This is a genomic window from Streptomyces sp. NPDC052012, assembly GCF_040689265.1.
Lineage (GTDB): Bacteria > Actinomycetota > Actinomycetes > Streptomycetales > Streptomycetaceae > Streptomyces.
In genome coordinates, this window is record NZ_JBFAXA010000001.1 from 727,848 (window position 1) to 784,163 (window position 56,316).

At 72.2% G+C, this 56,316-nt stretch carries 56 protein-coding genes (2 of these 56 running past the window's edge); 33 read left to right on the forward strand and 23 right to left on the reverse strand.

What is annotated here, in order from left to right:
• From AB0412_RS03300 to AB0412_RS03310, 3 genes are all read left to right on the forward strand, one after another.
• Positions 1-23, forward strand: the end of a protein-coding gene (locus tag AB0412_RS03300; protein WP_366400723.1) for a lytic murein transglycosylase. 1,708 nt of this gene lie to the left of the window's left edge; the window shows 23 of its 1,731 coding nt (coding positions 1,709-1,731); its start codon lies off the left edge, out of view; the stop codon is at positions 21-23.
• Positions 24-212: 189 nt separating this feature from the next.
• A complete protein-coding gene (locus tag AB0412_RS03305) occupies positions 213-347 on the forward strand; it encodes an SPW_0924 family protein (protein WP_366400724.1) in 135 nt (44 codons plus the stop codon).
• Between the two features lie 25 nt (positions 348-372).
• Positions 373-1,365 carry a DUF3068 domain-containing protein gene (locus AB0412_RS03310; protein WP_366400725.1) on the forward strand — a complete coding sequence of 331 codons (993 nt, stop codon included), beginning with the start codon at positions 373-375 and terminating at the stop codon, positions 1,363-1,365.
• Here the strand turns inward: AB0412_RS03310 and hrpB are convergent.
• Together hrpB and AB0412_RS03320 are read right to left on the reverse strand one after the other, a co-directional pair.
• Positions 1,355-3,883 carry an ATP-dependent helicase HrpB gene (gene hrpB, locus AB0412_RS03315; protein ID WP_366400726.1) on the reverse strand — a complete coding sequence of 843 codons (2,529 nt, stop codon included), beginning with the start codon at positions 3,881-3,883 and terminating at the stop codon, positions 1,355-1,357. The genes AB0412_RS03310 and hrpB overlap by 11 nt on opposite strands.
• A gap of 4 nt (positions 3,884-3,887) precedes the next feature.
• Positions 3,888-4,775, reverse strand: coding sequence for a class I SAM-dependent methyltransferase (locus AB0412_RS03320; RefSeq protein WP_366400816.1), 888 nt, complete (start codon positions 4,773-4,775; stop codon positions 3,888-3,890).
• A 302-nt stretch (positions 4,776-5,077) separates the two neighbouring features.
• On the opposite strand from AB0412_RS03320, the gene rpsA reads away from it, so the two are divergent.
• The 4 genes from rpsA to AB0412_RS03340 all read left to right on the forward strand — a co-directional run bounded on the left by rpsA (position 5,078) and on the right by AB0412_RS03340 (position 8,817).
• Positions 5,078-6,571 carry a 30S ribosomal protein S1 gene (gene rpsA / locus AB0412_RS03325; protein WP_366400727.1) on the forward strand — a complete coding sequence of 498 codons (1,494 nt, stop codon included), beginning with the start codon at positions 5,078-5,080 and terminating at the stop codon, positions 6,569-6,571.
• A gap of 224 nt (positions 6,572-6,795) precedes the next feature.
• Positions 6,796-7,734 carry a PAC2 family protein gene (locus AB0412_RS03330; RefSeq protein ID WP_366400728.1) on the forward strand — a complete coding sequence of 313 codons (939 nt, stop codon included), beginning with the start codon at positions 6,796-6,798 and terminating at the stop codon, positions 7,732-7,734.
• Between the two features lie 43 nt (positions 7,735-7,777).
• Complete coding sequence (gene coaE / locus AB0412_RS03335; RefSeq protein WP_366400729.1) at positions 7,778-8,386, forward strand: dephospho-CoA kinase; 609 nt, start codon at positions 7,778-7,780, stop codon at positions 8,384-8,386.
• Between the two features lie 50 nt (positions 8,387-8,436).
• A complete protein-coding gene (locus tag AB0412_RS03340; protein ID WP_366400730.1) occupies positions 8,437-8,817 on the forward strand; it encodes a tetratricopeptide repeat protein in 381 nt (126 codons plus the stop codon).
• A 16-nt stretch (positions 8,818-8,833) separates the two neighbouring features.
• Here the strand turns inward: AB0412_RS03340 and AB0412_RS03345 are convergent, their stop codons facing one another.
• Positions 8,834-9,097, reverse strand: coding sequence for a DUF6343 family protein (locus tag AB0412_RS03345; protein ID WP_366400731.1), 264 nt, complete (start codon positions 9,095-9,097; stop codon positions 8,834-8,836).
• A 122-nt stretch (positions 9,098-9,219) separates the two neighbouring features.
• On the opposite strand from AB0412_RS03345, the gene AB0412_RS03350 reads away from it, so the two are divergent.
• Entirely contained in the window at positions 9,220-9,678 is a 459-nt protein-coding gene (locus tag AB0412_RS03350; protein WP_366400732.1) for a DoxX family protein, read from the forward strand.
• A 71-nt stretch (positions 9,679-9,749) separates the two neighbouring features.
• Here the strand turns inward: AB0412_RS03350 and AB0412_RS03355 are convergent, their stop codons facing one another.
• On the reverse strand, positions 9,750-10,235 hold the full coding sequence (locus tag AB0412_RS03355; protein WP_366400733.1) for an RNA-binding S4 domain-containing protein: 486 nt from the start codon (positions 10,233-10,235) through the stop codon (positions 9,750-9,752).
• A 95-nt stretch (positions 10,236-10,330) separates the two neighbouring features.
• Between AB0412_RS03355 and AB0412_RS03360 the strand changes: the two genes are divergently transcribed.
• The 5 genes from AB0412_RS03360 (at position 10,331) to AB0412_RS03380 (ending at position 15,991) form a co-directional block, all read left to right on the forward strand.
• Complete coding sequence (locus tag AB0412_RS03360; RefSeq protein ID WP_366400734.1) at positions 10,331-10,984, forward strand: helix-turn-helix domain-containing protein; 654 nt, start codon at positions 10,331-10,333, stop codon at positions 10,982-10,984.
• A complete protein-coding gene (locus AB0412_RS03365; RefSeq protein WP_366400735.1) occupies positions 10,981-12,309 on the forward strand; it encodes an MFS transporter in 1,329 nt (442 codons plus the stop codon). The genes AB0412_RS03360 and AB0412_RS03365 overlap by 4 nt, the downstream gene beginning before the upstream one ends.
• Positions 12,310-12,332: 23 nt before the next feature.
• The gene (locus tag AB0412_RS03370) at positions 12,333-13,058 is read left to right on the forward strand and encodes a uracil-DNA glycosylase (protein ID WP_366400736.1); all 726 of its coding nucleotides are present in this window, start codon (positions 12,333-12,335) and stop codon (positions 13,056-13,058) included.
• Between the two features lie 134 nt (positions 13,059-13,192).
• Positions 13,193-13,972 carry a nucleotidyltransferase domain-containing protein gene (locus AB0412_RS03375; RefSeq protein WP_366400737.1) on the forward strand — a complete coding sequence of 260 codons (780 nt, stop codon included), beginning with the start codon at positions 13,193-13,195 and terminating at the stop codon, positions 13,970-13,972.
• A gap of 162 nt (positions 13,973-14,134) precedes the next feature.
• Entirely contained in the window at positions 14,135-15,991 is a 1,857-nt protein-coding gene (locus AB0412_RS03380) for an FUSC family protein (RefSeq protein ID WP_366400738.1), read from the forward strand.
• A gap of 165 nt (positions 15,992-16,156) precedes the next feature.
• Here AB0412_RS03380 and AB0412_RS03385 read toward each other — a convergent pair whose 3' ends face one another.
• Complete coding sequence (locus AB0412_RS03385) at positions 16,157-17,110, reverse strand: endonuclease/exonuclease/phosphatase family protein (RefSeq protein ID WP_366400739.1); 954 nt, start codon at positions 17,108-17,110, stop codon at positions 16,157-16,159.
• Between the two features lie 133 nt (positions 17,111-17,243).
• Here AB0412_RS03385 and AB0412_RS03390 point away from each other — a divergent pair, with 133 nt between their 5' ends.
• The 3 genes from AB0412_RS03390 to AB0412_RS03400 all read left to right on the forward strand — a co-directional run bounded on the left by AB0412_RS03390 (position 17,244) and on the right by AB0412_RS03400 (position 19,736).
• Complete coding sequence (locus AB0412_RS03390; protein ID WP_366400740.1) at positions 17,244-18,608, forward strand: amidohydrolase; 1,365 nt, start codon at positions 17,244-17,246, stop codon at positions 18,606-18,608.
• Positions 18,609-18,704: 96 nt separating this feature from the next.
• The gene (locus AB0412_RS03395; RefSeq protein WP_366400741.1) at positions 18,705-19,394 is read left to right on the forward strand and encodes a DUF899 domain-containing protein; all 690 of its coding nucleotides are present in this window, start codon (positions 18,705-18,707) and stop codon (positions 19,392-19,394) included.
• A 156-nt stretch (positions 19,395-19,550) separates the two neighbouring features.
• Positions 19,551-19,736 (forward strand): hypothetical protein, encoded by a 186-nt coding sequence (locus AB0412_RS03400; protein WP_260829667.1) that lies wholly within the window; start codon positions 19,551-19,553, stop codon positions 19,734-19,736.
• A gap of 45 nt (positions 19,737-19,781) precedes the next feature.
• On the opposite strand, the gene AB0412_RS03405 is transcribed toward AB0412_RS03400, so the two are convergent.
• The 3 genes from AB0412_RS03405 to AB0412_RS03415 form a co-directional block, all read right to left on the reverse strand.
• Entirely contained in the window at positions 19,782-21,698 is a 1,917-nt protein-coding gene (locus AB0412_RS03405; RefSeq protein ID WP_366400742.1) for an ABC transporter ATP-binding protein, read from the reverse strand.
• Positions 21,699-22,401: 703 nt separating this feature from the next.
• Entirely contained in the window at positions 22,402-22,842 is a 441-nt protein-coding gene (locus tag AB0412_RS03410; protein ID WP_366400743.1) for a hypothetical protein, read from the reverse strand.
• On the reverse strand, positions 22,839-23,501 hold the full coding sequence (locus AB0412_RS03415) for an ATP-binding protein (RefSeq protein ID WP_366400744.1): 663 nt from the start codon (positions 23,499-23,501) through the stop codon (positions 22,839-22,841). Before AB0412_RS03415 ends, AB0412_RS03410 begins: the two co-directional genes overlap by 4 nt.
• A 218-nt stretch (positions 23,502-23,719) precedes the next feature.
• Here AB0412_RS03415 and AB0412_RS03420 point away from each other — a divergent pair, with 218 nt between their 5' ends.
• From AB0412_RS03420 to AB0412_RS03430, 3 genes are all read left to right on the forward strand, one after another.
• The gene (locus AB0412_RS03420) at positions 23,720-24,580 is read left to right on the forward strand and encodes a helix-turn-helix transcriptional regulator (RefSeq protein WP_366400745.1); all 861 of its coding nucleotides are present in this window, start codon (positions 23,720-23,722) and stop codon (positions 24,578-24,580) included.
• Positions 24,581-24,856 carry a DUF397 domain-containing protein gene (locus tag AB0412_RS03425; protein WP_366400746.1) on the forward strand — a complete coding sequence of 92 codons (276 nt, stop codon included), beginning with the start codon at positions 24,581-24,583 and terminating at the stop codon, positions 24,854-24,856. It begins immediately after the preceding gene.
• A gap of 109 nt (positions 24,857-24,965) precedes the next feature.
• Complete coding sequence (locus AB0412_RS03430; protein WP_366400747.1) at positions 24,966-25,769, forward strand: SAM-dependent methyltransferase; 804 nt, start codon at positions 24,966-24,968, stop codon at positions 25,767-25,769.
• Positions 25,770-26,080: 311 nt separating this feature from the next.
• On the opposite strand, the gene AB0412_RS03435 is transcribed toward AB0412_RS03430, so the two are convergent.
• From AB0412_RS03435 to AB0412_RS03445, 3 genes are all read right to left on the reverse strand, one after another.
• Positions 26,081-27,571 carry a glutamate synthase subunit beta gene (locus AB0412_RS03435; RefSeq protein WP_366400748.1) on the reverse strand — a complete coding sequence of 497 codons (1,491 nt, stop codon included), beginning with the start codon at positions 27,569-27,571 and terminating at the stop codon, positions 26,081-26,083.
• Positions 27,572-27,698: 127 nt separating this feature from the next.
• Positions 27,699-28,178, reverse strand: coding sequence for an anthrone oxygenase family protein (locus AB0412_RS03440; protein ID WP_366400749.1), 480 nt, complete (start codon positions 28,176-28,178; stop codon positions 27,699-27,701).
• A 180-nt stretch (positions 28,179-28,358) separates the two neighbouring features.
• The gene (locus AB0412_RS03445; protein WP_366400750.1) at positions 28,359-29,057 is read right to left on the reverse strand and encodes a DUF2293 domain-containing protein; all 699 of its coding nucleotides are present in this window, start codon (positions 29,055-29,057) and stop codon (positions 28,359-28,361) included.
• A 112-nt stretch (positions 29,058-29,169) separates the two neighbouring features.
• Here AB0412_RS03445 and AB0412_RS03450 point away from each other — a divergent pair, with 112 nt between their 5' ends.
• Both AB0412_RS03450 and AB0412_RS03455 read left to right on the forward strand, forming a co-directional pair.
• Positions 29,170-29,811: a uridine kinase gene (locus AB0412_RS03450; protein ID WP_366400751.1), complete on the forward strand. Its 642-nt coding sequence runs from the start codon at positions 29,170-29,172 to the stop codon at positions 29,809-29,811.
• Positions 29,812-29,999: 188 nt separating this feature from the next.
• Positions 30,000-30,425 (forward strand): CBS domain-containing protein, encoded by a 426-nt coding sequence (locus AB0412_RS03455; protein WP_366400752.1) that lies wholly within the window; start codon positions 30,000-30,002, stop codon positions 30,423-30,425.
• A gap of 19 nt (positions 30,426-30,444) precedes the next feature.
• Here AB0412_RS03455 and AB0412_RS03460 read toward each other — a convergent pair whose 3' ends face one another.
• Positions 30,445-31,572, reverse strand: coding sequence for a magnesium and cobalt transport protein CorA (locus AB0412_RS03460; RefSeq protein WP_366400753.1), 1,128 nt, complete (start codon positions 31,570-31,572; stop codon positions 30,445-30,447).
• 204 nt (positions 31,573-31,776) lie between these two features.
• Between AB0412_RS03460 and AB0412_RS03465 the strand changes: the two genes are divergently transcribed.
• Positions 31,777-32,589, forward strand: a complete 813-nt coding sequence (locus AB0412_RS03465) for a methyltransferase domain-containing protein (protein ID WP_366400754.1) — start codon at positions 31,777-31,779, stop codon at positions 32,587-32,589.
• A gap of 26 nt (positions 32,590-32,615) precedes the next feature.
• On the opposite strand, the gene AB0412_RS03470 is transcribed toward AB0412_RS03465, so the two are convergent.
• Together AB0412_RS03470 and AB0412_RS03475 are read right to left on the reverse strand one after the other, a co-directional pair.
• Positions 32,616-33,530 carry a sugar kinase gene (locus AB0412_RS03470; RefSeq protein WP_366400755.1) on the reverse strand — a complete coding sequence of 305 codons (915 nt, stop codon included), beginning with the start codon at positions 33,528-33,530 and terminating at the stop codon, positions 32,616-32,618.
• A gap of 3 nt (positions 33,531-33,533) precedes the next feature.
• Entirely contained in the window at positions 33,534-34,445 is a 912-nt protein-coding gene (locus AB0412_RS03475; protein ID WP_366400756.1) for a pseudouridine-5'-phosphate glycosidase, read from the reverse strand.
• A 102-nt stretch (positions 34,446-34,547) separates the two neighbouring features.
• On the opposite strand from AB0412_RS03475, the gene AB0412_RS03480 reads away from it, so the two are divergent.
• Positions 34,548-34,976 carry a VOC family protein gene (locus AB0412_RS03480; RefSeq protein WP_366400757.1) on the forward strand — a complete coding sequence of 143 codons (429 nt, stop codon included), beginning with the start codon at positions 34,548-34,550 and terminating at the stop codon, positions 34,974-34,976.
• Positions 34,977-35,052: 76 nt separating this feature from the next.
• Here AB0412_RS03480 and AB0412_RS03485 read toward each other — a convergent pair whose 3' ends face one another.
• On the reverse strand, positions 35,053-35,607 hold the full coding sequence (locus AB0412_RS03485; protein ID WP_366400758.1) for a methylated-DNA--[protein]-cysteine S-methyltransferase: 555 nt from the start codon (positions 35,605-35,607) through the stop codon (positions 35,053-35,055).
• Between the two features lie 41 nt (positions 35,608-35,648).
• Positions 35,649-36,524, reverse strand: coding sequence for a glycerophosphodiester phosphodiesterase family protein (locus AB0412_RS03490; RefSeq protein ID WP_366400759.1), 876 nt, complete (start codon positions 36,522-36,524; stop codon positions 35,649-35,651).
• Between the two features lie 289 nt (positions 36,525-36,813).
• Between AB0412_RS03490 and AB0412_RS03495 the strand changes: the two genes are divergently transcribed.
• The 6 genes from AB0412_RS03495 (at position 36,814) to AB0412_RS03520 (ending at position 45,305) form a co-directional block, all read left to right on the forward strand.
• Positions 36,814-37,677 (forward strand): MHYT domain-containing protein, encoded by an 864-nt coding sequence (locus tag AB0412_RS03495; protein ID WP_366400760.1) that lies wholly within the window; start codon positions 36,814-36,816, stop codon positions 37,675-37,677.
• 108 nt (positions 37,678-37,785) lie between these two features.
• The gene (uvrB, locus tag AB0412_RS03500) at positions 37,786-39,933 is read left to right on the forward strand and encodes an excinuclease ABC subunit UvrB (protein WP_366400761.1); all 2,148 of its coding nucleotides are present in this window, start codon (positions 37,786-37,788) and stop codon (positions 39,931-39,933) included.
• Positions 39,934-40,095: 162 nt separating this feature from the next.
• On the forward strand, positions 40,096-40,674 hold the full coding sequence (locus AB0412_RS03505; RefSeq protein ID WP_030820849.1) for a TerD family protein: 579 nt from the start codon (positions 40,096-40,098) through the stop codon (positions 40,672-40,674).
• A gap of 154 nt (positions 40,675-40,828) precedes the next feature.
• Positions 40,829-42,838: a TerD family protein gene (locus AB0412_RS03510; RefSeq protein WP_366400762.1), complete on the forward strand. Its 2,010-nt coding sequence runs from the start codon at positions 40,829-40,831 to the stop codon at positions 42,836-42,838.
• 301 nt (positions 42,839-43,139) lie between these two features.
• Entirely contained in the window at positions 43,140-44,141 is a 1,002-nt protein-coding gene (locus tag AB0412_RS03515; RefSeq protein ID WP_366400763.1) for a TerC family protein, read from the forward strand.
• Between the two features lie 63 nt (positions 44,142-44,204).
• On the forward strand, positions 44,205-45,305 hold the full coding sequence (locus tag AB0412_RS03520; RefSeq protein WP_366400764.1) for an ionic transporter y4hA: 1,101 nt from the start codon (positions 44,205-44,207) through the stop codon (positions 45,303-45,305).
• On the opposite strand, the gene AB0412_RS03525 is transcribed toward AB0412_RS03520, so the two are convergent.
• Entirely contained in the window at positions 45,295-46,572 is a 1,278-nt protein-coding gene (locus AB0412_RS03525) for an MFS transporter (protein ID WP_366400765.1), read from the reverse strand. The genes AB0412_RS03520 and AB0412_RS03525 overlap by 11 nt on opposite strands.
• A gap of 108 nt (positions 46,573-46,680) precedes the next feature.
• A complete protein-coding gene (locus tag AB0412_RS03530) occupies positions 46,681-47,727 on the reverse strand; it encodes a S66 peptidase family protein (protein ID WP_366400766.1) in 1,047 nt (348 codons plus the stop codon).
• 106 nt (positions 47,728-47,833) lie between these two features.
• Between AB0412_RS03530 and aroQ the strand changes: the two genes are divergently transcribed.
• Entirely contained in the window at positions 47,834-48,307 is a 474-nt protein-coding gene (aroQ, locus tag AB0412_RS03535; protein ID WP_366400767.1) for a type II 3-dehydroquinate dehydratase, read from the forward strand.
• Between the two features lie 85 nt (positions 48,308-48,392).
• On the opposite strand, the gene AB0412_RS03540 is transcribed toward aroQ, so the two are convergent.
• On the reverse strand, positions 48,393-49,049 hold the full coding sequence (locus AB0412_RS03540) for an MBL fold metallo-hydrolase (protein WP_366400768.1): 657 nt from the start codon (positions 49,047-49,049) through the stop codon (positions 48,393-48,395).
• A gap of 38 nt (positions 49,050-49,087) precedes the next feature.
• Positions 49,088-49,777, reverse strand: a complete 690-nt coding sequence (locus AB0412_RS03545; RefSeq protein ID WP_366400769.1) for a maleylpyruvate isomerase family mycothiol-dependent enzyme — start codon at positions 49,775-49,777, stop codon at positions 49,088-49,090.
• A 223-nt stretch (positions 49,778-50,000) separates the two neighbouring features.
• Here AB0412_RS03545 and uvrA point away from each other — a divergent pair, with 223 nt between their 5' ends.
• Positions 50,001-53,054 carry an excinuclease ABC subunit UvrA gene (uvrA, locus tag AB0412_RS03550; protein WP_366400770.1) on the forward strand — a complete coding sequence of 1,018 codons (3,054 nt, stop codon included), beginning with the start codon at positions 50,001-50,003 and terminating at the stop codon, positions 53,052-53,054.
• A 70-nt stretch (positions 53,055-53,124) separates the two neighbouring features.
• Here the strand turns inward: uvrA and AB0412_RS03555 are convergent, their stop codons facing one another.
• A complete protein-coding gene (locus AB0412_RS03555) occupies positions 53,125-54,033 on the reverse strand; it encodes a carbohydrate kinase (protein ID WP_366400771.1) in 909 nt (302 codons plus the stop codon).
• Between the two features lie 133 nt (positions 54,034-54,166).
• Between AB0412_RS03555 and AB0412_RS03560 the strand changes: the two genes are divergently transcribed.
• A complete protein-coding gene (locus AB0412_RS03560; RefSeq protein WP_366400772.1) occupies positions 54,167-54,586 on the forward strand; it encodes a Rieske (2Fe-2S) protein in 420 nt (139 codons plus the stop codon).
• Positions 54,587-54,688: 102 nt separating this feature from the next.
• Here the strand turns inward: AB0412_RS03560 and AB0412_RS03565 are convergent, their stop codons facing one another.
• Both AB0412_RS03565 and AB0412_RS03570 read right to left on the reverse strand, forming a co-directional pair.
• Entirely contained in the window at positions 54,689-55,636 is a 948-nt protein-coding gene (locus AB0412_RS03565; RefSeq protein WP_366400773.1) for a hypothetical protein, read from the reverse strand.
• Between the two features lie 204 nt (positions 55,637-55,840).
• On the reverse strand, positions 55,841-56,062 hold the full coding sequence (locus AB0412_RS03570; protein ID WP_366400774.1) for a hypothetical protein: 222 nt from the start codon (positions 56,060-56,062) through the stop codon (positions 55,841-55,843).
• Positions 56,063-56,238: 176 nt separating this feature from the next.
• On the opposite strand from AB0412_RS03570, the gene uvrC reads away from it, so the two are divergent.
• Positions 56,239-56,316 carry the 5' portion of an excinuclease ABC subunit UvrC gene (gene uvrC / locus AB0412_RS03575; RefSeq protein ID WP_366400775.1) on the forward strand. The gene runs 2,010 nt beyond the window's last position, so 78 of the gene's 2,088 nt are visible here — the first part of the coding sequence; its start codon is at positions 56,239-56,241; its stop codon lies beyond the right edge, outside the window.

Below are 56,316 nucleotides of genomic sequence, written 5' to 3' on the forward strand. Positions count from 1 at the left end.
CGAGCCCGTCGCCCAGCGCCTGAGCGCACACCGCACCCGAGGGCGCGCCTTCCGCACGACAGAAGGCGCGCCCTCGGCCTGTGCGCGACCTGTACCTCGCCGCACCCGACCCGTTCTTCGTCGCACCCGGCCTGTTCTCATCTCACGCGCCCGTTGCTACGGTGCCCGGACCTGACGCTCCATCAGCTCACCTGCTCGTGTGGGAGGCCCGTATGCGCGCCGTCGTCGCTGCCGCCGCAGGGCTCGCCGCCGCGTTCGCGCTGGTCCTCACGCTGACCGTGCTGGGCTCACCGACCGGCGAGACCTCCCCCGAGCCGCTGCTGACGACGGTGCCCGCACACCCCTGACCGCCCGCCCGCAAGGGAGGCTGGAATGCGCCGCAAGGCCGCCCTGGTCCTGCTCGCCGCCGCCGTGTTCTTCGCGGCCCTGTCCCCGCTGCTGCGCTGGTACGCCTTCCCGCGCCTGGCCAAGGTCCCCTCGCACCAGTACCAGACCATGGTCCTGCGGGCCGAGAACGCGACCCTCCTCGACTACAGCACCCTGCGCGCCGAGAAGGTCCCCGAGGTCACCATCGTGCAGACCCTCAAGGGCAACGTGGCCGCCTCCGAGGGCATCGAGCGGACGGTCGACCGCGATGTCGTGGTCTGGGACGGCCTCTCCTACGTCGTCGGTCCCGAGGGCGAGATGGTGTCGAAGATCCCCGAGCGCTACATCTTCGACGCCCACACCCAGGAACCCGTCCACGCCGACGGCGAGATGGTCGACGGCGACCCCGTGCGGCGCCGGGGCATCGAGTTCAAGTGGCCGTTCCTGACGGAGAAGCGGGACTACGAGTACTTCGACGCCCAGGCTCGCGTGACGGCCCCCATCCACTACCAGGGCACCCGCGACTTCCGCGGCCTGGAGGTCTACTACTTCGAACAGACCATCCCCTGGACGCAGGTGCCCTACCCCAAGACCCTGCCCGTCAAGGGCATGACCCCCGAGGCGCTCACCGAGACCGGCACCACCCGCTGGTACACCACGGTCCGCAAGTTCTGGGTCGAGCCCCTCACCGGCGCTCCCGTCTACGGCGAGGAGATCCACCGGGAGGAACTGCGCGGCGGCGCCCTCCTGGGCGACCGCGACAAGGTGACCGCGTTCGCCGGCCACGTGAAGATGCGCGAGGACTACATCCGTCACACCGTCGACCTGGTCACGTCCCACCGCACCCTCGTCCTGCTGATGACCTCGTACCTGCCCTGGGGCTTCCTCGCCCTGGCCGTGCTGCTGCTGGCCCTCTCCCTGCACCTGGAGGTCCGCTCACGCCGCCCGTCCGCCCGCACGCCGGATCCGGCCTCGGCGCCCGAACAGATCAGCGCCTGAGCCGCGCGTTGGTGTGCCGGGTCGGTTCGGCACCGGCCGGGTCCTGCGGCCACGGGTGCTTGGGATACCGGCCGCGCAGCTCGGCCCGTACGCCCTTGTAGCCGTCCCGCCAGAAGGAGGCCAGGTCGGCGGTGACCGCGGCGGGACGGCCGGCCGGGGACAGCAGATGCACCAGCAGCGGCACACCGGCCACCCGCGGCGACTCCTGGAGGCCGAACATCTCCTGGAGCTTCACCGCGAGCACCGGCTGCTCCGGGTCCGAGTAATCGACCCGGACCGCCGAGCCGCTCGGCACGGTGATCCGCTCGGGCGCGAGCTCGTCGAGCCGCGCGGCCTCACCCGACGCCCACGGCAGCAGCCGCCCGAGCGCCTGCCCGGCGTCGATCCGCCCGAGATCGCCCCGCCGCCGGGCCCGGCTCAGCTCCGGCTCCAGCCACTCCTCCACGCACGCGTGGAGCGCGTCGTCGGAGACATCGGGCCAGGGCCCACCGAGCCGCCGATGGAGAAACGCGAGCCGCTGCCGCAGCACGACGGCGTCGGACGACCACCGCAGCAGCCCGAACCCCTCCTGCCTCAGCCCGTCCAGCAGCGCCGCGCGCACGAGTGCCGGATCGGCATCGTCGTACGGCCGCACGGCCAGCTCGATCGCCCCGAGCCGCTCCACCCGCCGGGCGACGACATCCCCGTCCGCCCAGCGCACCTCCTCGTACTCCTCCAGCAAGGTTCCGGCCGCGACCCGGGCGGTGTCCTCGTCGATCACGGCCCCCACCCGCACACGCGCGTGCCGCCTTCCCACGGGTTGATCAGCGACGGCGACGACGATCCAGGGCGCCCCTCGCAACGCTGATCCCTCAGCCGCCTCCGCCCGAGTCCCGGAAGCCATGAGATAGGTGCCCCCGTCGAACTTGGCAACGCGCTCGGGAAAGGCGAGGGCGGCGACGATGCCGGCCTGCTCGTCGTCACCGACGCCTGGACCGAGGTGAACGGCACCATCCGAGGTGGAGTCACGGGCGGGTGCGTGAGAGATCCCCTCGGAGACGACGGCCCGCAGCCGCCGCACCTCGGAACGCCACCTCCCCGCGTAGGCGTGACCCCCACGCCGAGCAGCCCTCAAAGCCGCCGCAAGGTCATCCCCGTACTCCCGCGGTGCCTCCTCCGACAGCAGAGCCACCACCTCGGCCCCGGCACCCCCCGTGTCCACCAGCGCCCGCCCCAACCGCGGATGCACCCCGAGCCGCACCAGCAGCCGCCCCCGCTCCGTCGCCCGACCGCCCGAGTCCACCGCCCCCACCGCCGTCAAGGCGTCCCGCGCCGCCGCCATCGCCCCGGCCGGCGGCGGATCCAGCAGCGCCAGCCCGGACGCGCCCGGGTCTCCCCAGCACGCCGTCCGAAGTGCGAACGCCGTCAGATCGGCCACCTTGATCTCCGGCGCGGGAAAAGCCGGCAGACGCGCGTCCTCCGCCTCCGCCCAGCACCGGTACACCGCCCCCGGCGCCTCACGCCCGGCCCGCCCCGCCCGCTGCCGCGCCGCCGCCCGCGAGGCCCGTACCGTCGTCAGCCCGCTCAGCCCGCGCGCGTGGTCCACACGCGGCTCCCGCGCGAGCCCCGAGTCCACGACCACCCGCACCCCGGGCACCGTCAAGGAGGACTCCGCGACCGAGGTCGCCAGCACCACCCGCCGCCGCTCACCGGGCGCCAGCACCGCGTCCTGCACGGCCGCCGGCGCCCTCCCGTGCACCTGTGCCACCTCCACGCCCCCGAGATCCCCCAGCAGCCCGGCCACCCGCGCGATCTCGCCGACGCCCGGCAGGAACACCAGCACGTCCCCGTCCCGCTCGGCCAGCGCCCGCCGTACCACCGACGCGACATGCGTCAGCAGCGCCGGATCGACCCGCATCCCGTGCGGCGGCCGCACCGGACGCGCGGGAGGTGCCCACACCACCTCCACGGGGTACGCGGCGCCCCGCGCCTCGACCACCGGCGCGCCGCCCAGCAGCCGCGCCCAGCCCTCCGCGTCCGTCGTCGCCGACGCCGCCACCAGCCGCAGATCCGGGCGCAGCGTCTCGCGCACGTCCCACAGGAACGCCGCCGTCGTGTCCGCGTCCAGATGCCGCTCGTGGCACTCGTCGAGCACCACCACGTCGGTCCCGGTCAGCTCCTGGTCGCGCTGCACCCGCTGAAGGAGCACACCGGTCGTGACGACCTCCACGCGCGTGTGCCGCCCGCCCACCCGCTCGCCGCGCACCGTGAAACCGACCGACTCGCCGGCCTTCTCGCCCAGCAGCCACGCCATCCGCCGGGCCGCCGCGCGTGCGGCGATCCGCCGCGGCTCGGCCACGACCACCCGCCGCGCCGGGCCCTCCCCGAGCAGCCCGGCGAGCGCCAGCGGCACCAGCGTCGTCTTGCCGGTCCCGGGCGGCGCGACGAGCACGGCGGTGCCGTGCTCCTCCAGGGCGCCGGTCAGCCCGGGGAGGGCCTCACGTACGGGCAGGGCGTCCAGGGCGTCGTAACGGATCACGCACTCAGTCCCGTACGCACACGAAGATCGCCGTCCCCGGGATCAGGCTGCCGCGCAGCGGGGACCAGCCGCCCCACTCCGCGGTGTTCCAGGCCGGCCACTCCGGCTCCACCAGGTCCACCAGCCGGAAACCCGACGCCACGACGTCGCGGACCCGGTCGCCGAGCGTCCGGTGGTGCTCGACGTACACCGCACGGCCCTCCTCGTCCTGCTCCACGTACGGCGTGCGGTCGAAGTACGAGGCCGACACGCTCAGCCCCTCCGGGCCCGGCTCGTCGGGGAACGCCCACCGGATCGGATGGGTCACGGAGAACACCAGCCGCCCGCCCGGCCGCAGCACCCGGTGCACCTCCCGCAGCACCAGCCGCGGATCCGCCACGAAGGGCAGCGCCCCGTACGCCGAGCAGGCCAGGTCGAAGGAACCGTCCGCGAAGGGCAGCGCGCCCGCGTCCGCGCACACCAGCGGGAACGGCCCGCCGATCCGCAGCGCGTGCTGGAGCTGGCGGTGGGAGATGTCCAGGGCGACCGGCCGCGCGCCCTGCGCGGCCAGCCAGCGCGAGCACTGGGCCGCGCCGGCGCCGAGCTCCAGGACGTCCCGCCCCTTCAGCTCCTCCGGCGGACCGAGCAGCTCCGCCTCCACCTCGTCAAGACCCTCCGGGCCCCAGACGAACCTGTCGTCGCCGAGGAAGGTGCCGTGCTCGGTCTGGTACTCGTCGGCGTTGCGGTCCCACCAGCCCCGGTTGGCGCGGGAGCTCTCCGTGACACCGGCGTCCCGCCGGGTCGCCTCGGGTTCGGGCGCTTCGGGTGCGTCGGGCTCTTGGATGATCGGCTCCCTCGTCGTACTCTTCCGTCCAGCCCGTCCCCCGGCGTGTCGCGGAGGGGGGTGTTTCAGCCCCCGTGTGGCCTCGGGTGACGGGAATTGTGCCGGTTATGCGGCGATGCGCCCCCGGTGGGCGGCTTCGCGCATTGACCATGCCCGGCAGCCCCCGTATGCTACAAGTTGCGCTGCGGGCCTGCGCACCTCAGACGTAGCAGGCTGCGCTCGCATCTGTTGTATGTCCCCTCGGTTGTCGAGGCGCCATCACCAGTTGACTGGTGAGGCGCTTCCTTGGCTGTCCGGCTTCTGCAGAGCGAAACGGGCTCCGGCGTAGCAGTACCTACGACTTCAATGTCCGTACCGGAGCCCTTTCCCACATGACGAGCAGCACCGAGACCACCGCCACCACCCCGCAGGTAGCGGTCAACGACATCGGTAACGAGGAAGCATTCCTCGCAGCGATCGACGAGACGATCAAGTACTTCAACGACGGCGACATCGTCGACGGCGTCATCGTGAAGGTCGACCGGGACGAGGTCCTGCTCGACATCGGTTACAAGACCGAAGGTGTCATCCCGAGCCGCGAGCTCTCGATCAAGCACGACGTCGACCCGAACGAGGTCGTCGCCGTCGGCGACGAGATCGAGGCCCTGGTCCTCCAGAAGGAGGACAAGGAAGGCCGCCTGATCCTCTCGAAGAAGCGCGCCCAGTACGAGCGTGCCTGGGGCACCATCGAGAAGATCAAGGAAGAGGACGGCATCGTCACCGGTACCGTCATCGAGGTCGTCAAGGGTGGTCTCATCCTCGACATCGGCCTCCGCGGCTTCCTCCCGGCCTCCCTGGTCGAGATGCGCCGTGTTCGCGACCTCCAGCCGTACGTCGGCAAGGAGCTCGAGGCCAAGATCATCGAGCTGGACAAGAACCGCAACAACGTGGTCCTGTCCCGCCGTGCCTGGCTGGAGCAGACCCAGTCCGAGGTCCGCCAGACGTTCCTCACCACCCTCCAGAAGGGTCAGGTCCGTTCCGGCGTCGTCTCCTCGATCGTCAACTTCGGCGCCTTCGTGGACCTGGGTGGCGTCGACGGTCTGGTCCACGTCTCCGAGCTGTCCTGGAAGCACATCGACCACCCGTCCGAGGTCGTCGAGGTGGGCCAGGAGGTCACCGTCGAGGTCCTCGACGTGGACATGGACCGCGAGCGCGTCTCCCTGTCGCTGAAGGCGACCCAGGAAGACCCGTGGCAGCAGTTCGCCCGCACCCACCAGATCGGCCAGGTCGTGCCCGGCAAGGTCACGAAGCTGGTTCCGTTCGGTGCGTTCGTCCGCGTGGACGAGGGCATCGAGGGTCTGGTCCACATCTCCGAGCTGGCCGAGCGCCACGTGGAGATCCCGGAGCAGGTCGTCCAGGTCAACGACGAGATCTTCGTCAAGGTCATCGACATCGACCTCGAGCGCCGTCGCATCAGCCTCTCGCTGAAGCAGGCCAACGAGTCCTTCGGTGCCGACCCGTCCGCGGTCGAGTTCGACCCGACCCTGTACGGCATGGCCGCGTCCTACGACGACCAGGGCAACTACATCTACCCCGAGGGCTTCGACCCGGAGACCAACGACTGGCTGCCGGGCTACGAGAAGCAGCGCGAGGAGTGGGAGCGCCAGTACGCCGAGGCGCAGGCCCGCTTCGAGCAGCACCAGGCGCAGGTCATCAAGTCCCGCGAGGCCGACGCGGCGGCTGCCGCCGAGGGCGGCGAGGCTGCGGCTCCGGCCGCGTCCGGTGGCGGTTCGTACAGCTCCGAGGGCGGCGACCAGTCGGGCGCCCTGGCGTCGGACGAGGCGCTGGCCGCGCTGCGCGAGAAGCTCGCCGGTGGTCAGAGCTGACGTTCGCTGAGCAGTAGCTCTTCCTGATCTGAGGGTCCGTACCTTTCGAGGTGCGGGCCCTCAGGTTTTGGTGAGCGCGTTTTCGGGGGTGGGCGTGGTGCGTTCGGCTGCGGGGCCGTTGTGCCTGGGCGCGCAGTTCCCCGCGCCCCTGGGAGGTACGAGCGTCCGGGAATGACACCGCTCCGTCACGCGTTGTCGTGTACGAACACGAGGAGGAGCGGTCTGTGCTTGATCCGCAGGGTTTGTACGCGTGGGAGCCGAAAGGGCTGGCCGTCGTCGACATGGCGCTCGCCCAGGAATCGGCCGGCCTTGTCATGCTCTACCACTTCGACGGATACATCGACGCGGGCGAGACCGGCGACCAGATCGTCGACCGGCTCCTCGACTCGCTGCCCCACCAGGTCGTCGCCCGCTTCGATCACGACCGGCTCGTGGACTACCGCGCCCGGCGCCCGCTGCTGACCTTCACCCGGGACCGCTGGAGCGACTACGAGGTGCCCGCACTGGAGGTGCGGCTCGTCCAGGACGCCACCGGTGCGCCCTTCCTGCTGCTGTCCGGTCCCGAGCCCGACGTCGAGTGGGAGCGGTTCGCCGCGGCCGTGCGGCAGATCGTGGAGCGGCTCGGCGTGCGGCTGTCGGTCAACTTCCACGGCATCCCGATGGGCGTCCCGCACACCCGGCCCGTGGGCATCACCCCGCACGGCAACCGCACCGACCTGGTCCCCGGGCACGTCAGTCCCTTCGAGGAGGCACAGGTCCCGGGTAGCGCCGAGGCGCTCGTCGAGTACCGGCTGATGCAGGCCGGGCACGACGTCCTCGGTGTCGCCGCGCACGTGCCGCACTACATCGCCCGTTCCCCGTACCCGGACGCGGCGCTCACCGTCCTGGAGTCCATCACGGCCGCGACCGGCCTGGTCCTGCCCGGCGTCGCGCACTCCCTGCGCACCGACGCCCAGCGCACCCAGACCGAGATCGACCGCCAGATCCAGGAAGGCGACGACGAGCTCACCGCCCTCGTCCAGGGCCTGGAGCACCAGTACGACGCCGCCGCGGGCGCGGAGACCCGGGGCAACATGCTCGCCGAGCCCGTGGAGATCCCGTCGGCCGACGAGATCGGCCGGGAGTTCGAGCGGTTCCTGGCGGAGCGGGAGGGCGAAGGCTAGGGGTGCCGGACGGCTGTCGGTGGGAGGGCCTAAGCTTCCGCTCATGCTGAAGGTGGGGTTGACCGGCGGGATCGGTGCCGGCAAGAGCGAGGTGTCGCGGCTGCTGGTCGAGTGCGGCGCCGTACTGATCGACGCGGACCGCATCGCTCGCGAGGTGGTCGAGCCCGGGACGCCCGGGCTCGCCGCGGTCGTGGACGCCTTCGGCGAGGAGGTTCTCGGCCCGGACGGCGGCCTCGACCGGCCCAAGCTCGGCTCCATCGTCTTCGCCGACCCGGAGAAGCTGGCCGTCCTCAACTCGATCGTGCACCCCCTGGTGGGCGCCCGCTCCCGTGAGCTGGAGGAGGCCGCCGCCGAGGACGCCGTCGTCGTGCACGACGTCCCGCTCCTCACGGAGAACGGTCTGGCCCCCCTCTACGACCTCGTGATCGTCGTCGACGCAAGCCCCGAGACCCAGCTCGAACGGCTCGTCCGGCGCCGCGGCATGACCGAGGAGGACGCCCGTGCCCGTATGGCCGCACAGGCGACGCGCGAGGAGCGGCACAAGATCGCGGACATCGTCATCGACAACGACGTACCGCTGCACGAGCTGGAGCAGCGCGTGAAGGACGTGTGGGCGGAGCTCGTGCGCAGGGCACAGGGGTCCCAGGAATAGCGGTACCTCGGCGGGGCGTTGAACACCCGGAGCGAGGGAAGGATGTCGCCGTGCCCGAGACCAGCGGTTCCAACGGACGTACGCCGGAGACGCATGTCATCGACTTCCGCGCCGCCGAGCAGCTGCTCGCGTCGCGGGACCCGCGGGGTGCGGTGAAGCTGCTCGACGGCGTCATCGACGCCTACCCGGAGAACACCGCGGCGCGGCTGCTGCGTGCCCGTGCCTTCTTCGCGGCCGCGCAGCTGCGGCCGGCCGAGCTGGAGTTCTCCCTCGTCCTGGAGCGCGAGCCGGACAACGCGTTCGCGCACTTCGCCCTCGCCCGCACCTACGAGCGGCAGGGCCGGCCCGACCCGGCGCAGCGCCACTTCCGGCTGGCGGCGGCGCTGGACCCGAAGCCGGAGTATCTGAAGGCGGCGCGCTTCGACGCGTGAGCCGTGCCGCCGGGCCTCACGGCGAGCCCCTCGGCGGCTGGTAGGGCGGCACGTCCCGGCCGGGCTGGTAGTGCGGGCCCTGGCGGATGTGGCGGAGGATGACGAGCAGGTCGATCGTGATGATCAGCCACAGCACTCCGCAGGCCAGCGCCCAGCCAGGGCGGCCGGCGATCGCGAACGCCGCCGTGCCGAAGACCGTCCAGACCACGCCCCAGACGCTCAGCCAGAACCGCATCCGCAGAGGGCTCCGCGCGGTCCTCGGCTCACTGCCCGTACGCATCACGATCACCGTCCTGTCTGCAACGTACGCCTCGGCGCGGACGTGCACCAGCGATGAGTTTCCACGCGGGGCCCGGTCTACCTGTGCGACAGCGAAATCGACCGCTTCCTCAGGAGACCGTCATGTCCGAGACCACCGCTCCCGTCGCCTCCGCCGCCGCTCCGGCCTCCTCCGCGTCCGCCCCCGCGCCGTCCTCCCGGCGCCGTGCCCGGACCGCGCTGCGCGGTCTGCAGGTGCTGCTCGCCCTGTTCTTCGCCGTAGCGAGCGCGCTGCCCAAGCTGATCGCGCACTCCTCCGCCTTCGAGACCTTCGACGAGATGGGCTGGGGACACGCGGGGATGTACGCCGTCGGTCTGCTCGAACTGGCGGGGGCGATCGGCCTGTTGGTGCCGGTGCTGCAGTCGGCGGCCGCGGCGGGGCTGAGCGCGCTGATGGTGGGCGCCTTCGTGGTGCAGGTGGCGGTCTTCGACGGGCAGCACGCGGCGACTCCGCTGATCCTGCTGGTGCCGCTCGCCCTCATCGCCTGGGCCCGGCGCGGCCACAACGGGGACCTGCTGAGGCTGCTGCGACGACGGGCGTGAGCCGCAGCCGGGCGTGAACGGACGAACGGCGTCCGGAGGGGCTACGGCCTCCCGGGCGCCGTTCGCCGTGTTCAGGGCCGGGGCGTACCGCCGGGCCCGCCGAGGCCACCGAGCCCGCGCAGCCGTTCCAGTTCGCGGCGGTCGCGCTTCGTCGGGCGGCCCGCGCCGCGGTCGCGGAGGCCGGCCGGGGCGACGGCCTCGCGGGGCGGGGGCGGCGGGGAGTTGTCGATGTAGCACTGCACGGCCACCGGGGCACCGACGCGCTTGCGGATCAGCCGCTTGACGACGACGACCCGCTCCCGGCCCTCGTGCCGCAGCCGCACCTCGTCGCCGACGCGGACGGAGTGGGCCGGCTTGACCCGCTCGCCGTTCACCCGCACATGCCCGCCCCGGCAGGCGGCGGCGCCCAGCGAACGCGTCTTGATCAGGCGTACCGCCCAGATCCAGCTGTCGATGCGGACGGTCTCGCCGTTCTTCGGCCCGGCGGCCTCGGCGGCCGCCACGGCAGCGGCGATCCCCGGATCCGTCCCGTCCTGCTGCGCACCCTCAGAAGCCATGCCCCCGACCTTAGTCCTCCGACCCCACCGATTTCCCCAAAATATTTTTGCAAAAACTCTTTTGGAATCTCCCTCGCGCGCCTTAACCTCGCCGCATGCCCAGCGACGAACACCAGCGCGTCCTCGACCCCGAGCGGGACACGGCCGCCCTGAAGGCGCTCACGCACCCGCTGCGGATCCAGCTGCTCGGGCTGCTGCGGCAGGACGGTCCGGCCACCGCCAGCGAGCTGGCCGAGCGGACGGGGGAGTCCTCCGCGTCGACCAGCTATCACCTGCGGGTGCTGGCGAAGTACGCCTTCATCGCCGAGGCCGAGCACCGCGACGGGCGGGAGCGGCGCTGGAGGGCCGTCCACACCGTGACCTCCTGGAGCAACGAGGCGATGGAGTCCTCGGCGGCGGGCCGGGCGTACGTCGGCATGGCGCGCCGGCGTCAGATCGAGCACCTGGTGGCGTCCCTCGACCGGCACGAGGAGGATCTCGCCGAGGGCCGGCTGAGCAGGGAGTGGGTCGAGCCGTCCGGGATCAGTGACCTGATGCCGCGCCTGACCCCGGAGTCGCTGACCGAGCTGTGGGACGTCGTCGGACGCACACTCGAGGAGCTCACCGCCCGGGACGCGGACGACCCCCGCGCGCGACAGGTGGTCCTGTTCACGGCGGGACTGCCGGTCTCGCCCCCGCCGTCGGCGCCTTCCCTGCCGTCTCCGCCGTCCCCGCCGTCCCCGCCTTCCCCGGCGGAGGAGACGCCGTGACCGGGCCGCCGGACACACGGACCGCCCGCCGCCGCTACGTCACCGTCTGCGCCCTCTTCTGGCTGCCCCCGGGCCTGGCGATGGCCCCGCTGGTGCTGCTGTTCACCGAACGCGGGATGGCCCTCACCGCCGTCGCCGGCTTCTACGCCGCCCACTCCCTCACCGCGGCAGCGCTGGAACTCCCCACCGGCGGCCTCTCCGACGCCGTCGGACGCCGCCCGGTCCTCGCCGTGGCAGGCGCACTCAACACGATCGCCCTGGTGATCCACGGCCTCGGCACCACCGCCTGGGTGCTCACGCTCGGCATGGCGCTCATGGGCGCGGGCCGCGCGCTGGCCAGCGGGCCGGCGGAAGCCTGGTACGTGGACACGGTCCAGGCGTGCTCCGGCCCGGGCGCGGAGCTGCGCACCGGTCTGGCGCGCGGCAGCGCCGCGACCTCCGCCGCCCTCGCGGCCGGCATCCTGCTGGGCGGCGCCCTGCCCTGGCTCCTCGGCGCGGGCCCGGACCTCGGCGCCCGGCTCACCGAGGCGACCGGTGGTGCCGTACTGCCGCTGTCCGTGCCGGTGCTGCTCGGCGCGGTGGTGGAGATCGTGTTCGTCTGCTACGTCCTCGCCGCCCTGCGCGAACCGCCCCGGCCGTCGGTGACCGCCCGCTCGGTGCTGCGCGGCATCCCGGGCACCGTGCTGAACGGGGTACGGCTCGGCGGCCGGGACGCGCTGGTCCGCCGGGTGCTGCTCAGTACGGCGGCGGCCGGCAGCGCTCTGGCCGCGATCGAACTGCTCATGCCGGGCCGGGCCGTGACCCTCACCGGCGCGTCCGAGTCGGGGGCGATGCTCTTCGCCGGGCTCGCCTGCGGCGGCTTCGTCTGCGCGGGCCTGGGCAGCCACCTGGCGCCGCTGCTGGCGCGGCTCACGGGCAGCGGCGAGCGGGCGGTCCTGGCCGGCCTCGGCGCGTCCACGGCCGGGCTGCTGCTGCTCGCAGTCACGGCGGCCTTCACGCACCCGGTCTCGGTCGCCCTGGTCGGTGCCGGTTTCGGCCTGGTCTACCTCGGCTTCGGCGCGGCGGGCCCGAACGAGAACGCCCTCCTGCACCGACGCGTCACCAGCGAGGGCCGGGCCACCGCACTGTCCGTCCAGTCCCTCGCCCAGCAGTCGGTGGGCGCGCTGACGGGAGTGGTCGTAGGAGCGATGAGCCCCGGACCGTGGCCGTGGCTGCTGACCACGGCGGTCCTGCTCGCGGGCACGCTGCTGTGGCTGCGCAGGGGTGAGGGAGCGGTGCCGAGCACAGCTGCCGGGCCGGTCGAGGCCGGCCGGCGGGTTCCCTGAGCCCGCGGACCTACGGTGGAGCCATGACCAGCAGCGGCCCTCTCGGTCCTCGCGGCCTCTCCGACCTGGACCGGCGTATCGCCGGCTGCCGGGCCTGCCCCCGGCTGGTCGACTGGCGGGAGGAGGTCGCCCGCACCAAGCGCGCCGCCTTCGCCGACTGGACGTACTGGGGCAGGCCGGTGCCCGGCTTCGGCCCGCCGGACGCCCGCCTCCTGATCATCGGCCTCGCCCCCGCCGCCCACGGCGGCAACCGCACCGGCCGGATGTTCACCGGCGACCGCTCCGGAGACGTGCTGTACCAGGCGCTGTACGACGTCGGGTTGGCCTCCCAGCCCACGTCCGTGCACGCCGACGACGGCCTGGAACTGTACGGCGTACGCGTCACGGCCCCCGTCCACTGCGCCCCGCCCGCGAACAGACCCACCCCCGAGGAACGCAACACCTGCCGCCCTTGGCTCGTCCAGGAACTGCACCTGCTGCGCCCCACCCTGCGCGCCGCGGTGATCCTGGGCGCCTTCGGCTGGCAGGCGGCCCTGCCGGCGCTGGCCGAGGCGGGCTGGACCGTCCCCCGCCCCCGCCCCGCCTTCGCCCACGGCACCCACATCACCCTCCCCGCCCCGAACGACCCCGCCCTCCACCTCTTCGGCTGCTTCCACGTCAGCCAGCGCAACACCTTCACGGGCCGGCTCACGCCGGAGATGCTCCGGAAGGTGCTGAGATCGGCGGCGGAGGCGGCGGGCCTGCCCTGACCCACGGCCGGGGAAACCAGGTGAGCGGGCCGCACGAGCGCCACTACGGTGCACGGATACGGGCCTCCGCCCGGAACCGGCCACGACGCCGGAGCACACAACCGAACTCACCCGTCCCGGAGGGAACCGCTCCCGTGAGTGCCGCACGCACCGACTCCGCCTTCCTCGACACCACCGCCGACCGCCTCGCCGCGCTTCCCGGCGTCCGGGCCGTCACCCTCGGTGGTTCGCGGGCCCAGGGCACCGAGCGGCCCGACAGTGACTGGGACCTGGCGATCTACTACCGCGGGACCTTCGATCCCGGCGACCTGCGTGCCGTCGGCTGGGAGGGGGAGGTCTCCGGGATCGGCGGATGGGGCGGCGGGGTGTTCAACGGGGGCGCCTGGCTGACCATCGACGGGCGCCGCGTCGATGTGCACTACCGGGACCTCGATGTCGTCGAGCACGAACTGGCCGAGGCGGAACAGGGGCGCTTCCGTGTCGAACCGCTGCTGTTCCACCTCGCCGGTATCCCGACGTATCTCCTCGTCGCCGAACTCGCCATCAACCGGGTGCTGCGCGGGGAGCTTCCCCGCCCGGCCGGGTATCCGCCCGCGCTGCGCAGGAGCGCCCCGGCACGGTGGTACGGCACCGCCACCGCCACCCTCGCCTACGCCAAGGCCGGACACGCGCCCAAGGGTGCCCTCACGCAGGTCGCCGGGAGTATCGCCGTCGCCGCGACGCATGCCGCGCACGCGGTGATGGCGGGGCGGGGGGAGTGGGTGACCAACGAGAAGGGGCTCGTCGAGCGCGCCGGACTGCGCGAAGTCGACGCGCTGCTCGGCCGTCTGACGAGCGATGCCGATGCGGCGGCACTCACGCAGACCGTCACCGAGGCGGAGACGCTCCTGAGGCGCGCCGTGGAAGCGGGCTAGCCGCCCGCGCCGGGCACCCCGGGGGACACGTCACATCCCGGAAACACCGCCGTTTCCTCCTCTCCAAGTGGATCTCCTACCGTGGATGCGCACCCAGCAGCCCGGTCACCGTCCCCGAAGGCTCACGCCCTCGACGAGACGACGACAGGAGCCCGAGCACCCTTGTTCCGCACCACCCCCCTCGCCTTTCCGCCCTGGCTCGCCCACGCCCTTCGCGCCCAGCGCGGGCCCGTGCCCTGGAGTGCGGTCGTGCGGGGCGGGCTGGCCGGCGGCCCCTTGGTGCTCGCCGCCGTCCTCGTCGGGCGGCCGACGCTCGGGGTCGTCGCCGCCATCGGTGCCATGCTCGCCGGGATCAACGACCGGCCCGGCGGCCGGCGGGCCTCGGTCGGGCGGCTCGGCGGGCCGGCACTCGCGGGTGCGGCCGGACTGCTCTTCGGCACGTACGCCGGTGACCAGGCCTCGGCCCTGCTGCTCAGCCTGCTGCTCACCGGGCTCGCTCTGATCGCCGGCGGCGTCAGCGCGCTCGGGCCCGTCGCCTCTTCCGCCGGTACGCAGGTGCTGGTCGGGGCAGCCGTCGGGGCCGGGATGCCGTTGCCGGAGACGGGAGGGGAGCGGGCGCTCGCCTTCCTCGCCGGCGCCGGGTGGCTGCTCGCGCTGCGGCTGGCGCTGCCCACCCCCGGATCCCTCGCCGGGGACTTCCGGTTCGACGGGGAGCGGGATGCCGTCGCCGGGGTGTACGACGCGATCGCCGCGCTGCTCGACGCGTCCGGGTCGCCGGCGGCCACCGCACGGCGCGTCGCGCTCACCGCCGCTCTCGACCACGCGCAGGACGCGCTCGCCGGGCCCCGGCTGCGCAGGCACGCCGGCTCCGCGGCGGAACGCCGGCTGCACGCGCAGTACGCCGCCGCGCTGCCCCTCGCAGAGGCGGCGACGGCGCTGGCCTGGGCAGGGGAGTCCGTGCCCGGTCGCGCGGCGCAGGGGCCCCGGCGACTGGCCGCCGCCGTACGAGGCGACACGCACACCGGCCCGCTGCCCGCGCCGTCCCGCACGGCGCCCGCGCTGCGTGCCCTCGACGACGCCCTCCTGAACGCCGCCGAGGCCTTCGACGGGGGTGAGACCCGGTCCCTGCACACCCGTCCGCGCTCCGGGACCGCCCTGCTGCGTACCGCGGTGGGCGCGCGGGGACGGGAGTACGGAATCCGGGTCGCCCTGTGCTTCGGGGTGAGCGTCGCCGTCGCCCAGGCGCTGCATCACGCCCACTGGTACGGGGCGCACGAGCACTGGTACTGGCTGCCCGCCACCACCGTCTTCCTGGTCAAGCCCGACCTCGGGCCGCTCGCCTCCCGGGTGCTGTGCCGGGCGGCGGGGACGGTGCTCGGCGCGCTGCTGTTCGCCGGGTTCGCCGCGGTGCTGCCCCGCCCGGACGGGCTGATCGTGCTGGTGGCGGTGTGCGGTGCGCTGATCCCGGTGGCCACGCGGCACTTCGCCACGCAGACGGCCGTCGTCACCGTGCTCGTCCTCGCCCTGGTCATGGTCGGCGGCGAACCGCAGGCCTCCGGCGCCCGGATCGCCGAGACCCTGCTGGCCTGCGGGATCGTGCTGGTCGTCGGGCATCTGCCGATGCCGGGGCGGCGCGCGTCCGGCATGCAGGCGCGGCTCACGGAGGCGGGCGACGCCGCCCAGGCCTACCTCGCGCACGTCCTCAGCGAGTCCGGCGACCGCGCCGCCCGCTGGGCCCTGCGCCGCGAGGCCTATCGCACGCTCGCCGAGGCCCGTACCGCCGTCGCCCTCACCTCCGCGGAACTCCCGGCGCTCGCCCGGCACGCGGACGGCGCGGACGAGATCGTCGCCGTGCTGGAACGCCTGACCGACACCATCACGGCCTGCGCGGTCCACCTGGACGACATGGGCCGCCTCACCCGGCAGCACACCGGGCAACTCTCGCGTCTGGCTCAGGAGCTGAGCAGCCATCGCACGCGGCTGGACCTGCGCCTGCCGAGACTGCCTCTGGCCGGGTGAGGCGCACCGAGGGCTCTGGCCGGGTGAGGACACCGAGGCGAGCGGAGTCCGGCACGGCGCCGGAGCGCGCCCGCGCCGTTCCGGCCGACGAGTGCCGCCGCGGCTGGCACAGCGGACCGGCGTCATGACATGGCCGCCGGCCCGGGAGTCCGCCGGACGCCCGAGTCATCCCAGCCGCACCCACACCGGCGCATGGTCCGACCCCGCCACCCCACGCCGTTCCTGCGGGTCCGGGCCGATGGACGGCAGGCGCGGAGGGCCCTCCGCCGGCAGGCCCGTGCCCGCCGCTGCCGCGCGGTGCACCAGACGGTGGCTCAGCAGCACGTGGTCTATCAGCTCGTGGCGGCCCGAGTTGACGCGGGAGTAGCGCTGGGCCGGCGGGATGAGCGGGGCCACGTTCCACAGGCGGGTGGCGTCGCCCTTGTCCGGACGGTCGTAGCCCGGCGTGCCGAGTTCCGAGCCCGGCGGGCCGAGGAGAATCTGTGTCGTCGCGGCCTGTGCCTCGTCGTTCAGGTCACCGAGGACCGCCACGTCCCGAGCCCGGCCGTCGCCCTCCAGCAGCTCGTCGGCCAGCGCCCGCAGGGCCGCCGCCTCGGCCGCCCGCCGGAACAGCGCGTACGCGCCGTACCGGGCGCGCTCGCCCTCGTCCCGCGGCTGGAAACGGCCGTCCGGATACGACAGCAGCTTCGACTTCAGATGGCACACCGCCACCCGCAGCGGCGGCCCCTCGGGACTCCGGACCTCCACCGCCAGAAAGCCACGCCCCGCCTCCGCGACCGTCGCCCCCGAGTCGTCCGCCTGCACCGGGCGCAGCTTCTCCGGGAAGGCCGCCGTGTCGGCCACCACCGTCAGCGGCAGCCGGCTCAGGAAGCCCACCCGTATGCCCCTGCTGTCCGCGTGCCCGGACAGCGCGACCCGCCAGTCGTCGTCCAGCATCCCCACCAGGTCGTGCAGCGCCTCCGGTTCCCCCACCTCCTGCACGCCGAGCACCGTCGGATCCAGCTCCGTGACGACCGCGGCGAGCGCGGCCAGCTTCGCGTCGTAGGCCCTGTCGTCGTCCGGCCCGAAGGGGGCGCCGGGCCGGTACAGGTTCTCCAGATTCCAGGTGCCGAGGAGCATGCGGGCCCCTTTCAGCCGTGGGCGGGCTCGTGTGAGGCCAGGGTGCGCGCCCGGCCCGCCCCGCGACGACAGCCGCGACGGGATGTCGCGGTTCGGCTCACCCCGGGCCAGGACGGCGCCGTACGTTGTCGGGATGACGCCTTCTGCCGCGGAGAGTCCAGCCGAGCTCATCATCACCGGATGCACCGTCCTCGTGCACGACGATCAAGAAGCGGTCGGGTTCATGGAGGACGCGGCGATCGTCGTACGGGACGGGACCGTCGCGGAGGTGACGAGTGCCCAGGCGGTGCGCGGGCGGGCGGCGCGGGAGCGGATCGACGGACGGGGGCAGGTCGCGCTGCCCGGGCTGATCAACTGTCACACCCACGCCCCGATGGTCGCCCTGCGCGGTCTCGCCGAGGACCTGCCGACCGAGGAATGGTTCAACGACGTCGTCTGGCCGGTGGAGTCCAACCTCACCGAGAAGGACGTCGAACTCGGCGCCCGGCTCGCCTGCGCCGAGATGATCCGCGGCGGTGTCACCTGCTTCGCCGACCACTACTTCGCCATGGACGCGGTGGCCCGCGTGGTCGCCGAGTGCGGGATGCGGGCGCTGCTGGGCGAGGCCTTCTTCTCCTCCCAGGGTCCCCGCGGGCGGGAACGGTCGGCCGAGTTCGCGCTGCGGCACCGCGGCGCCGCCGGCGGCCGCATCACCACCGCCCTCGCCCCGCACGCCCCGTACACCGTCGACGACCCCGACCTCGCCGCCACCGCGGAACTCGCCCGCGAACACGGCCTTCCCGTGCATCTGCACGCCGCCGAGAACCGCGCACAGACCGACACCAGCCTCGCCCGGCACGGCGTCACCCCGATCGAGGTCCTGGCACGCACCGGCGTCCTCGACACCGACGTGCTCATCGCCCACGGCACCGGCATCCTCGACCGGGACCTGCCCGTCCTGGCGCGCGCGAGCGGCCGTACGGCCGTGGCCACCGCACCCCGCGGCTACCTCAAGTTCGCCTGGCCCACCACCACGCCCGTCCGCGCCCTGCGGGAGGCCGGCATCCCCGTCGGACTGGCCACGGACGGCGCCGCCTCGAACAACTCCCTCGACGTCTGGGAGTCGATGGCTCTCACCTCGATCGTCCAGAAGTCGACCGAAGGGGATCCGCGCTGGCTGACCTCCCGTCAGGCGCTGCACCACGCCACCCTGCAGAGCGCCCGCGCGGTCGGCCTCGGCGACAGCGTCGGCAGCATCGCGCCGGGGCGCCGCGCCGACATCGTCCTGGTCGACCTCACCGGGCCGCACACCCAGCCCGTGCACGACCTCGCCGCGACCCTGGTGCACAGCGCCCGCTCCGCCGACGTCCGCACGACGATCGTCGACGGCCGCGTGCTCATGCGGGACCGGGAGCTCCTCACGATCGATGTGCCGTCCGTGGTGGGGGAGTTGGAGGAGCGGCTGCCCGCGCTCGTCGACCGCGGTCACGGGCGGCGCATCCAGGAGTACGACACCTGACCGTCGAATCCCCGGGAGAAAAACTTCCGGCGAGCGATGAGTTCCGCTCCGCGCGGCAGTCACCTCCTGCAACGGGACCGTCGCACAGGAGGAACCATGTCGCTTCCGGAGATCGTCTCGCGCGCCGAGTGGCGCGTGGCGCGCGAGGAACTGCTGGTCAAGGAGAAGGCCGCCACACGCGCCCGGGACGTACTCAACGCCGAGCGGCGCAGGCTGCCCATGGTCGAGATCGACCGGGAGTACGTGTTCGAGGGCGGCGACGGAAAGGCCACGCTGCTCGATCTGTTCGAGGGGCGTCAGCAGCTCGTCGTCTACCACTTCATGTTCGCGCCGGAGTGGGACGCCGGATGCCGCAGCTGCTCGGGCTTTCTGGACCAGATCGGGCATCTCGCCCATCTCCATGCGCGCGGCACCACGTTCGCGGCCGTCTCCCGGGCGCCCTATCCGAAGATCCTGCCGTTCAAGGCGCGGATGGGCTGGACCCTGCCCTGGTACTCGTCGCCCGCAGGCGACTTCAACGTGGACTTCGAGGTGACCCTGGAGCACGAGGGCGAACTCGTCGAGCGGCCCGGGCTGAGCTGCTTCCTGCGCGAGGGCGGCCGTGTCTTCCACACCTACTCGACCTACGAGCGCGGCCTCGACGGGCTGGGCTCCACGACCAGCCTGCTGGACCTCACCGCGCTCGGCCGGCAGGAGGAGTGGGAGGAACCGAAGGGGCGTGCGTCGGCTCTTGGGGCGCCCGCGGGAAGTGAGCGCATCCGCTATCACGACGAGTACGACGACTGATACGGAAGGTGAGTGATTAGGCCGAAAAGCTGAGACGCGGCTCACACTTCGCGGTGAACGAGTGTCAACTACGTCTCAGTACCGTCACTGGACGAGGCGTTCGCCCCATCGTTGGCGTTTAACTCTACGAGTACAGCGCTACATGGAGGTGGCAGGGTGAACGGGCGAACGGTGCTCGAACGCTTTCCCGCAGGTGGGCCGCGTGGGTCCTGGCCGGCGGAGGAGTTCGCGCAGGCGCGACGTCTCGAGGGCCTGCCCGCCGAGGTTGTCATGGACCTCGCGACCGACATGTTCCTGGTGATCGTCCGCAGCGGCGACGGCAGCGGTGATGCGGCGGCGTGACGCGGAGAGGGTGAACGGCAGCAGGGTCGCGCTGCGTGAGCGCGGTCAGCCCTGCTGTGCGGCCGGAGCCTCCGTGGCCGTGGTGAACTGCTCCGCCTGGAGTGCGTACAGCTCCGCGTAGAGGCCGCCCGCGGCGAGCAGCTCGTCCGGGGTGCCCGACTCCACCAGCCTCCCCTGGTCCAGGACGTGCACCAGGTCGGCGTGGCGCACGGACGCCAGCCGGTGCGTGATCAGCACGACCGTCTGGCCACTGCCCGCCAGGGCCCGGATGCGATCGAAGACCTCCAGCTCGGCCCGCGCGTCCAGGGCGGCCGTCGGCTCGTCCACGATCAGGATGTCCCCGCGCCGGTACGCTGCCCGGGCGATGCCCAGGCGCTGCCACTGCCCGCCGGACAGCTCGTGCCCGCCGCTGAACTGGCGGGCCAGCAGGGTGTCCAGTCCCCGCGGCAGATCCGCGACCACCGCCTCGGCACCGGCCTCCGCGACCGCTGCGGCCAGCCGCTCCTCGCTCAGCGTCGCCGAGGGGCGCCCCACGGCGACGTTCACGCGTGCCGTGAACGGCCACCGTTTGAAGTCCTGCGCCACCATCGCGATGCGCTCGGCCAGCCGCTGCCGGTCCACCCGCGCCGCGTCCACGTCGTCCCACAGGATCCGCCCGCGCTCCGGGGTGTACAGCCCCGCGAGCAGTTTGACCAGGGTGGTCTTGCCGGAGCCGTTCTCCCCGACCAGCGCCACGATCCGGCCCAGGGGCACGGTGAGCGAGACATCGTCCAGGGCGGGCCGGGCGGCCTCGCCCGGGTAGCGGAACGTGACGTTCTCGAAGCGGATCTCCCGGGGTTCCTCCGGCAGTGGAACGCCCCCGACCGGGATCGCGCGCTCGGCCGCCTCGACGTAGAGCCGTTGCAGGTCGCCGACGAACAGTGCCTCCTGGTGCAACTGGTTCACCTCCAGGACCAGGGTGTCCAGGCTGGAGGAGCCGGAGCGGATGGCGATCACCGCGGTGCCGGCGACCGACAGGGCCATCGCCCCGGCCAGCAGCAGAGCGCCGAGCGTGGCATACGTCGCGACCGTGGCGAGGCCCGTCCAGGCCGCCGCGATCAGCCCCGTACGGGCCGCCAGCCGGGCGAGCCGGGCCTGCTCCGCCTCGGCGGTCTCCGACATCGTCCGGAAGTGGCGCAGCAGGAAGGGGCCGACCCCATGCACCCGGATCTCCGGCGCCGCCTCCGGTTCGGTGAGCAGGCTGCTGATCAGCTGACCGGCGCGGACGTGCTGCACCCAGGTGTGGAAGGAGGCGTAGCGGCGGCGCGCGATGGTCAGCGAGCTCCAGGCGCTCGGCAGGGTCATGGTCACCAGGAGCGGCAGCAGGAGCGGGTGCAGGACCGTGAGGACGCCGGCCGCGGCGATCAGCGAGATCATCGCGTTGATCACGCGCGTGCCGTACATGATCATCCGGCGCGCCGACATGGCCCCGTACTGCGCGGTGTCCAGCAGCTTGTGGAAGGCGTGGTCCTCGATCGCGGCGAGCTCCACCGCCGCCGCGCGTTCGAGATACAGCTCGGTGGCGACGCGCTCGACCTTGGGCTCCAGGCGTCCGGTGGCGTATGTGCCGGCCGCCCGCAGGAGGGCGGCGACCAGCGTGACGGCGGCGACGGTGACGAGGGCGGGTACGGCGCCGCGCAGCCGCTCCTCGATGGGGCCGTCGCTCAGCAGCCGGCCCAGGGCGCTGTTGACCGCGAGCAGACTCACCGCCTGCGCCAGGCCGCGCCCGATCTCGGCGGCCAGCACCGTCCGCGCGGCCCGGGCGTCGGCCTGCAGGGCCAGCCGGAGGCTGGAGGCGAGCATCCCGGGCAGCCGTCCGACCATGGCGCGGAAGTCCAGCTCCAGCAGCGCGCCCTGGTGCTGGCTCCATCCCGTGTCGTACCGCAGAGCCCCGCCGAAGAGCAGCCGCTCGGACTCGGACACGGGAGGCTCCCCGGCCCCGTCGCGTGCGGTGCGCCGCAGCTTCCGGCGAGGGCGTGGGGGAGAGGCGGTGCCCGACTCGCCCGTGGGCGTCCTGTCCCGGCCTTCGTCACCGACGGCGTCCCGGTCCGTCTCTGGGCCGTCGCCCGGCCTTCGCGCACCGCTCGGCCCCGGAACCGACCGTTCTGGCTCCTGCGTGCCTGCCATCGTGCCCCCCCGGCGTCCCTCGCGGAACGGTCACTATCGCGGCGTGGGCTTCGGACGGGCAGGGCGCGGAACGGAGCGCGAGAGGCGCGCGGGCGCACGACCGTGCGTACGGGCAGGGCTGGACCGGCCGCGCCTGTGCCGCAGGGCGCTGCCGTGCGGCGCCGGTCTGCGCGGGGCCGGCCGCCAGCAGTCGGCGGGTGCTGGGGAACATCGTGGCCGGGCGGGCGCCGAGCGCCAGGGTGCGATCCGGCGCGCGTCGGCGAACACCGTCACCCGGCAGGCGACGAGCGCCCGGGGCACGGTCCGCCGCGCGCCGGGGCTGTGTGCTGACCCTTTCGGGGTCCGGGACTCCGCGCTGATCTCGCCGGGGCCGCCGGGGCTGTGTGCTGACCCTTTCGGGGTCCGGGACTCCGCGCTGATCTCGCCGGGGCCGCCGGGGCTGTGTGCTGACCCCTTCGGGGCCCAGGACGACGCCCTGACCTCTCCGGGGCCGCCAGGACTACGCGCTGACCCTCCGGGACCACGTCGGGGCGGTGCCCGTCAGGCGGCACAGGGCGAGGTAGAGGGGGATCGGCGGCGTGTAGGGGAGGGTGCCGTCGGGGCGGTGGATGAGGCCCGGGACGGCGGGGGCGTCCGGGAGAACCGCGCCCGTGGCGTAGTGGGCGGGGGCCGGCCACTCCATCGCGTAGTCGGAGTCCGACGGGACCAGCCACCACCAGTGCGCCTCATCGGCGTAGACGCACCCCACGCGGGGCAGCCGGGGCAGGACCAGCGGGCCGAAGCGGGCGGGCACCGCCACCGCGTCGCAGCCCATGGGGGTCGTCATCCCGTCGGGGACGGGCAGGCGTCGGGGCGGGCCGGCACGGTGCGGCTCGACGGCGCGCAGTCCGCGCTGGAGGCGGACCAGCGTGTTCAGGCTCAGTACCCGAGCGCCCGTCACGCGCTCCCCCCTTCCCGCCGCCCCTGATGAGGCGGTGTGCGCAAGGTCCCGGTCTCACGGCGGAGCCCCTCGGGCTCGTCGTCGTCCTCCGAACCGCCCGCCGGGGAGGGCTTCGGGCGGGCGCCCCAGCCCAGGTCGTTGCGAGGCTCGGCGGGGTCGCGCGGACCGTCGCCCTTGCGCGGAAGCTCGGCCCAGACCAGCAGTCCGGGCCCGTGCTCGTGCGCGCCCCAGGCGTGACACAGGGCGTCGACGAGCAGCAGCCCTCTGCCGTGTTCGTCGTCCGGCTCCGACCGCTCGTTCGCCTGCGGCCGGCCGGGCGCGCAGCCCTCGTCCTGCACGGCTATGCGCACACGGTCGTCGCCGTCGTGCAGCTCGCAGACTATGTGGCTGCTCGCCGTGTGCACGATGGCGTTGGTGACCAGTTCGGAGACGACCAGGGCCGCGGTGTCGCAGGTGTCCTCGCACACCGACCAGCCGGTCAGCCGGGCCCTCGTCAGACGTCTGGCCTGGGCGGGAGAACCCGGATGCGCGGCCAGCTCGAAACGGAACCGTCGCTCGGCGGCGGCCCCCGCGGGGCCGGCTCCCGAGGCGGCGCCGAGACCGAAGGGGCCCGCGGCGGCGTCTGTTCCTAAGGGCACGGACGGAATCACGCTTGCCACTATCGCCCCGCCGAGAACACTTGGCAAGTATCACTCTGAAAAATGCAGAGTGCTGTGTGACGGTCTGGACGGGCGTGGCACACTGCTCGCAACAGCACCTCGCGCGGCGCCAGTTGAGATCACCGGATGCCTGTTTTCCTGAACAGGTGTTCGAGAGGGTGGTCTCGCGTGGCGCCGCCGGGCTGTAGGGATTCCTTTCGTGGAGGTGGAGGTGGAGCGTGAGCGAACCGCGGTCCGCGCCGACGGTCGGGCAGGTCGTCCTCGGCCGGCGCCTGCTGGACCTGCGGGAACGCGCCGGGCTCAAGCGTGAGGAGGCGGCCCGCATTCTGCGGGTCGCCCCCGCCACCGTCCGCCGTATGGAGATGGCCGAGGTCGCCCTCAAGATCCCGTACCTCCAGCTCCTGCTGAAGGCGTACGGCGTCTCCGACGAGGAGGCCGACGCCTTCGTCCAGCTGGCGGAGGAGGCCAATCGGCCCGGATGGTGGCAGCGCTTCCACGACATCCTGCCCGGCTGGTTCTCGATGTACGTCAGCCTGGAGGGCGCTGCCTCCCTCATCCGCAGCTACGAGCCCCATTTCGTGCCCGGGCTGCTGCAGACCGAGGAGTACGCACGCGGAGTGCTGCGCTCGGGCGCCATCGGCCAGACGCAGCCCGAGGACATCGAGCGGCACGTCGCCCTGCGCATGCAACGGCAGGAACTGCTCACCCGTGAGGACGCGCCCCGACTGTGGGTCGTGATGGACGAGACCGTCCTGCGCCGCCCGATCGGCGGCCCGGAGGTGATGCGCGCGCAGATCGACAAACTGCTCGAGGCCGCGAAGCTGCCCAACGTCACCCTGCAGGTCGCCCCGTTCGCCGGCGGGCCGCACCCGGGCACGTACGGGCCCTTCGTGCTCTTCCGATTCGCCATGCCCGAACTCCCGGACATGGTCTACAGCGAGTACCTGACCGGCGCCGTCTATCTGGACGCGCGCGCCGAGGTGGCGACCTACCTCGAGGTCATGGACCGCATGGCGGCGCAGGCCGCTACGGCACATCGCACGAAGGAGATCCTCAGGGATCTCCGCAAGGAGCTGTGAATGGAACGCATCAAACCCCGCCCCCAGCCGCGGATCCGCGCCGAGCGGATCTACAACGGCATGCCCGCGCGCGAGCTGGGCAGCGAGGGCTGGCACAAGCCGTGGAGCGGCGGCAACGGCGGCAACTGCCTGGAGGCGATGAAGCTCGCCGACGGCCGGGTCGCCGTACGGCAGTCCACCGACCCGGACGGGCCGGCGCTCATCTACACCTCCGACGAGATAACGGCGTTCATCGAGGGAGCGAAGGCGGGGGAGGCGGATTTCCTGGTCTCCTGAGGACAGCTGACTGTCCTGTCTTCATTTCTGCTTGCTTCCTGTTCGTCCACTCTTCCTCATGCGGCACTGAATTGATCATTAACAGTTGCAGAGAGTTATGGAGTCCTTCATGACCGGGCAGCACCCCGCCGAGATCGACACCAGCAGGCCGCACCCCGCGCGCATGTACGACTGGTACCTCGGCGGCAAGGACAACTACCCGGTCGACGAGGCCATGGGCCGCCAGATGCTGGCCCTCGATCCCCGGGTCCCGGTGATGGCACGGGTGAACCGCGCGTTCATGCACCGGACCACGCGCTGGCTGACCGGCCAGGGCATACGCCAGTTCCTCGACGTCGGCACCGGCATCCCCACCGAGCCCAACCTGCACCAGGTCGCGCAGCGGATCGCCCCCGACGCCCGCGTCGTCTACTGCGACAACGACCCCATCGTCCTGGCCCACGCGGCGGCACTGCTGCGCGGCACCGACGAGGGCGCGACCGAGTACCTCCAGGCCGATGCGCGCGACCCGGGCACCATCCTGGAGGGCGCGCGGAAGGTCCTCGACTTCAGCCGGCCGATCGCCCTGTCGCTCATCGCGCTGCTGCACTTCGTCCCCGACGAGGACGGCGCGCACGAGCTGGTCGGGCGGCTGCTGGCCGAGCTGCCCTCCGGCAGCCACCTGGTGATCACCCACGCGACGGCCGACTTCACCCCAGAGGAGTCGCAGGCGGCCACCGAGAGGCTCAAGGCCGCCGGGGTCACCCTGGCGCTGCGCTCCCGCGAGGAGTTCGGCCGCTTCTTCACCGGGCTCGAACTGATCGACCCCGGCATCGAGGTCCCCCACCGCTGGCGGCCGGAACTCGGCGACCCGGTACCGGGCCAGGACGACGGTGTGATCCCGGGGTACGGGGCGGTGGGCCGCAAGCCGTGACCCTCACCGCGCCCCGCTGACCGGGCGGTGGGGCCCAGCCCTGAGTTCCGGCACCGCCCACCCCCGACGGCGGCCCGCCCACGTACTGCGGCGGGCCGCCGTCGGCATGGGGGGGCGCCGTCGGAAATGGCTCGTGGGGCGCCGTCGGCATGGAAGGCCGCGGTCGGCATGGAGGCGCGGTCGGCATGGAGGCGCGGTCGGCATGGAGGCGCGGTCGGCATTGGGGGGCCGCCGTTGGCATGAAGGGCCGCCGTCGGCACGGGAGGCGCCCGGCGGGCCCCAAGGGTGTGCCTCACCGGCTGCCGTGGTGCTCAGGCTCTCATCGGGCGGTCGTACGGGCCGATGGGGGCAGGGAGGCGGCTCGTACCGCCGGTCAGATGGCGGTCGACGGCCGCCGCCACCGCCCGGCCCTCGGCGATCGCCCACACGATCAGCGACTGTCCGCGGGCCGCGTCCCCGGCGGCGAACACGCCCGGCGCGTTCGTCGCGAAGTCCGCGTCCCGGGCGATCGTCCCGCGCGGATCCAGTTCCAGGCCCAGCTGGGCGATCAGCCCGTCGCCCTGGTCGGGCCCGGAGAAGCCGAGGGCCAGCAGGACGAGATCGGCCGGCAGGGCCCGTTCGGTGCCCGGCACGGCGCGGCGTTCCGCGTCCACCTCCGCCAGGTGCAGCCATCGCACATGCCCGTCCGCGTCACCGGTGAAGCGCAGCGTGGAGGCCGCGAACAGCCGAGCGTCGGCATCCGCCAGCGGAGCCGTCCGCAGATCACGGGCCTCCTCGTGCGCGGCGGACAGCCGGTAGAGCTTCGGGTAGACCGGCCACGGCTCGTTCTCCTCGTCGCGCTCGGTGCCCGGCCGGGCGTAGATGTCGAGCTGGGTCACGGACGCGGCGCCCTCCCGCACCGCCGTGCCCAGGCAGTCCGCTCCCGTGTCCCCGCCGCCGACGATGACCACGTGCTTGCCGGCCGCGGACAGGGGGGACGTCGGCAGGTCCCCCTCACACACCCGGTTCGCCAGCGGCAGATACTCCATCGCCTGGTGAATGCCGGTCAGCTCCCGCCCCGGCACGGGCAGTTCGCGCCACGCTGTCGCGCCTGTTGCGAGCACCACGGCGTCGTAGCGCGCCCGCAGCTCCGCGGCGCCGATGTCGCGCCCGACCGTCGTGGACGTACGGAACTTCGTCCCCTCGGCCCGCATCTGCTCGATACGCCGCTCCAGATGCCGCTTCTCCATCTTGAACTCGGGGATGCCGTACCGCATCAGCCCGCCGACCCGGTCGTCCCGCTCGTACACGGCGACCGTATGACCGGCCCGCGTCAGCTGCTGGGCCGCGGCCAGGCCGGTGGGCCCGGAGCCGATCACCGCGACCGTCCGCCCGGAGAGCCGGTCCGGCGGCGCCGGCGGCGCGAAGCCCTCCTCCCAGGCCCGGTCGGCGATGGCGCACTCGACGTTCTTGATGGTCACGGCCGGCTGGTTGATGGCGAGCACACAGCCCGCCTCGCAGGGCGCGGGGCACAGCCGGCCCGTGAACTCCGGGAAGTTGTTCGTGGCGTGCAGCCGCTCCGCCGCGGCCCGCCAGTCCTCGCGCGAGACCAGGTCGTTCCACTCGGGGATCAGATTGCCCAGCGGGCAGGCGTCGTGGCAGAACGGAATCCCGCAGTCCATACAGCGGTCGGCCTGCTTGCCGATGATCGGCAGCAGCGCTCCGGGTACGTAGACCTCGTCCCAGTCCCGGACCCGCTCCTCGACGGGCCGACGCGGCCAGTCCTGGCGGGGCGTGGACAGGAAACCCTTGGGATCGGCCATGGCCGTCTTCCTTGCGTGCGCGGGTGACAGGCCGTGCGTCGTCGGGCGGCACTCCTTCCGGCCACGATACGTCCCCTCCCGCGCACGCGCAGAGCGCAGCGACAGCGCTTTCTCCCGAGCCTCCTCGTCAGGTGAGAGCCAGCAGGTAGGCCAGCGCAGCCCCGGCCGAGGCGACCGTGCGGACGTGGTTCCACAGCGTCCACTCGCGCACATAGGCCGGCCAGTACGCGGCGGCCTCCGGCGTGCCCGGCTCGAGCCGCGCCAGCGCGTCGTTGCGCGGCACGTTCGCGGCGATCGTGACCCCGAACGAACCGAACAGATACAGCGCACTGCCCACCAGCAGCTCGGCCGTGCCCTCGTCCGGCCACAACACGAACGTCACCACGGCTATCACCGCGCACAGCACCGCCGAGCCGATGAACACCGCCATGAAGGCCGCCGTCACCGCCGCCACGCTGATCGCCTGCATCGCCCCCACGCCCTGTGCCGGGGGCAGCGCGGCGAGCCCCTTCATCACGAAGGCGGAGAAGGCGCAGAAGGCCCCGGCCACCAGCCCGGTGCCCAGTACGCCCAGCACCGTCAGCACGAAGTACGGTCCGTCGATCACGTCGTCATCTCCCACCCGTCGGCCGATCCCACCTTCGGCAACCTCCGTTCCCCCAAGTCAACTCCCCGTCCCCACGCCGCTCCATGGCCGAGCCCCGCACGCGCATACGCGACCGTCCAGCCGACGCCGGTCCTCATCGCCGAGCGAGCGCTGCCTTGGGCACTCCCGGCTGTGCGGGCCTCACCCCGTGGAGTCGAGGCCGGCTGCCTCCCAGCCCCTCAGGACCGTCTCCACGGCCGCCGCGATCCGGCGGCGGGCCTCGTACCGGGGCACGCCGCTCATCAGGAGGCGGTCGTACGGCGTGTCCAGGTGGCGCACCGATGCCACGACCGCCGAGATCACGGCACCCTCGGACAGGGCCCGTCCCGCCGCGCTCCGGCCCACCCGTCCGCTGCCCCGCACCGAGGCGTGCTCGGCGATGGCCCGGGCCCGCGCCTCGGGGCAGCCGGGATACAGCCGCCGTATCTCCGCCGCGAAGGCCTCCGTGAACCGCACGTCCTCGGCAGCCCGCCGCCGCGCGTCCCGAGCCCGGCGCCGTCGGCGGGCCTCGGCGTCCGCCAGACACCGCTGCTCGGCACGGGCCAGCGCCTCCTCCTCGACCAGCACGCCCTGCCGCTCGTACCGGCCCTTGCGCCGGTTGAACCGCACCACCACCGCCCACAGCGCGCTCTCCTCCCGCGACCTGCGGGTGAGCGCCGTGTCGCCGCGTGGCAGGAAGACCAGATGCCCCAGATCGGCGCAGTCCAGGCAGCGCGGCGCCTCGTTCTCCATGACGAGCAGCGGCAGCGGGCCTCGACGGCATACGGCGCAGTGTCGTCGCGCGAGCGGCTGGTGGACGAGAAGTCCGGCGTGCGGTGGGGGAGTTGTGCGGGGTGCCATGCCTGGTTCCTTCCCGTCGGCAGGGGGTGGCCCCACGTCCCGGACTCCGCGCGGCACTCCCTGGATGCTGACGCCCGGGACGCCGCGCCGCACGCGCTGAGACTGACGCATCATGGGCCCTGTGCGACTCGAGGCGATCACCTGGGACCGGCTCGGCGACCTCCTCGCCGAGCGCTTGCTCCACCTGCCGACGGCCGACGGCGGCCCCTGGCCCCGCGTCGCCTTCGACGGAGCTCCGGCCGCCCGTCCGGGGGACCTTGCCGAACGGGTCGCCGAGGCGCTGCGCATACGAGGTCGCCGCTCTCTCGTCATCGGCACGCAGGGCTTCCTGCGGCCCGCCTCGCTCCGCCTCGAGCACGGCCACCAGGACGTGGAGTCCTACTACGACGGCTGGTACGACACCGGCGCCCTGTGGCGCGAGGTGTTCGGCCCCCTCGAACCCGGCGGGAGCGGCCGCGTCCTGCCCGATCTCCGGGACCCGGCCACCGACCGTGCCACGCGCAGCCCCTACACCCAACTCCCGCCTGGCGGCGTCCTGTTGCTGCACGGACCCCTCCTTCTGCGTCACTGGTTCCCCTTCGATCTCAGCGTCCATGTGCTGCTCTCCCCGGGCGCCCTGCGCCGCCGCACACCCGAGTCGGAGCACTGGACCCTTCCCGCCTTCGAGCGCTACGAGCAGGAATCCGACCCGGCCGGCACGGCCGACGTCCTGGTACGCGCCGACGACCCCCGCCGTCCGGCGTGGCGCGGCTGAGACACCTGCCGGAACTCCGCCCGTGCCGTCACCCTCGTCCTGACGGCGTCCCGCGGACCCGACGGTCCGGATGTGCTGCCGGCTCGCGCTCCGGGTGCCGTCGACGGGTCGCGCGGCGACAATGAGAGGCGTCGGGACTCGCGGCGCGCCCCGCGCCGCGCCGGCCGTCCGGCAAGGGGAGGTACTTCATGACCACCGCCGGAGACATCATGCACCGCGGCGCCCAGTGGATCCCCGCCCACGAGACCCTCGACCGCGCCGCCCAGCTGATGCGCGAACTGAACGTCGGCGCCCTGCCCATCAGCGACGAGAACGAACGTCTGTGCGGCATCCTCACCGACCGCGACATCGTCGTCGGCTGTGTCGCCATGGGCCACGATCCCGCACGGGTCACCGCAGGCGACATGGCCAAGGGCACCCCCCGATGGATCGACGCGGACGCCGATGTCAGCGAGGTCCTGGAGGAGATGCAGACCCACCGGATCCGCCGGCTCCCGGTCGTCCAGAACAAGCGCCTGGTCGGCATGATCAGCGAGGCCGACCTGGTCCGTCATCTGACGGACAACCAGATCGCGACCTGGGCGGAGAGCGTCTACGCCAGGACCACCGGCTGACGCCGGCTCCGCCCCGCTCCTAGAGCCAGCGGCTGCGGCGGAACGCGCGGTACAGCAGCAGGCATGCCACGGATATGACACCGATGACCATGCCGTAGCCGTACCGCCAGCGCAGCTCCGGCATGTGGTCGAAGTTCATGCCGTACACACCGCAGACCATCGTGGGCACCGCCACGATCGCGGCCCAGGCGGTGATCTTGCGCATGTCCGCGTTCTGCGCGACCGTGACCTGCGCGAGGTGTGCCTGCAGGATCGAGTTGAGCAGTTCGTCGAAGGCCGCTATCTGCTCCTTCGCCCGCTGCAGATGGTCCGCCACGTCGCGGAAGTACGCCTGTATCTCCGGGGCGATCACCCGGGCCGGGCGGGTCGCGAGATCCTCGAGCGGCCGGCTCAGCGGCACCACGGCCCGCTTCAGTTCGAGGAGTTCACGCTTGAGCTGGTAGATGCGCCCCGGATCGACCCGGGCTCCCTGCTCCGCGAAGACATCGGTCTCCACATGGTCCATGTCCTGCTGCACGGAGTCGATGACGGTCAGATAGTCGTCCACGACATGGTCCGCGATCGCGTGCAGCACCGCGGACGGCCCCTTGGCGAGCTGCTGGGGGTCGGACTCCAGGTCCTCGCGGACGGGTCCCAGTGAGCCGTGCCGCCCGTGCCGCACGGTGATCACGAAGTCCTCGCCGAGGAACACCATGATCTCGCCCGTGTTCACCACCTCGCTGGTGGCGGTGAGTTCCTCGTGCTCCACGTAGCAGACGGTCTTGAACACCGCGAACAGCGTCTCTCCGTACCGCTCCAGCTTGGGGCGCTGGTGGGCCTCGACCGCGTCCTCCACCGCCAGCGGATGCAGATCGAACAGTTCGGCGATGCCCGCGAACTCCCGGTCCGTCGGCTCGTGCAGCCCCAGCCAGACGAAGCCCTCCCCGCTCTTGCGCACCTCCCGCACGGCGTCCACCAGATCGCCTCGCGCCGTGGTGCGCACACCCTCCTGATACGTCACGCAGTTGACCACCGAGGAGCCGAGCGGGGACCGGGCCGGGTGGCTCAGGTCCACGCGTGGCCGGCGCCGGGCCAGCCGGGCAACCCTGCGCAGGCCGCCGACCCTGCCGAGACTCGTGACCTTCCGCAGATTTCCTGCCATGGACATCCGGCTCTCCTTGCGTGCTTCCCCCGCGAAAGCTCCCGCTTCCCGCGCCTTGGCGAGCCAGTCTGCCAGGACTGCGGGAGATGCGTGCGGGCCTGTGGAAAGGGTTCGTTCCGCTTTGTTCCGGGCTGTGGACGAACGGAGTTCGGTCGAGGTCGAGCCGCGTCAACCCCTTCGAACAAGCCGGACAAATGGGATGATCGCACCATGACGCGAACCGACGGGTATCTGCTCGACCACCGGCAGACCGAGGCGACGGAGCGCCTCGACGCCTTCGCCGCCCTCTTCGACCCCACGACGTTCCGGCATCTCGCTGCGGTCGGCGTCGGCCCCGGCTGGCGCTGCTGGGAGATCGGCGCCGGTGGCCCCTCCGTGGTCTCCTGGCTGGCCAAGAGGGTCGGGCCGACGGGTCGGGTGCTGGCGACCTGCACCGACACCTCCCGGCTCGTCTCCGTGGCCCGGCCGCCCGTGGAGGTGCAGCACCACGACATCGCGATCGAGGAGCCGCCGGCGGACGGCTTCGACCTGGTGCACGCCCGGCTCCCGTTCGTCGGCGCGGCCGACCGTGAGCGGGCCGTGCGGACGATGGTCACCTCCCTGCGCCCCGGCGGCCACCTCCTGGTCGAGGACACCGACCTGGCGCTCCAGCCCCTCCTCTGCCCCGACGAGCACGGCCCCGAGCAACGGCTCGCCAACCGGCTGCGGCACGGTTTCCGCAAGCTCCTCACCGACCAGGGCGCGGATCTCGCCCAGGGGCGCACCCTCCCGCGACTGCTGCGGGCGGCGGGACTCAGCGGCGTCCGGGCCGACGCGTACTTCCCTCTCGCCGCCCCGGCCTGTGCGGCCCTGGAGTCCACCATCCTGCGCCTGGTCCGCGACCAGCTCGTCACCGCGGGTCTGGCCACCGACCAGGACATCGACGAACACCTCGGCAACGTCGCCTCAGGCAGGCTGGACCTGTCCACCGCTCCGCTGATCTCCGCTCGGGGGCGCAAGGCGCAGGGGAACGGTGCCGGCTGACCCCTGGGGCACGGCGGCAGCAGGCGTCAGGTCCGTGCGGGCGGCCGGCCACCCACGTGTTCCACCGCCTGCGCGCCCGCCCTGCACCCTTCCGCCGCCGCCTGTTCCGGGTCCGCACCCGCGAGCAGAGCCGCGAGGAACGCGCCGGTGAAGGCGTCACCGGCGCCCGTGGTGTCCCGGGGAACCGCCGGCACGGCCGGGACACGGGCGCACACCGCACCGGACCGCGCCAGCAGCGCGCCCTGCGCGCCCTGTTTGGCCACCACCAGCGGGACGTACCGGCTCAACCGGGCCGCCGCGTCCGCCGGATCGGACAGCCCTGTGAGCAGGCACGCCTCGTCACGGCTGGGCAGCAGCACGTCCACGCCCTCGACCAGCGCCAGGAAACGCCCGGCACCCAGCTGCGCGAGGAACCCGGCCGACGCCGGGTCCAGGCTCACCGGCACCCCACGTGCTCGTGCCGCTTTCACAGCCAGCGCCACGAACGCACGGCAGGTCTCGGTGAACAGCAGATAGCCCGACAGGTGCAGCCGGGCCACGCCGTCCAGCAGCGTGTCGGACCAGTCCGCGGGTTCGAGCCGCAGGGAGGCCCCGCCGTCGGTGAGGAAGGTCCGCTCGGCCTGCGCCCCCTCGTCGACCAGACAGATCACCGTGCCCGTGGGCGCCTGTTCGTCGATGACAAGTGCCGGGCGCACCCCGCACGCCGTGAGCTCCCGCTCGTGCCACCGCACCGCGTCCGCACCGACCCGCCCGAGCAGCCGTACCTCGGCACCGCCCCGACGCGCCGCCCAGCAGGCCACATTGGCGCCCGCGCCGCCCGGGACCCGCCGGATGGTCGCCGTCGTGTCCGTGCCCGGGGCCAGCGGGCCCCGGTGCCGGGCGACGACATCCGTGATGAGGTCACCGACGACCAGCAGCGCCCCCGTCCGCCCCGGCACCATCCGTCACTCCCCGGTGGTCCAGGCCGCCGCGATCCGTGCCGCCAGCCGCACATTCCCCCGGACCGCCGCGAGGTTGGCCGCGAGGGACGCGCCGTCGGTGTGGCGCACCAGGTGGTCGAGCAGGAACGGAGTGACCGCCTGCCCGGTGATCCCCTCCCGCTCGCACGCGTGCAGCGCCTCGGCGAGCACACGCGCATGCACGTCGGGATCCAGCTGCTCCTCCTCCGCGACAGGGCGGGCCACGACCAGCGCCGCATCAGGCCCGCCGAGCGCGTCCTGCGCCCGCATGGCCTCCGCCACCTGTTCCGGGGCGTCCAGCCGCCAGTCCACGGGATGCCCGGAGTCCGACAGGTAGAAGCCGGGGAAGCGGTCCGTGCCGTACCCGGCGACCGCGACCCCCAGCGTCTCCAGCCGCTGCAACGTCGCCGGCACGTCCAGGATCGACTTCACGCCCGCGCACACCACCGTGATCCGTGTGTGCGCCAGCAGGGTGAGATCGGCCGACTCGTCCTGAGACACCGTCCACTCCCGGTGCACCCCGCCCAGCCCGCCGGTCGCGAACACCCGCACCCCGGCCCGGGCCGCCAGCAGCGCGGTCGCCGAGACCGTGGTGGCCCCACTCGCCCCGCAGGCCATCGCGAGCGGCAGGTCCCGATGGCCCAGCTTGCGGATCCCGTCCTCATTGGCGACCCGCTCCAACTGCTCCTTGTCCAGGCCGATCCACGGGCGCCCGTCCAGCACCGCGATCGTCGCCGGTACGGCGCCCTCCTGCCGTACGGCGGCCTCCAGCTCCAGCGCCACCTGGAGATTGCGCGGCCGTGGCAGCCCGTGGGCGATGATCGTGGACTCCAGGGCCACCACCGGACGGCGCGCGGCGATGGCCTCCCGCACCTCTTCGGACACCATGAGCACCACGTCGTCTGCCTCCTGTCTGTCGCCCTTCCCTCATCTCTGGCGGCCAGGACACCCGGCCAAACCCCTTGCACCGCGTCACGGAGATCACGGAGCCTTGACCACATGACCGACCACACGGCACGTCTCGACCACATCGTCCTCTGGGTCCGTGACCCCGTCGCCGCCGCCGGCTTCTACGAGAAGGCGGTCGGCCTGGAGCCGGTGAGGCTCACCGACTACTCCGTGGGCGAGGCACCCTTCCCCTCGGTGCGCATCAACGAGGAGACGATCCTCGACCTCATGCCGCTGGCCAAGGCGGAGCGCATGACGATGCTCCCCGGGGCCGCCGAGAGCTCCGGCCACCCCGTCAACCACGTCTGCCTGTCCCTGCCGGCCCACGACTTCGACGCACTGCGCAGCCGCCTGGAGGAGCACGCCGTACCGCTGACGGACATCTCCCACGACTCCTTCGGAGCACGCGGCCTGGCCAAGCGGAGCTTCTACTTCCGGGACCCGGACGGCAACGTGTTCGAGGCGCGCCACTACGACTGACGGGTCTCAGCGGTCTTACCGGCTGCGTACACTGATCCGCCGGCCGCCCTGCGCCTGGTCGCGCCGCCCCGAGCCGTCAGAACAGCGGCTCGGGCAGGACCCCTTCGAGCGCCAGCAGCCGCCGCTTGGTCTCCAGCCCGCCCCCGAACCCGCCGATGCCGCCCCCGCTCTCCACGACCCGGTGGCAGGGCACCACCACCGGCAGCGGATTGGCGCCCATCGCCATGCCCACCGCCTGTGCGGCCCCGGGCTGGCCGACCCGCCCGGCCAGGTCGCCGTACCCGACCACCGTGCCGTACGGAACGCCGGAGGCCAGCTCGCGCAGCACCTCCCGGTTGAAGCCCGAGATCAGTGACCAGTCCAGCGGCAGCTCGAAGTCCTTCCGCTCACCCGCGAAGTACGCCTCGACCTGACGTATCGCCTCGGCCAGCAGCGGCGAGCCCGGATCCTCGACGGGCTCGCTGCCCAGCCGGGACGCGAGCCGCTCCAGCGCGCTGTCGCGCACCGCGTCGGTGGCGTGGAAGACGACGTGGACCAGGCCCTCGCGGGTCGCCGCCAGCATCAGGGGGCCGATGGCGGTGCCCACGACAGCCCACACGACCCGCTGCTCGTCCTGCCCATGGCTGTCCATGCGCTCCACCGTACGACCCGCCACTGACAACGCGGCGCCCGTCAGCCTCGCACCGCCTCCCGTACGACGTCGGGCGCGTTGGTGATGATCCCGTCGACCCCGAGCCCCGCGGCCCGCCGAGCGGCCGCCGCGTCGTCCACGGTCCAGGTGAAGACCTCCATGCGCTTGCCGTGCGGGCCCCGGAAGGCGTGCACGGCGGCGACGTAACCGGCGGACAGCGAGCCGTGCGAGGGGTTGATCTGATCGGTGAAGCCCGCGTACCCGGCCAGGTCCGCCACGGGCGGCGTCCCGAGGAAGCCGGTCTTCACCGCCGGCTTGAGCTGGTGGACGGTCCGCACGCTGTCGGCGCTGAAGCTCTGCACGATCAGCCGGCTCCTGGTGTGGCGGCGGTCGAGCCAGCCCTCGTTGCTGAGGACCTTGAGGGTGTCGCGCTCGATACCGGGATACAGCTGGGGATTCTTGATCTCCAGCAGCAGCCTCTGATGATGCTTCTCCACCCGGTCCACGAACTGCTCCAGCGTCGGCACGCGCGCGCCCGCGTACGCGGGACCGAACCAGCTGCCCGCGTCCAGCCGGGCGATCTCGGCGGCGGTGAAGTCCTTCACCTTCCACGGCGCCCGGTCGGGAAAGACCTCCTCGACATCGGTGGTGCGCCGCAGACTGTCGTCGTGCAGCACCACCAGCTCGCCGTCCCTGGTGCGCTGCACGTCGTTCTCCACCCACTCGATGCCCAGGGCGGCCGCCTCGTCGACGGCGGCCAGAGTGTTCTCGGGTGCATACGCCGAAGCGCCTCGGTGAGCGATGACCACGGGATGCGCGCCGCCGCCACCGGCGGCCCGGACGGGGGAGGGGGACAGCAGGAGGGCGGAGATTCCCAGGAGCGCGGTGGTCGAGGCGGCTACAGCGCGCGCGTGCATGCGTACTCCTCGCGTCGTCGGGTGATCCGCTGTCACGGACAGCTCAACTCTGACAGCAGAGGGTCAACGCGAGGCGGGCGCAGGATGGCCACAGATTGAACGGGGTCGCCCAGACTCCGCACACTGGTGCCGCACAAGTGAGGCAAGGGCGTGTTTCTTTGCCGGAAAGTCGTTCGACCATTCCGGTGCGGGTCATACTCTCCTCGTCAACCCCGACCGCCGACGCGGTCCTGGGAGGGTGCTTTCATCGGGAATTCCGGGACGCAAAGGGCGGGAAGGGCAGCCGCGCATGCAGGGCACGGTCGACGGATTCAGCTACGGCCTGGTCACACCGCTGGTGGCCTACCTCATGGCCTGTCTCGGCGGTGCCCTGGGCCTGCGCTGCACCACCCGGTCCATGGCCGTCACCGGCGCCTGGCGTCCCGGCTGGCTCGCGCTGGGCTCGGCCGCCATCGGCTCCGGCATATGGACGATGCACTTCATCGCGATGATGGGCTTCACGGTCGAGGGGACACCGATCCACTACGACCGGTCGATGACCTTCGCGAGCCTGGCCCTCGCCGTCGCCATGGTGGGCGTCGGGATCTTCATCGTCGGCTACCGGGGCGCGTCCGGAGCGGCCCTGTTCACCGGCGGCACCATCACCGGACTGGGCATAGCCTCGATGCACTACCTGGGCATGGCCAGCATGAGCCTCGACGGGGAGCTGAGATACAACACCCTCACCGTCGCCGCGTCCGTGGTCATCGCCATGGCCGCCGCCACCGCCGCCCTGTGGGCTGCCGGGCAGGTCAGGGGCTTCCTCTGGAGCGTGGGCGCGAGCCTCGTCATGGGGCTCGCGGTCACCGGCATGCACTACACGGGCATGGCCGCCCTCCGAGTCCACGTCCACGGCACGGCCGACCCCGCGACCGGCGAGTCCGCCGCCGCCCTGCTCGCTCCCATGATGATCGGCCCGCTGGCCTTCCTGGTCCTCGCCGGCATCGTGGTGATGTTCGACCCGCTGATGGTCATGGGCCGGGCCGCCGTCACGCCGGTCGAGCACAAGCCCGGCATCCCCGCCCACTCCGCGCCCCACTCCGCACCGACCAGGCGCCGGCTGCGCGCCCGCGGCCCCGTGGAACACCGCTCCCGGACCCCGCAGAACCGCTGATCGCAGCCGCGAGAACCGTTGATCAGCACCCCGCGGACCCGCTGATCCGCAGCCGCGAGAACCGCTCACCCACGCCCGTTGTCAGTGGCGGGTCGTACGGTGGAACACATGCGGCCCGTTTCCCAGATCGAACGCACGGTGGCGCCCTTCGAGGTCGTCAGCCCCTACCAGCCGAGCGGTGACCAGCCGGCTGCCATCGCCGACCTCGCCCGGCGTATCCAAGCCGGCGAGAAGGACGTCGTCCTGCTCGGCGCGACCGGCACCGGAAAGTCCGCCACCACCGCGTGGATGATCGAGAAGGTCCAGCGCCCCACGCTCGTGATGGCGCCGAACAAGACCCTGGCCGCCCAGCTGGCCAACGAGTTCCGCGAACTGCTGCCGAACAACGCCGTCGAGTACTTCGTCTCGTACTACGACTACTACCAGCCCGAGGCCTACGTCCCGCAGTCGGACACCTACATCGAGAAGGACTCCTCGATCAACGAGGAGGTCGAGCGGCTGCGCCACTCCGCGACGAACTCCCTGCTCACGCGCCGCGACGTCGTGGTGGTCGCCTCCGTCTCCTGCATCTACGGCCTGGGCACGCCGCAGGAGTACGTCGACCGCATGGTCCCCCTGCGCGTCGGCGACGAGATCGACCGGGACGAGCTGCTGCGCCGCTTCGTCGACATCCAGTACACGCGCAACGACATGGCCTTCACACGCGGCACCTTCCGTGTCCGCGGCGACACCATCGAGATCTTCCCGGTCTACGAGGAGCTCGCCGTCCGCATCGAGATGTTCGGCGACGAGATCGAGGCGCTGTCCACCCTCCACCCGGTCACCGGCGAGATCATCAGCGACGACCAGCAGCTGTACGTCTTCCCGGCCTCCCACTACGTCGCCGGCCCCGAGCGCATGGAGCGCGCGGTCAACGACATCGAGAAGGAGCTGGCCGACCGGCTGGCCGAGCTGGAGAAGCAGGGCAAGCTCCTGGAGGCGCAGCGTCTGCGCATGCGCACCACCTACGACCTCGAGATGCTCCGCCAGATCGGCACCTGCTCCGGCGTCGAGAACTACTCGATGCACTTCGACGGCCGCCTCCCCGGCTCCCCGCCGAACACCCTGCTGGACTACTTCCCGGAGGACTTCCTGCTCGTCATCGACGAGTCGCATGTCACCGTCCCGCAGATCGGCGCGATGTACGAGGGCGACGCCTCCCGTAAGCGCACCCTCGTCGAGCACGGCTTCCGGCTGCCGTCCGCCCTGGACAACCGTCCGCTGAAGTGGGAGGAGTTCCAGGAGCGCATCGGCCAGGCCGTGTACCTGTCGGCCACCCCGGGCCCCTACGAGCTCTCCCGCTCGGACGGCGTCGTCGAGCAGATCATCCGCCCCACCGGCCTCGTCGACCCGGAGGTCGTCGTCAAGCCGACCGAGGGCCAGATCGACGACCTGGTGCACGAGATCCGCACACGCGTCGAGAAGGACGAGCGCGTCCTGGTCACCACACTCACCAAGAAGATGGCCGAGGACCTGACCGACTACTTCCTGGAACTCGGCATCCAGGTGCGCTATCTGCACAGCGACGTCGACACGCTGCGCCGGGTGGAGCTGCTGCGCGAGCTGCGCAGCGGCGAGTACGACGTCCTGGTCGGCATCAACCTGCTGCGTGAGGGCCTCGACCTGCCCGAGGTGTCCCTGGTGGCCATCCTCGACGCCGACAAGGAGGGCTTCCTGCGCTCCGGCACCTCCCTGATCCAGACCATCGGCCGCGCCGCGCGCAATGTCTCCGGCCAGGTCCACATGTACGCGGACAAGATCACCCCGGCGATGGCGAAGGCCATCGACGAGACCAACCGCCGCCGGGAGAAGCAGATCGCCTACAACCGGGCGAACGGCATCGACCCCCAGCCGCTCCGCAAGAAGATCAACGACATCGTCGCGCAGATCGCCCGCGAGGACATCGACACCGAGCAACTGCTCGGCTCGGGCTACCGCAAGGCGAGAAAGGACGGCGGCGGCACCAAGGCGCCCGTGCCCTCCCTGGGCAAGGCCGCCAAGGGCACGAAGGCCGCCAAGAGCGCCAAGGGCAAGGCGGCTGAGACGGTGCCGACCGACCGCCCCGCGGCCGAACTCGCCGAACAGATCGAGGAGCTCACCGCGCGCATGCGGGCAGCCGCAGCGGATCTCCAGTTCGAGATCGCGGCCCGGCTGCGCGACGAGGTCTCCGAGATGAAGAAGGAGCTGCGCCAGATGCAGGAGGCCGGTCTGTCCTGACCGGCGCGTCGGAGGAATCGGCAACCCCGTTCCGCACGGACTGTGTTGCAAGACCGACACAAAGTGCGGACCTGGGTACGTCACTGTCAGTGCCCCTGCGTAGGGTTCTCGTCAACCGCGGCTTCGCGGCAACAGGGGACAGTTCGAGAGGGGAATCAGCGCGTGACCGTCAACATGACCAAGGGTCAGGCCATCAGTCTGCAGAAGAACGACGGCGGCAGCCTGACCGCGGTCCGTATGGGTCTCGGCTGGCAGGCGGCCCCCCGTCGCGGCCTGTTCGGCTCGCGTACCCGGGAGATCGACCTGGACGCCTCGGCCGTTCTGTTCGCGGACAAGCAGCCGGTCGACGTCGTCTTCTTCCGCCACCTGGTGAGCGACGACGGCTCGGTCCGCCACACCGGTGACAACCTCGTCGGCGGTGTCGGCCAGGGCGGCGACGACGAGGCCATCCTCGTCGACCTGTCCCGTGTCCCGGTCCACATCGACCAGATCGTCTTCACCGTGAACTCCTTCACGGGCCAGACGTTCCAGGAGGTGCAGAACGCGTTCTGCCGCCTCGTCGACGAGACCAACGGCCAGGAGCTCGCCCGCTACACGCTGGCCGGCGGCGGCGCCTACACGGCCCAGATCATGGCGAAGGTGCACCGTTCGGGCACCGGCTGGACGATGACGGCCCTCGGCAACCCGGCCAACGGCCGCACCTTCCAGGACCTGATGCCGGCCATCCTGCCGGTCCTCTAGGCACCGGCCCGGCCCTACGGGCACCGATCAGGCCAGGAGAAGGTACTGGTCCGGTCCTGAAGAACCGGCAGGCGAACCGGCCGAGCAGGCGGGCCACCGGCGAGCGGCACACGACACTGCACACGCGACCACGCGACACAGGGGGACGAAGGCGATGACGGCCGAGCTGGTGCGGGGACAGAACCACCCGCTCTCCCAGTCCCGTCTGGAGATCCGGATCTCGGCCGGCACTCCGATCGTGGCCGCGGCCGCGCTCGGGGACGAGGCCGGTCGGATCCACGGGGTGGAGTGGGTGGCCCATCCGGGCGCGCCCACCCAGCCCGGCCTGGAGGTGTCGCGGCAGGCGGCCGCCGACCACCGCCTCGCGGTGGACCTGGACGCCATGACGGACGCGGTCCACCGCGTCAGTGTGCTGCTCGCCCTGCCTGCGCCGGGCGGCGGTCCCGGCCCCGTCCGCTTCGGTTCCGTGGCGGCCCCCTTCGTCGCCGTCACCGGCCTGGACGGCACCGAGGTCGCCAGCTACACCATCACCGGCCTGGAGGCCGAGTCGGCCGTCGTCGCCCTGGAGCTCTACCGGCGGCAGGGCGCGTGGAAGGTGCGCGCCGTCGGCCAGGGATACGCGGGCGGACTGGCCGACCTCTTCACCGACCAGGGTCTGCCCCAGGCCCAGCAGCTCGCGGGCAGCATCCACGAGGCAGTGGCCCGGGGCCTCGCCCGCTCCGTGCAGGCGCCCCCGCCCCGCCCCTCCGACGGCGACCGCTCCCGTCAGGCCGCCGCCCCGGCGCTCGGCCCGGACCAGGGCGGCACCGCGCCCCAGGGCACGCCGGGCCCCGTGTCACCGACGTACGGCGGGCAGCCGGCCGGCATACCCGGCCAGGGTGGCGGCCAGCCGACGTACGGCGGCGCCGGTGCCCCGGAGCCGAACGCGGCCGGTGCCGGCGGTCCGATCGACTACAGCCACCCCTCCCGGCAGACGTCCGCCCCGCCGCCGCCCCCGCCCACCGCGCCCCCGGCCCAGCCCGGGCAGCCCGCACAGCCGGTCGCGGGGGACGCCACCGGCTGGTCCATGGAGGAGCGGCTCTACAACCAGGTCTGGGGCATGTTCGAGGACCTGGCCCGCACCACCGCCGCCTACCGCAGCGCCGTCGACTTCGCCGAGTCGCGCATGGACAAGGAGCTCGAGCAGGTTTTGTCCGACCCGCGCAGCCGGATCGGCGGCCAGGGCGACGCCGCACGCGAGGCCGCCCGCGCCCGGCACGCCCAGCTCGTCGCCCAGGCCCGCGAGGCCCTCGACCGGGACATCGCCCAGCTCGTGGCCGAGGCCGAGGTGGTCGAGCCCGCGCTGCCGCCCGCGTTCGCCCGCTGGGACAACCCCGTCTGGCACGGCTACCGGGTGCCGATGGAGATCCCGATGGCGCTGCGCCTCGGTGACCTGCGTCTGCCGGAGGCCGACCGGGTGCGCATCCCGATGCTGCTCCGGCTGCCGCTGGAGCGCGGCCTGTGGATCGACAGCGGACGCGCCGACTCGATCGACGGGTCGTTCAACGACTCCCACGAGATGCGCCGCCTCGCCATGGACACGGCGGTGGCGCACGCGGCCCGGCTGCTCGCCGTCTATCCGGCGGGCGAGTTCACCGTGCACGTCATCGACCCGGCCGGGTCGGGTGCGCAGTCGCTGGCGCCGCTGACGCAGACCGGTGTGCTGGCGGCCCCGCCCGCCCAGGGCGCGGCGGGCGTGGCGGACGTGCTGGGCAGGCTCACCCAGCGGGTCGACCTGGTGCAGATGGCGCTGCGCGGCGGCGCGGCCGACGCGCTGCCGCCCGGCTTCGACACGTCCCAGCAATTGCTGATCGTCAACGACTTCCCGCACGGCTTCGACGACCGGGCCGTGAACCAGCTGCGCTATCTCGCCGACGAGGGCCCCTCGGTCGGGGTGCATCTGATGATGGTCGCGGACCGCGAGGAGTCTTCCGGCTACGGGCCGCTGCTCGATCCGCTGTGGCGGTCGCTGCTGCGGCTGACGCCGGTCGCCGACGATCACCTGGCGGACCCGTGGGTCGGGCACGCCTGGACGTACGAGCCCCCGCTCGTGCCGGCGGGCAGTCAGGTGCTCCAGCAGGTGCTCACCCAGGTCGCCGCGGCCCGCCGCGCCTGGAACCGCTGACCCGTCCGTGACTCCCCGACCCTCTTTGCCCAAGCGCCCGTAAAGTGGTCCTGACCTGCGACTTTGGACCTTCCTTTACTCTGCTCTTTACCAATCCTTGGCGATTGGGGTATTGTTCTTGGCACGGAGGGGAGTACTCCCTGTCTGTGCGGCGACCCCGTCAATACGGATCAGGCCAGATCCCGGGGCGTCGGCCCGAGGGCCTTGCCCGGCGCTGTCACGCGCCGAAGGCCCGGGTGGAAGAGACCTCCGGCAGCGACGACGCTGACATTTGCCGTGTGACGTATCTGCCGGAGGCGCAGTGGATGTTTCCCTGACCCTGTGGGTCCTGACGATCGTGGGCCTGTGCGCCCTGATCGTGGTCGACTTCTTCATCGGCCGCAAGCCGCATGACGTATCCATCAAGGAAGCGGGGATCTGGACCGGCGTCTGGATCGCCCTGGCCGTGCTCTTCGGGCTCGGCCTGCTGGTCTTCGCCGGAGGCCAGCCCGCCGGCGAGTTCTTCGCCGGCTTCATCACCGAGAAGTCCCTGAGCGTCGACAACCTCTTCGTCTTCGTCCTGATCATGGCGAAGTTCGCGGTGCCGTCGCAGTACCAGCAGCGGGTCCTCCTCGTCGGTGTCCTCATAGCCCTGGTGCTGCGGGCCGTCTTCATCGCCGCGGGCGCCGCGATCATCGCCAGCTTCTCCTGGGTCTTCTACCTCTTCGGCGCCTTCCTGATCTGGACCGCCTGGAAGCTCATCCAGGAGGCCCGGGCCGAGGAGCACGACGAGGAGTACGAGGAGAACAAGCTGCTCAAGGCCGCCGAGCGCCGCTTCGGCGTGGCCGACCGGTACCACGGCACCAAGCTGTGGATCCAGCAGAACGGCAAGAAGGTCATGACCCCGATGCTGGTCGTGATGCTCGCCATCGGCACCACGGACGTGCTGTTCGCGCTGGACTCGATCCCCGCGATCTTCGGCCTCACCCAGGACCCGTACATCGTGTTCACCGCGAACGCCTTCGCCCTGATGGGTCTGCGGCAGCTGTACTTCCTCATCGGCGGTCTGCTGAAGAAGCTGGTCCACCTGTCCTACGGACTGTCGATCATCCTCGGCTTCATCGGCGTGAAGCTGGTGCTGCACGCGCTGCACGAGTCGGGGGTCCACGTCCCCGAGATCAGCATCCCCGTCTCGCTGGGCGTGATCTGCACCGTCCTGATCGTCACCACGATCACCAGCCTCCGCGCCACGCGGAAGCAGGCGGCGGCCGAGGCGGCGCAGGGCGGGGCCGAGAACCCCGACAGGAAGAGCATCGACGTCTGACCCTGACGGACGGGCCCCGCACGACCAGGTGCGGGGCCTGTTCGCGTCTGGGACGATCGCTGCATGATCGACCGGCTCAGGCCGCTCATGGCACAGTGGACGACCCTGGCGCCGCTGCTCGCTGCCGTACTGCTGATCCTGACCTGGGGTCGCGATCTGCCCGGCGGGGTCGTCGCGGTGGTGACGCTGGTCCTCGCCGGAGCGGTGCTCGCGGCCGTGCACCACGCCGAGGTGGTGGCTCACCGGGTCGGTGAACCCTTCGGCTCGCTGGTCCTCGCGGTCGCTGTCACCATCATCGAGGTGGCGCTGATCGTCACGCTGATGGCCGACGGCGGCGACAAGAGCGCCACGCTCGCCCGGGACACGGTGTTCGCCGCCGTGATGATCACCTGCAACGGCGTGGTCGGGCTGAGCCTGCTGTCCGCGTCCCTGCGGCACGGCACCGCCATCTTCAACCCGGAGGGCACGGGCGCCGCACTCGCCACGGTCGCGACCCTGGCCACTCTGAGCCTGGTGCTGCCGACGTTCACCACGAGCAAACCGGGCCCGGAGTTCTCCTCCGTGCAGCTCACCTTCGCCGCGGTCTCCTCGCTGATCCTCTACGGCCTGTTCGTCGCGACCCAGACCGTGCGGCACCGCGACTACTTCCTGCCGATCACCCGGCAGGGCGAGGTGATCACCGCCGAGGAGCACGCCCGAGCCCCGTCCGCCCGCACGGCGCTGATCAGTCTGGGACTGCTGGGCGTCGCCCTGATCGGTGTGGTCGGTCTCGCCAAGGGGGTCTCGCCCACGATCGAGTCGGGGGTGGACGCGGCCGGGCTGCCGCATGCCGTCGTAGGCGTGATCATCGCGCTGCTCGTCCTGCTCCCCGAGACCATCGCAGCACTGCGCTCCGCACGCCGCGACCGGGTGCAGACCAGCCTCAACCTCGCCCTCGGCTCGGCGATGGCCAGCATCGGACTGACCATCCCCGCGGTCGCCCTCGCCTCGCTCTGGCTCTCCGGCCCCCTCGTCCTCGGCCTCGGCAACACCCATCTGGTGCTGCTCGCCCTGACCGTGGTGGTCAGCGGACTGACCATCGTCCCGGGCCGGGCCACCCCGCTCCAGGGCGGAGTGCACCTGGTGCTGTTCGCGGCCTACCTGGAACTGGCGATCAACCCGTAGCCGAGACCGGCCCCGCCGCCCCCGCCGGCACCGGGCGCGTCTCCGGCAGCAGCGCGAAGCACCCCAGGCTCAGCAGCGCGATCGCCGTCAGATACGCCCCCACTCCCCACGGCACCCGCCCGCCCTGCTCGGCCAGCGCCGTCGCGGCGAGCGGAGTCAGGGCGCCGCCGATGACGCCGCCCAGGTTGTAGCCGACGGCCGCGCCCGTGCAGCGGATCCGGGGCTCGTACAACTCCGGCAGATACGCGGCGATCACCGCGAACATCGTGATGAACGCCAGCATCGCCCCGAGGAAACCGGCGAACATCGGCAGCGCGGCCCCGGTGGCGAGCAGGGCGACCATCGGGAACATCCACAGCGCCGCCGCCGCGCATCCGGCCAGACACAACGGCCGTCTGCCGTAGCGGTCACCGAGCAGCGCCATCACCGGGGTGAGCGCGCCCTTCACCGCCACCGCCGCCATGACGCAGGTCAGCGCCACGGAGCGGTCCACCCCGAGCCGGTCCGTGGCGTACGCGAGCGACCACGTCGACACGGAGTAGAAGATCGCGTACCCGACCGCGAGCGCCCCGCCCGTCAGCAGCACCAGTCGCCAGTGATCGCGGACCACCTCCGCGAACGGCACGCGTGCGTGGTCGTCGATCTCCAGGAAACGGGGGCTCTCCGCCAGCGACGAGCGCAGCCACAGCCCCACCAGCGCCAGTACCCCCGCCGCCCAGAACGGCACCCGCCACCCCCACTGGGTGAACTGCGCCTCGGACAGCCCGGCCGACAACCCCAGCACCACACCGTTGGCCAGCAGAAACCCCAGCGAGGGCCCGACCTGGGGAAAGCTCGACCACAGCGCGCGCCGCTCGGGCGGAGCGTGCTCCGCGGTCAGCAGCACCGCCCCGCCCCACTCACCGCCGAGTCCCAGCCCCTGCAGAAACCGCAGCACGAGGAGCAGCAGCGGAGCGAGCACACCGATCGCGTCGTACGTAGGCACACACCCGACGGCGACCGTGGCGCCGCCGGTCAGCAGCAGGGAGGCCATCAGGACCGGCCGCCGTCCGTGCCGGTCCCCGATGTGCCCGAACAGCACGGATCCCAGCGGCCGCGCGACGAAGCCCACGCCGAACGTCCCGAACGCGGCCAGCGCCCCCGCCAGCGGCGAGAAGGTCGGGAAGAACAGCGGCCCCAGGACCAGCGCGGCGGCCGTGCCGTAGACGAAGAAGTCGTAGAACTCGACGGCCGTACCGACGAGCGAGGCGGCGGCGAGCCGTGGCATGGACGGAGCCGTCGCCCGGGACGGGGATTTCACGGAGGGTAGATCGCGCACATCGGCTCAACTACCCACAGTGACCATGCGTTACGGGGGCGCACGGTGGTGCGCGGATCAGTACGTGACCGTGATGCGCCGGGCCGGTCCGTCGACGCGAGCGAGGCCGCCGTAGGGGATCACCAACTGAGGGTCGGTGTGGCCCAGGTCGACGTCGAAGACGACGAGCGTGTCCGGGGCGTAGGCGCGCATCGCGCGGAGCACGGCCTCCCGCTGCTCGGCGGCGTAGGCCGCACCCTCCTCGGGGGTGTTGGGCCGGTCGAAGAACCAGGTCTTGGGCCGCCCCATCAGCAGCGCCGAGAAGCGTCCGAGCAGCCCGCGCTCACCCATGTTGCGCAGGGTCCAGAACACCTCCCTGGCGCTCGGCATGTCCTCGGAGGTCTCCAGGAACAGCACCCCGCCGTCGTACTCCGACAGGTCGGACGCGACTCCGCGGCCGGCCATCAGCAGCCAGCCCACGATCTCCAGACAGCCGCCCCAGGTGCGGCCCTCGACGACTCGGTCGGCGTTCACCCAGGTCCAGCCGGTTCCGGGCCGGGTCTCGGGCTCCCGCGCGAACGTCGCCGGATCCGCCCAGTCTCCGTCGACATCACGCCACCGAACCGCAGGCCGCAGCTCGTACTCGCCCGAGGTGAACAGTGCCGCCCGCAGGGAGTCGGCGGTCTGCGGGTGCATGGCTCCCGGGCGGCCCAGCTCCACCATCACGCTCGCGCCGTGATAGCCGACGATCCCGCTCTCCCGCAGAAACGCCAGCAGGTTGGTGTTGTCGCTCATCCCGAAGAACGGCTTCGGATGCGCGCGGATCACCTCCCGGTCCAGCAGCGGCACCACCGTGATCTGGTCGTCGCCGCCGATGGACGCGATCACGGCCTTGATGTCCGGGTCGGCGAAGGCGGCGTGGATGTCGTCGGCCCGCTGCCGCGGCGTCGAGCCCATGGTCCGGGTGGCCGGATACTCGACCGGTTCGAGCCCGAACTCCTTGCGCAGCCGTTCCAGCCCGAGCTCGTAGGGCAGCGGAAAGAGGCCGGGCAGACCGGACGAGGGGGAGATCACGGCGATGCGGTCGCCCGGTGCGGGCTTCGGCGGATACGAGATCATCGTCATGCCGGGAGGCTAGGGGCCGACACCCGGTCGCCGCACCGTGATAAACCGTGAGCAGCAGTGGTCCCGCGACCGCACCCCGCCCCGAACGGACCGGAGGAACCGCACCGTGCCCCGCACCCTGGCCGACGCCCCGATCATGATTCTCAACGGCCCCAATCTGAACCTTCTCGGCCAGCGGCAGCCCGAGATCTACGGGTCCGACACGCTCGCCGACGTCGAGGCGATGTGCGTCAAGGCGGCGGCAGCGCACGGGGGCACGGTGGATCTTCGGCAGTCCAACCACGAGGGGCAGCTGGTGGACTGGATCCACGAGGCGCGGCTGAACCACTGCGGCATCGTGATCAATCCTGGCGCCTACTCGCACACGTCCGTGGCGATCCTGGACGCCCTGAACACCTGTGACGGGCTGCCCGTGTTGGAGGTCCACATCTCCAACATCCACAAGCGTGAGGAGTTCCGGCACCACTCGTACGTCTCGCTGCGCGCCGACGGCGTGATCGCGGGATGCGGGGTCCAGGGGTACGTCTTCGCGGTGGAGCGGATCGCGGCGCTGGCCGGCGCGGGACAGGCCCAGGCGTAAGCCCCGCCCTCCGAGGCCGTACGACCTTTACCGGTAAGCCCCGCCCCCAAGGGGCACGGTCCTTACCGGTCACGGCCCCGGTCGGTCACCAGCCCCGCGCGTGCCACTCCGGCAGATGCGGTCGTTCCGCGCCCAGCGAGGTGTCGTCGCCGTGCCCCGGGTAGACCCAGGTCTCGTCGGGAAGGACGTCGAAGATCTTGGTCTCGACGTCGTGGATCAGGCTGGCGAACGCCTTCGGGTCCTTGTGGGTGTTACCCACACCGCCCGGGAAGAGACAGTCCCCGGTGAACACATGGGGATGCCCGTGAGGGTCGTCGTAGACGAGGACGATCGAGCCGGGGGTGTGGCCGACCAGGTGCCGCGCGGTGAGTTCGACCTGCCCCACGCGGATGGTGTCGCCGTCGTCCACCAGGACGTCGGTCGGCACCGGAATACCCTCGGCGTCCTCCCGGCCCGCGTAGGTGCGGGCGCCCGTGGCCGCCACGACCTCGGCGAGCGCCTGCCAGTGGTCACCGTGCCGGTGGGTGGTGACGACGGACGCGATGCCGTCGTCACCGATCGTGCCCAACAGGGTGTCCGCGTCGTTGGCCGCGTCGATCAGCAACTGCTCGTCGGTGGCCCGGCAACGCAGCAGATAGGCGTTGTTGTTCATGGGACCGACCGCGACCTTGGTGATCATCAGGTCCTTGAGTTCGTGCACGTCGGCTGGGCCGCCGACCGTCACCCGACCGCTGTACGTCATGGCCGTCAGCCTATAGCGGCGACGACGGCCGTGGTCGGCTACAGCGGTGGCAGTGCCGGAAGCGTGCCGCCCTTCACCCGCAGCCCCGTGCCGTCACGGCGGCCGGCGAGCCAGCCCAGCAGGTCGGCGGCCGGGCCCTCGACCAGCACCGGGCCGCCCTCCGCTCCGCCCCCGGTGGTCCAGGAGCGGCCGTCCTCGGCGACGAGGTTCGTCGCGGGCACGTCCTGATGCCCCGAGAACCGCCGCGCCAGGAAGTCGATCTCCCGCTCGGTGAACTCCGCCGGCAGGTCCTCCAGCTCGTAGCCGATGCCGAGGTCCACGTGGTGCAGCTCCACCTCCACCCAGCGCCGGAACGGCACCCGGGCCGCGCGGTCCGTGATCCCGTTGCGCAGCTCGACCGTGCGCGACCAGTCCTGCGGTGCCCTGCTTGCCTCCTGGAAACGTGCCGCGCTGTCGCGCACGTCGGCGAGCTGCACGTCGAGCGGACGCGGAGCCCCGGCCTCGATGTCGGCGTCCCGGGCTTCGCCGGAGACGTACATGGGCCGCCCCTCAAGGACGTTCACCAAGGCGTCCGCGTTGCGGGCGAGGTGGGCCAGAACATGGCCGCGGGTCCAGCCGGGCAGCCGTGACGACTGGGTCACAGCCGCGTTGTCCAGGGTGCCGACGGCGGTGAGCAGCCGTTCGGTAGCGGCTTGTACAGACGCCAGGTCATGAGCGTGATCAATCATGGTGCTGACCCTAGTCGGGCCACACCTTCGGGTGAAGGTGGTGAAGCAGTGCCGTAAATCGAATGCACGTGCTATATGGTCGTGGGTGGCGTCGGGCATGCTGGAGAGCCGGGGTTTGTTGTCAACCCGTGAATCCGACCGGCGTTGTCAGTGGCTCCCCCTAGTCTGAGAAAGCACGGGGGCCCCGCCCCTGTCACTTCTCTCAAGAAAGGTGCGGACCGGCGTGGCCGACCGTCTCATCGTCCGTGGAGCGCGCGAGCACAACCTGAAGAACGTCTCGCTCGACCTCCCGCGCGACTCGCTCATCGTCTTCACGGGCCTGTCGGGGTCGGGCAAGTCCTCGCTGGCCTTCGACACGATCTTCGCCGAGGGGCAGCGGCGCTACGTGGAGTCGCTCTCCTCGTACGCCCGGCAGTTCCTCGGTCAGATGGACAAGCCGGACGTCGACTTCATCGAGGGCCTGTCCCCGGCGGTCTCCATCGACCAGAAGTCGACCTCCCGCAACCCGCGCTCCACGGTCGGCACCATCACCGAGGTCTACGACTATCTGCGCCTGCTCTTCGCGCGCATCGGCAAGCCGCACTGCCCCGAGTGCGGCCGGCCGATCTCGCGCCAGTCGCCGCAGGCCATCGTCGACAAGGTCCTGGAGCTGCCGGAGGGGAGCCGCTTCCAGGTGCTGTCGCCGCTGGTGCGCGAGCGCAAGGGCGAGTTCGTCGACCTCTTCTCCGACCTCCAGACCAAGGGCTACTCCCGCGCGCGTGTGGACGGCGAGACTGTCCAGCTGTCCAACCCGCCCACGCTGAAGAAGCAGGAGAAGCACACCATCGAGGTGGTCGTCGACCGTCTCACGGTGAAGGACTCCGCCAAGCGCCGCCTCACCGACTCCGTGGAGACCGCCCTCGGCCTGTCCGGCGGCATGGTCGTGCTCGACTTCGTCGACCTCCCCGAGGACGACCCCGAGCGCGAGCGCATGTACTCCGAGCACCTGTACTGCCCGTACGACGACCTGTCGTTCGAGGAGCTCGAGCCGCGCTCCTTCTCCTTCAACTCGCCCTTCGGCGCCTGCCCCGAGTGCACCGGCATCGGCACGCGCATGGAGGTCGACCCGGAGCTGATCGTCCCCGACGAGGAGAAGTCCCTCGACGACGGCGCCATCCACCCCTGGTCGCACGGCCACACCAAGGACTACTTCGCCCGCCTGATCGGCGCCCTCGCCGACGCGCTCGGCTTCCGCACCGACATCCCCTTCGCGGGTCTGCCGCAGCGCGCCAAGAAGGCACTGCTGTACGGCCACAAGACCCAGATCGAGGTCCGCTACCGCAACCGCTACGGCCGCGAGCGCCGCTACACCACCGCCTTCGAGGGCGCCGTGCCCTTCGTCAAGCGCCGCCACAGCGAGGCCGAGAGCGACGCCAGCCGTGAGCGCTTCGAGGGCTATATGCGCGAGGTCCCCTGTCCGGCCTGTCAGGGCACGCGCCTCAAGCCGGTCGTCCTCGCCGTCACGGTCATGGGGAAGTCCATCGCCGAGGTCTCCGCGATGTCCATCAGCGACTGCGCGGACTTCCTGGGCGAGCTCAAGCTCACCGCCCGCGACAAGAAGATCGCCGAGCGGGTGCTGAAGGAGGTCAACGAGCGGCTGCGCTTCCTGGTCGACGTCGGCCTGGACTACCTCTCGCTCAACCGCGCCGCGGGCACCCTCTCCGGCGGTGAGGCCCAGCGCATCCGCCTGGCCACCCAGATCGGCTCCGGCCTCGTGGGCGTGCTCTACGTCCTCGACGAGCCGTCCATCGGCCTGCACCAGCGCGACAACCACCGGCTGATCGAGACCCTCGTCCGGCTGCGCGACATGGGCAACACCCTCATCGTCGTCGAGCACGACGAGGACACCATCAAGACCGCCGACTGGATCGTCGACATCGGCCCCGGCGCCGGTGAGCACGGCGGCAAGGTCGTGCACAGCGGCTCCCTGAAGGAACTGCTCGCCAACGCAGAGTCGCAGACCGGTCAGTACCTGGCCGGCAAGAAGGCCATCCCGCTGCCCGACATCCGCCGCCCGATCGACCCGACCCGGCAGCTCACGGTGCACGGCGCCCGCGAGAACAACCTCAAGGACATCGACGTCTCGTTCCCGCTGGGCGTGTTCACCGCCGTCACCGGCGTCTCCGGTTCCGGCAAGTCGACCCTGGTCAACGACATCCTGTACACCCACCTGGCCCGAGAGCTCAACGGCGCCCGTGCCGTCCCCGGCCGGCACACGCGCGTGGACGGCGACGACCTCGTCGACAAGGTCGTCCACGTCGACCAGTCGCCGATCGGCCGCACTCCACGCTCCAACCCGGCCACGTACACCGGTGTCTTCGACCACGTGCGCAAGCTGTTCGCCGAGACCACCGAGGCGAAGGTGCGGGGCTACATGCCCGGCCGCTTCTCCTTCAACGTCAAGGGCGGCCGCTGCGAGAACTGCGCGGGCGACGGCACCATCAAGATCGAGATGAACTTCCTCCCGGACGTCTACGTCCCGTGCGAGGTGTGCCACGGCGCCCGCTACAACCGGGAGACCCTGGAGGTCCACTACAAGGGCAAGTCCATCGCGGACGTGCTCAACATGCCGATCGAAGAGGCCATGCACTTCTTCGAGGCGGTCCCGGCGATCTCCCGCCACCTGAAGACGCTCAACGACGTCGGGCTCGGCTACGTCCGGCTCGGCCAGTCCGCGACCACCCTGTCCGGCGGTGAGGCGCAGCGCGTGAAGCTCGCCAGCGAGCTCCAGAAGCGCTCCACCGGTCGCACGGTCTACGTCCTGGACGAGCCGACCACGGGCCTGCACTTCGAGGACATCAGCAAGCTGCTGAAGGTCCTGTCCGGCCTGGTCGACAAGGGCAACACGGTCATCGTCATCGAGCACAACCTCGATGTGATCAAGACCGCCGACTGGGTCGTCGACATGGGCCCCGAGGGCGGCGCCGGCGGCGGTGTCGTCGTCGCCGAGGGCACGCCCGAGCAGGTCGCCGCGGTCCCGGCCAGCCACACCGGCAAGTTCCTGCGGGAGATCCTCGGCGCCGACCGGATCAGCGACGCGACCCAGGTGCGGGCCCCGCGCAAGGCGGCGGCGAAGAAGACCGTCGCGGCGAAGGCCACCACGCGGAAGACCGCCACCAAGACGGTCGACAGCACGGCGAGGACCGGCCGGACCACCAAGGCCACGGCCAGGACGACCAAGACGGCCAAGACCACCAAGGCCGCCGCGAAGAACACCACCCGCGCGACCAAGGCCTGACCGGCCCCGGCACCAGACGCACGCTGCGCCCCACGGAACACGACGTCCGTGGGGCGAGGTGTGTGCCCGGTCAGCCGTCCATCTCGTGCGCGTACGGCGGTTCCGCCCCCGCTCGTGAGCAGGTGATCGCCGCCGCGCGGGCGGCGAAGCCGAGCAGGCCGGCCCAGCCGTCGGCACCGAGAGCGGCCAGCTTCTCCGCGCTGAGCGCGTCGCGGACCGCCAGACCGTGCAGCAGCGCCGCGTTCACCGTGTCGCCCGCGCCGATGGTGTCCACCACCGTGACCCGCTCACCGGACACGGAGTACTCGCCGCCGTCGGACGTGAACGCGGTCAGCCCCTCGCCGCCGCGCGTGATCACGACCGCCGCCGGACCGGCCGCCAGCCACTCCCGGGGATCCCCGCCGAGCCACTCGGCGTCCTCCTCGGACAGCTTCACCAGCGACACCGACGGCAGCCAGCCGCGGAACCGGGCCCGGTACGCGTCCGGATCGGCGATCAGCCCCGGCCGGATGTTGGGGTCCAGCGCCGTGAACACGCCCCGCGCGGACGCCCCGTGCAGCAGCTCCTCGTAGGCGCTCGCCCCCGGCTCCAGCACCAGGGAGCAGGTGCCGAAGGACACCGCGCGGGTGCCGGCCGGCAGCGCGTCGGGCACCGTGAACAGCCGGTCCGCCGTGCCCTCGACGTAGAAGGAGTACGCGGCCGAACCGTCCGCGCCGACCGTGGCGACGGCCAGCGTCGTCGGCTCGTCACCGCGCTGCACCGCCGACACGTCCACGCCGGTCGCGCGCAGCCGGCCCAGCAGGGCCTCACCGAAGGCGTCCCGGGAGACACGGGAGCAGAAGGCGGTGGGGGTGCCCAGGCGTCCCAGCGCCACCGCCGTGTTGAAGGGCCCGCCGCCGAGCGCCGGTGTGAGCGCCGCCAGCGCCCCCGTCCCCTGCGGGACCAGATCGATCAGGGCCTCACCGGCTACGACGATCACGAGGAGTTCCTTTCTCGGGCGCACGAGAGGGCGCTCCAGAATAAGCAGGCGCCCGGGCGCCCCCACCTGCCCGCACAGCCCCTGATCACGCCCGGTATCGTCCCGATGTCCCACCCTCGACCTTGGAGCACCCATGCCCGGCCGACCCACCGCGAGCCGCCGTACCGTCCTGCGAGGCGTCGCCCTCACCCCCGTGGCCGGACTGGGCCTCACCGCCTGCGCGGGTGCCGAGGACAAGCCCGAGCAGCCGACCGGACCGGTGGAGCTCGGCGCCGAGAGCGAGGTCGCCCGGGGCAGCGCCACGCTGTACCGGGATCACAACGTGGTGGTCAGCCGGGGCGAGGACGGCTCCCTCGCGGCGTACAGCACGATCTGCACGCACGCGCGGTGCGCCATCAACAAGCTGGAGGGGACGAAGCTGATCTGCCCCTGTCACGGCAGCGAGTTCGACGCCACCACCGGCAAGGTGCTGCGCGAGCCGGCCGTGGCGCCGCTGACGAAGCTCACCGTCGAGGTCGAGAACGGCACGATCGTCGCCAAGCCCGACGCCTGAGCACGTCACGAAGTCCGAGGCCCGGCCGCCCCGATGCCCGTGGCCTGCCTCACGGCTGCCCGTGACGTGACCGCCCCCGGAACCCGAGCGCTCCCGCCGCGCTCACTCCCAGTCCCAGGCGATCCCCACGTACCCCGACCGCATGCGCGGCTCGACGAGGTGCACGGAGCAGTGCCGCCCGCTGAGCGCGAGTTCCTGGCGGCCCGCGCGGGGAGCAGCCGCGGAGTGCTGGGTGAACCGGTGGCAGCGCACCGGGAGCGCCCCGGCGTCGAAGGACACCTGGAGGGCGTACTGGCCGCCGGGGGAGTCCGTCCCGCGCACGTACTCGTGCGAGGCCCCGGCCGTGCCGTCCTCGACGGCGTAGCGGAAGAGGAAGGTGTCACCGGCCCGCAGCCGTGTGTCGAAGAGCAGCTCGGCGGCGAGCACACCGGTCTCCTGGTGCCGGCGCACCTGTCCGACCAGGCAGTTCTCCAGGGCGTGCACGGTCATCCGCTCCGGCGCGGAGCCCGGGTCGCCGTGATGGACGGCCACGAAACGGTCGACGCCGTCGCGGTGGGCGCGCACGATGTGGTGCGACTCGCGGTCCGCCAGCTCGCGGCGCGCCCCGATCCGGACCCGTTCGTGCTGCCCCAGGGTGTGCAGCCCGCTGTCCCGCGGGGCGCCGAGCTCGTCCAGGAGCCGGTCGACGACTCCCGTCGCCTCGACGAGCGACCGGTAGGACCGGCCCGCGGAGCGCCGGCCGGCCGGGTCCTCGCCGGACTCGGCGAGCAGCCGGATCAGTGACTCCTCGGGCAAATGGAGAATCTCCTCCAGCGCCCGCACCGCACGCAGCGACTCCGGGCGCTGAGGGCGCCGGGCCCCCTGCTGCCAGTAGCTCAGGCTCGTGACGCCGACCTTCACGCCGTGGCGCGAGAGATGGTGCTGCACACGCTGCAGGGGCAGCCCGCGTGCGGCGATCGCGGCCCGCAGGGCGACATGGAAGGGGCCGCCGCGCAGGGCCGAGTCCAGTTCCACGGTGGCGACGTCCGCGTGCGATGTGGCGTGCGGCATGCAGGGGCCTTTCTGTGAATGTCCACAACGGCTGGTCAGACCGTTCGCGCGGGGCACCCCGGGCCGTCCCCGTCGGCGCGCGGCGGAGTCTTCACATCCGTACGCGGCCGTTCAGGTCCCCGAGTTCCCCCGCATTGAAGCGTGTTGACCTGGCCCCGACAACACCCTGATGCCCGACAAGGGCGCACACCGGCCCCGGAAGAGCTACGAGCCGCCGTTCCCGGCGTGGTCCCGCGGGCGCAGGCCCAGCCGCTTGGCGCGCAGGATGTCGGGATCGCGCGGGTCGAGAGACGCGCGCAACGCGGACGTCCCCGGTGCGTACCGGCGGGCGGAGGGGTCCTCCGGAGACCCGTGCGCGGCCGCCTCCTCGGCGTCCCGTCGGGCCCTGGCCGGCTGCCGTGGTTTCTCGATCCGCGTCCGTCGCATCCGACCCGTCCTCCGCCTCGTGACCGCCCGCCACTCGCGCCGAGGGCGGACCCCCCACCTTCCCGCCGGCAGCCGCTCATAACCTCCGAGGCCCCGGCCAGGACCCCGCGGACCCCGTGAGGACGGCTGTCCACAGCCCCGCCGGAGTGTCGGTCCCCGCCAGTAGGGTGTGAGTCATGGCCGACCCCTCCAGCTACCGCCCCAAACCGGGCGAGATCCCCGACTCGCCGGGGGTCTACCGGTTCCGTGACGAG

Coding starts and splice junctions, on each gene's coding strand:
- AB0412_RS03560 (WP_366400772.1), top strand. CDS start 54,167: ATGCCCGGCCGACCCACCGCGAGCCGCCGTACCGTCCTGCGAGGCGTC.
- AB0412_RS03425 (WP_366400746.1), top strand. CDS start 24,581: ATGGAACGCATCAAACCCCGCCCCCAGCCGCGGATCCGCGCCGAGCGG.
- AB0412_RS03480 (WP_366400757.1), top strand. CDS start 34,548: ATGACCGACCACACGGCACGTCTCGACCACATCGTCCTCTGGGTCCGT.
- rpsA (WP_366400727.1), top strand. CDS start 5,078: ATGACGAGCAGCACCGAGACCACCGCCACCACCCCGCAGGTAGCGGTC.
- AB0412_RS03430 (WP_366400747.1), top strand. CDS start 24,966: ATGACCGGGCAGCACCCCGCCGAGATCGACACCAGCAGGCCGCACCCC.
- AB0412_RS03490 (WP_366400759.1), bottom strand. CDS start 36,524: ATGCACGCGCGCGCTGTAGCCGCCTCGACCACCGCGCTCCTGGGAATC.
- AB0412_RS03360 (WP_366400734.1), top strand. CDS start 10,331: ATGCCCAGCGACGAACACCAGCGCGTCCTCGACCCCGAGCGGGACACG.
- AB0412_RS03530 (WP_366400766.1), bottom strand. CDS start 47,727: ATGACGATGATCTCGTATCCGCCGAAGCCCGCACCGGGCGACCGCATC.
- AB0412_RS03470 (WP_366400755.1), bottom strand. CDS start 33,530: ATGGTGCCGGGGCGGACGGGGGCGCTGCTGGTCGTCGGTGACCTCATC.
- uvrB (WP_366400761.1), top strand. CDS start 37,786: ATGCGGCCCGTTTCCCAGATCGAACGCACGGTGGCGCCCTTCGAGGTC.
- AB0412_RS03345 (WP_366400731.1), bottom strand. CDS start 9,097: ATGCGTACGGGCAGTGAGCCGAGGACCGCGCGGAGCCCTCTGCGGATG.
- AB0412_RS03570 (WP_366400774.1), bottom strand. CDS start 56,062: ATGCGACGGACGCGGATCGAGAAACCACGGCAGCCGGCCAGGGCCCGA.
- AB0412_RS03540 (WP_366400768.1), bottom strand. CDS start 49,049: ATGACGTACAGCGGTCGGGTGACGGTCGGCGGCCCAGCCGACGTGCAC.
- AB0412_RS03545 (WP_366400769.1), bottom strand. CDS start 49,777: ATGATTGATCACGCTCATGACCTGGCGTCTGTACAAGCCGCTACCGAA.
- coaE (WP_366400729.1), top strand. CDS start 7,778: ATGCTGAAGGTGGGGTTGACCGGCGGGATCGGTGCCGGCAAGAGCGAG.
- AB0412_RS03395 (WP_366400741.1), top strand. CDS start 18,705: ATGTCGCTTCCGGAGATCGTCTCGCGCGCCGAGTGGCGCGTGGCGCGC.
- AB0412_RS03520 (WP_366400764.1), top strand. CDS start 44,205: ATGATCGACCGGCTCAGGCCGCTCATGGCACAGTGGACGACCCTGGCG.
- AB0412_RS03455 (WP_366400752.1), top strand. CDS start 30,000: ATGACCACCGCCGGAGACATCATGCACCGCGGCGCCCAGTGGATCCCC.
- AB0412_RS03355 (WP_366400733.1), bottom strand. CDS start 10,235: ATGGCTTCTGAGGGTGCGCAGCAGGACGGGACGGATCCGGGGATCGCC.
- AB0412_RS03390 (WP_366400740.1), top strand. CDS start 17,244: ATGACGCCTTCTGCCGCGGAGAGTCCAGCCGAGCTCATCATCACCGGA.
- AB0412_RS03460 (WP_366400753.1), bottom strand. CDS start 31,572: ATGTCCATGGCAGGAAATCTGCGGAAGGTCACGAGTCTCGGCAGGGTC.
- AB0412_RS03495 (WP_366400760.1), top strand. CDS start 36,814: ATGCAGGGCACGGTCGACGGATTCAGCTACGGCCTGGTCACACCGCTG.
- AB0412_RS03435 (WP_366400748.1), bottom strand. CDS start 27,571: ATGGCCGATCCCAAGGGTTTCCTGTCCACGCCCCGCCAGGACTGGCCG.
- AB0412_RS03465 (WP_366400754.1), top strand. CDS start 31,777: ATGACGCGAACCGACGGGTATCTGCTCGACCACCGGCAGACCGAGGCG.
- AB0412_RS03485 (WP_366400758.1), bottom strand. CDS start 35,607: ATGGACAGCCATGGGCAGGACGAGCAGCGGGTCGTGTGGGCTGTCGTG.
- AB0412_RS03510 (WP_366400762.1), top strand. CDS start 40,829: ATGACGGCCGAGCTGGTGCGGGGACAGAACCACCCGCTCTCCCAGTCC.
- AB0412_RS03525 (WP_366400765.1), bottom strand. CDS start 46,572: ATGCCACGGCTCGCCGCCGCCTCGCTCGTCGGTACGGCCGTCGAGTTC.
- AB0412_RS03310 (WP_366400725.1), top strand. CDS start 373: ATGCGCCGCAAGGCCGCCCTGGTCCTGCTCGCCGCCGCCGTGTTCTTC.
- AB0412_RS03565 (WP_366400773.1), bottom strand. CDS start 55,636: ATGCCGCACGCCACATCGCACGCGGACGTCGCCACCGTGGAACTGGAC.
- AB0412_RS03385 (WP_366400739.1), bottom strand. CDS start 17,110: ATGCTCCTCGGCACCTGGAATCTGGAGAACCTGTACCGGCCCGGCGCC.
- AB0412_RS03450 (WP_366400751.1), top strand. CDS start 29,170: ATGGGCCCTGTGCGACTCGAGGCGATCACCTGGGACCGGCTCGGCGAC.
- AB0412_RS03305 (WP_366400724.1), top strand. CDS start 213: ATGCGCGCCGTCGTCGCTGCCGCCGCAGGGCTCGCCGCCGCGTTCGCG.
- AB0412_RS03445 (WP_366400750.1), bottom strand. CDS start 29,057: ATGGCACCCCGCACAACTCCCCCACCGCACGCCGGACTTCTCGTCCAC.
- AB0412_RS03370 (WP_366400736.1), top strand. CDS start 12,333: ATGACCAGCAGCGGCCCTCTCGGTCCTCGCGGCCTCTCCGACCTGGAC.
- AB0412_RS03350 (WP_366400732.1), top strand. CDS start 9,220: ATGTCCGAGACCACCGCTCCCGTCGCCTCCGCCGCCGCTCCGGCCTCC.